The sequence below is a fragment of the Halolamina sp. C58 genome, from assembly GCF_051195095.1.
Lineage (GTDB): Archaea > Halobacteriota > Halobacteria > Halobacteriales > Haloferacaceae > Halolamina.
Map to the genome: position 1 here is coordinate 434,639 of NZ_JBNTJY010000002.1, position 54,372 is coordinate 489,010.

The following is a 54,372-nucleotide window of genomic DNA, read 5'->3' on the forward strand; positions in this document are numbered from 1 at the left end:
CGACGGCGATAGTGATGAGGACGAGTTCGAAGGGAGTAATTGCGGCCACTAGTTTCTCTACCGGAGTAGAACCTGCCAGACTATTTAACAGCTTCTTCCGACAGTATAGCCGGCTGGCAGCGCCGAACGAACACGCCGCCGGCGGGGCGGTGTAGCCGGGGAGAGGGATCGACCCCGGCTACACCAACAGCACCGCCAGCGCCGCCACCAGCACCCCGAGCACGAGCAGCAGGCTCCGGTCGATCCCGGCTTTCGTCTCCACGGACTCCCGACCCGCCACCCGGGCGATGGCGGCGTCGGGGTCTTTCGCCGCCCGGACCGACGCCTTCGCGAACGCGACCGCGGCGTCGTCGACGCGGGCGTACAGTTCGGTGACGCCCACCACGAGGTAGCGCGCGCCGTAGAACGTCGCGGGGTTGTAGAGCTTGTCCACGTCGGGCACCCGACCCAGCCCGGAGAGGGGCTTTTTCACGAGCGCGAAGCCCACGAGGCCGAGCACCGCGAGCGCGGCCCCCTCGATCAGGTGGGGGATCGTGTACGTGTGGTAGGCGTGGGCGACCACGTCGCCGTCGGTCACGTCGAACGGTAGCAGGCTGAACAGCGAGCCGTCGGAGAGCCCGAAGAACACACACAGCGCCGCGACGAGCACCATCGCGACCGCCTGCCCGCGGTTGGCGTCCTTCACGCTGCCGTCGTACTCGCCGTGGAAGAACGCGTAGTAGCCGAACTTGATGAACGACATGAACGTGCCGACGCCGCCGAGCAGGAGGAGGAGTTCGAGCGTGTAGAAGTCGCCGACGTGGATCGGCCCCTTCTCGAACGCGTAGTGGCTCGCCGAGATGACGATCCCCTTGCTCACGAACCCGTTGAAGCCGGGGAAGCCCGCGATCGACAGCGCGGCGACGGTGAACGCGCCGGCGGTGATCGGCATCTCGCGGGCGAGGCCGCCGAGCTTCTTCAGGCTCTCCTCGCCGGTGCGGTAGATCACCACGCCCGCGGTCATGAACAGCAGCCCCTTGTAGAGGATGTGGTTGAACACGTGGGCGAACGCGCCGGACTGAGCCAGTGCGCCGCCGATCCCGACGCCGGCGACCATGTAGCCGACCTGCGACTGGATGTGGTAGGAGAGCAGCCGGCGCATGTCGTTCTGGAACAGCGCCATCGTCGCGCCGAAGACCGCCATGATCCCACCCATGTACGCGACCGCGACGTTGCCGTCCTGCGGGAACACGCGGTACATGCCGTAGACGCCGGTCTTCGTCGTGTACACGCAGAGGAACACGCTGGCCGCGACGTGCGGGCGCGGGTACGTGTCGGGCAGCCACGCGTGCAGGCCGACGAAGCCGACGTTGACGCCGACACCTAGCGCCGCGAGGACGGGGGCGACGGGGCCCGCGAGGCCCGCCGTCTCGGGCCCGCCGGGCACGCTCGCGAACAGGAACGTGCCCGTCTCGGCGAAGTGCCAGATCACCGCGCCGAGGAACAGCGTGCCGCCGACGCCGTGGAGCAGCGCGTAGCGGAACCCCGCACGCACCGCTTTCCCGCCGTAGTGCCACACCAGCAGCGTGCTGGTGACGGCCATCAGCTCCCAGAAGAAGATCAGCGTGAGCCAGTCGCCGCCGAAGACGGCCCCCAGACTGCTCGCGACGTAGGAGAGCGCGAACGCGGTCTGGACGTTCTCGGCGTCGCTGTAGTAGGAGTACGCGACACCGACCGCGCCGATGAACGCGAAGATCAGCCCCATCAGCGTCGAGAACGGGTCGACGTTGAAGATCACCGTCTCGAAGCCGAACAGGTCGACGTTCCCGAAGTGGGCGCCCGAGTCGACCAGCCAGACGTACGGGACGACCGCACCCGTGAGCAGGCCCGCGACCGCGTGGCCGAGCCGCCGGCCGAGCAACGGCAGGAGCAGCGCAGCGACGAGCACCGGAACGAACGGCGGGACGAACGGCTCCATCAGACGTTCACCCCCGTGGTGGCCGCGACGATCAGCCTGACGATCCGGAGGAACACCGCCGTGTCGGGGACGACCCCGAGCACGATCGAGCCCGTCGCGGCGAACAGGATCGGGCCGAGCATGAACCACGTCGACTCGCCGCCGAACCAGCCGCGGGACTCCCACTCGCTGGGAGGTCCGTGGCCGTGGTCACCCTCGTGGTCGTCGGCGAACCCGTGTTCGTCGTGTTCACCGTCGGCGGCATCGGCGCCGTCGGTGTGTTCCTCGTCGGTCTGCCCGTCCTCGGCGTGGCCGCCGTCGGTCGCGAGCTCGTCCTCGGCGAATCGACCGCCGAGGACGTGTTCGAGCAGCGGTTTGTCGTCACTCTCGCCCTTCGACTCGAAGAAGGCGGCGTAGACGACCGGCCAGAAGTACGCGATGTTGAGGATGCCCGAGACCAGCAGCGCGGCGGTGAACACGAGCTGGCCGCCGGAGACGGTGCCGATCAGCAGGAAGTACTTGCTCACGAAGCCGGCGAGCAGCGGGATGCCCGCCATCCCGAGCGACGCGATCCCGAAGGCGGCCATCGTGAGCGGCATCCGCTCGCCGATCCCCGCCATGTCGCTGATGTCGTCGGTGTGGGTCTCGACGTGGATCGCGCCCGCACAGAAGAACAGGGTGAGCTTCATGAACGCGTGGGCGGGGATGTGCAGCAGCCCGCCGGCGAGCGCGTACGCCGAGGCGCGGCCGGGCGCGAGCACGGCGCCGACCGCCAGCCCGAGCACGATGTAGGAGAGCTGGCTCACCGTCGAGAACGCCAGCCGGCGCTTGAGGTTGTCCTGCCGGAGCGCGATCACGCTCGCGACGGTGAGCGTGAACGCCGCGACCGCGGCCAGCGGGATCCCCATCCCGAGGTCCGCGACCGTCTCGGGGCCGAACACTTCGAGAATCACGCGAGCGATCCCGAACACGCCGGACTTCACGACCGCCACCGCGTGGAGCAGGCCGGAGACGGGCGTCGGCGCGACCATCGCGTCGGGCAGCCAGGAGTGCAGCGGCATCAGCGCCGCCTTCACGCCGAAGCCGAGGATCAGCAGGCCGAACGCCGCGCGGGCGAGCGTCGGATCGCTGCCCGCGAGCGCCTCGATCCCGCCCGGCGCGAACGCGGTCGTCCCGGCGAGCAGGTAGACCAGCACCGAGCCAGCGAGCACCGCGACGCCGCCGCCGAACGTGTAGGTGAGGTACTTCCGGCCGGCCGCGCGGGCCTCGTCGGTCTCGTCGTGGCTGACGAGGGGGTAGGTCGCGACCGTGAGCAGTTCGTAGAACACGAACAGCACGAGCAGGTTCGACGCGAACGCGACGCCGATCGCGGCGGCGACGCTGCCCGCGAAGGCCGCGAAGTAGCGCGTCTGGTCGTGTTCGTCCAGTCCGCGCATGTAGCCGATACTGTAGAAGCTGGTGACCAGCCAGAGCAGGCTCGCGAGCAGGCCGAACAGCACGCCCAGCGCGTCGGCCTGCACCGCGAACTCGACGCCGGGGACGAGCGTGCCGACGGTGCTGACGTACGTGTCGCCGGCGAGTACGCCCGGCACCATGCTGGCGACGATCCCGAGCGCCGACAGCGCCGCGAGCAACGTCCACGTCTCCCGGACGTTCTGCCGCCCCCCCGAGGCGAGGATGGGGACGATGGCGACTGCCGGCACGAGCACCGCTGCGAGGGGTCTGAGTGAAGCTATCTCGGTCATGAGAGGAGTGCCTGAACCGTCGGTTCGAGGAGCTGTCCGTACTCGAATGCGAGCATCCCGAGGCCGATCGCGGCCAGCGCCGCGACGACGACGGTGGCGGTCATGCCGATCGAGGGGCGCGACAGGTCGGCGCCGTCGGGGGCCGAGGAGCGTGGCTCCTCGCTGTCACGGAAGAACATCCGTTCGAGGATGCGCGCGAAGTACGCCAGCGTCAGCAGCGTGCTCGCGAGGATCACGACCGCGAGCGGCCACGCCGACGCCTCGACGGCGCCCAGCGCGACGTACCACTTGCCGACGAAGCCGACCGCCGGCGGGACGCCGACCATCCCCAGCGCGAGCACGCCGAACGCGCCCGCGCCGAGCGGGAGCCGCTGGATCAGCCCCGAGTACTCGTCGACCGTCCGGGCGCCCGTTGCGGTCGCGATCACGCCGGCGGTCAGGAACAGGCCGCCCTTCATGATCGCGTGGCCCACGAGGTGGATCGTCGCGCCGATCAGCGCCGTCTCGTTCGCGACGGCGACGGCCCCGACCACGAGCCCGAACTGCGACATCGAGGAGTACGCGAGCATCCGCTTGATGTCGGTCTGGGACACCGCGAGCACGCTCCCGACGACGATGCTGACCATCGCGGCGGCGACCAGCAGCGAGCGGGCCGCGGGGTTGGCCTGCAGGAACTCGACGGTGAACACCGTGTAGACGATCCGGATCAGCGCGTAGGCGGCGACCGTCGAGACGAGCGCCGAGATCAGCGCGCTCACCGAGTCCGGCGAGCCGGCGTAGGCGTCGGGCTGCCACGCGTGCAGCGGGAACACCGCGACCTTGACGAACAGGCCGACGACAAGCAGCCCGAACGCCGCCTGCACCAGCGTCGCGTCGTAGCCGACCGCCGCGAGCTGCTGAGAGAGGTCGGCCATGTTGAGCGTCCCCGTCGCGATGAACGCGTAGCCGATCCCGAGCAGGAACAGGCTCGCGCCGATCGTGCCCACGATGAGGTACTTCAGCGCGGCGCGGGCCGAGCGCCCGCCCTCGCCGCTGGCGACCAGCGCGTACGCCGCCAGCCCCGTGATCTCGAGGAACACGTACATGTTGAACACGTCGCCGGTGATGCTCATCCCGGTCAGCCCGGCGACGAGCAGGAGGTAGACGGCGTAGAACGCGTTGCTCCGCGGGCCGGCCCGGCGGGCGTACGCGAGCACGCCGAAGGAGACCACCGCGACCAGCAGCGCCATCGTCGCCGAGAGGCCGTCGATGTACAGCTCGATGCCGAACGGCGCCTCGAAGCCGCCGACGACGTAGCTGACCGTCGAGTCGAACGCCCGCGAGGCGAGCACGGCCGCGCCGACGACCTGCACCGCCGTCGTCACCAGCGCGACCGGCCAGCCGGACTCCGACCGGAACAGGCCGGCGAGGAACGCGAGCACCGACCCCAGCAGCGGGAGCGCCACCAGCAGCGCGGGGAGATCACTCATCGAGGCTCACCTCCCGGATCTCGCTCTCCCGGAGCGAGCCGTACTCGTCGTAGATGCGGACGATCAGCCCCAGCGCCACCGCCGTGAGGCTGACCCCAACGACGATGGCGGTCAGGATCAGCACGTGCGGGAGCGGGCTGACGTACGGCGCCGCCGCCGACAGCAGCGGCGGGCTCGCCCCCGTGACGAACGCCGACGCGACGAAGAACAGGAAGATCCCCGTCTGGAACACGTTCATGCCGATCACCTTCTTGACGAGGTTGTCGCTGCCGATCAGCACGTACGTACCGATACCCATCAGCACGAACGCGGCGAGGAAGTACCCCCGCGTCGCGAGCAGGTCGATCACGCCGACTCACCCCCGTCGAACCCCGCCGCGATGGCGAAGAACAGGCCGGTGACGATGCCGGCGACGATCACGCCGATCCCGAGCTCGACGAACTCGATCCCGTACTTCGTCGCGTGGGGGATCCCGAGGTCGTGGTACACCGAGTACTCGAGGAACCCGGCGCCGAGCAGCACGCTCCCGATCCCGGTGAACAGGAACGCGAGTATGCCCACGCCGATCAGCGCGACCGGGAGCCGGCTCCCGATCCACTCCCGGGTGGCCTCGATCCCGAACGCGATCCCGAGCATCAGGACGACGGTGCCGACGATGACGCCGCCTTGGAAGCCGCCGCCGGAGGAGTCGGCGCCGTGGAACATCACGAACAGCCCGAACGTGAACACGAACGGCATCACGACGCGGACGGTGGCCATGATGATCGGGCTGCCGACGTACGGGCCGCCCCGGTCGGTCGGCGCCTCGGTGTCGGGCGTGCCGGGTTCTTGCTGCCCCATCAGCCGAACACCCCCCTGTCGAGCACCACGAGCAGTCCGACGCCCGCGGAGTACACCACCGCGGCCTCGCCCATCGTGTCGAAGCCACGGTACGCCGCGAGCACGGCCGTCACGGCGTTTTTCACCTCGGTCTCCTCGTACGCGTTGTCGAGGTAGTACTCGGTCACGTCGTCGTCGGACACTGCCGAGTTCGCGTCGCCCACCGCGGGCAGGGCGAACAGCGTCGTCGACAGCACCAACACGAGCGCGGCCGCCACGCCGGCGGCCCGGAGGTCGAGCCGTTCGAACGTCCGCTCCGTGTCGGGGTGTTCCGTCTTCACGATCGTGAGCAGGAACAGGACGGTCATCACGCCGGCACCGACCGCGGCCTCCGTCAGCCCCACGTCGGGGGCACGGAGGAACACCCAGACGATCGCGATGCCGAGGCTGTACGCGCCGAAGGCGACGACCGAACTCAGGACGCTGCGCAGCGCCGCCGTCGCGACCGCGGCGCCGACGACCAGCGCGAGCAGGGCGATCTCGAACGGCGTCATGGTTCGTCCTCCTCACCCGTCCAGGGTTCGATTCCGAGTTCGTTCGCCGCCCGGGTGATGGCGTGGGCCGCAGTGGGGTTCGTGATGAACATAAAGAGCAGCAGCAGGACGACTTTCAGCGTGTCGAAGCCGATCCCGTAGGTGACCGCGACCGCGCCCAGCGAGAGCACGGCGCCGAGGGTCTCGCTCTTGGAGGTGCTGTGAGCCCGCGCGTACACGTCGGGCAGCCGCAGCAGCCCGACGGCGGCGACGATCGCGAAGAACGCGCCGCCGATCACGAGCACCAGCACGGCGATCTCGCGGGGCGTCATAGCACACCCCCGCGCTCGACCTGGAACTTCGAGATGGCGATGCTGAGCAGGAAGTTCAGCAGGGCGTACACGAGCGCGATGTCGAGCGCCCCGGGCTCGCCGATGGCGGCGGCGATCAGCGCGATCACGATCACGACGTTCGAGCCGATGAAGTTGATCGCGATCACGCGGTCGGGCATCGTCGGCCCGGCGATCGCGCGGTAGATCCCCACCAGCGAGACGAGGACGAACACCGTCGCCGCCCCCAGCAGGACCTGCTCGATCATTCGTTCTCCTCCTGCTGTCGGCGCTCGAACGGGCTCGGAATCCGGGCGGCCGCGCGGCCGTAGAACACGAACCGGACCGCCCGTTCGAGCGTCCCCGCGAACAGTGCTTCGCGCGCGCTCCCCGTCAGCGTGTGGATGACCATGTGCTGGCGCTCGACGTCGACGGTCAGCGTGCCGGGCGTGAGCGTGATGCTGTTGGCGAGCGTCGTCACCGGCAGCGCCGACCAGACAGCGGCGTCGAACTCCACCAGCTCGGGGTCGATCGGCAGGTCGGGGTGGAGCACGATGTACGCGATCTCGAAGTTCGCTTTCACGATCTCCCAGAGCAGGAACGGGACGTACAGCGCGAACCGCGCCAGCCGGCCGACGGTCTGACTCGGGTCGATCGGCGAGGTGAGCGAGACGCGCCACAGCGCGACGGCGACGATCCCCGCGCTGATGGCGCCGGTTGCGAGCTCGAAGGGCGCCACCGAGCCCGCGAGCAGGAGGTAGAACGCGAACGACGCCGCGAACAGCGCGAAGAACTGCGTGAGCGTCCCCCGGCGGACCAGCGGCTGGGAGGGGGTCTCGACGTTCCGGGGCGCCTCCTCGACTGCGAGGCCGGCCTGCCGGACCTCCGCCTCCAGCGAGGGGAGCAGCGGCGTCGAGCCGATCGGGTCGTACCGCGGGTCGAACACCGCCAGCCCGAGGTCGTGCTCGTTGGCGTAGCGCACGAGCACGTCGGCGTAGTCGTTGGGGGTCGAGAGGTACTCGTGGGTGGCCACGAGCGCCGTCTCGATCGTCACGTCCGCCCCCTCGGCGTCCTCCTCGGCCCACGACGCCACGCGGTCGAGCAGCGTCCGGGCGGTGTCGATCCGCGGCGACCCCGAGCGGAACGTGATCTTCTCCGGGAGCGGGTAGACGAAGTGGATCGCCGGCGGCGACCCCGCCTCGTCGGCGCGGGCGAGCGCTTCCTCGACGGCGTAGGCGACCGTGTTCCGGAGGCTCGCCGACTCGTCGACCGGGACGAGCAACCGTGACTCGGTCACGGCGACCACCCCACGGACGGACGGCCTGCCGGACGAACTGGATCGAGTGGCATCAGTAGTCGCCCGGGGGTTCGACCACGCGCTTTATAGACGTTCTCACTCCGGTCCTGGACGCCGGTGGCTGGTTGACGGATCGACGATCCGCGGCCCGCTTATCGTCGACCCGTGACCCAGCATGGCCGACAGTACCGATCCGTCGACAGAGCCGGGACGGGCGGCCGCGTAATTGCGATGGGTTACGCTCCCGAGGAATACCCGGGAGGGTAACTGCCAGCGATTACTCCGGGAAGCGAACGTTTTTGCCCCCACCGTCGTTATGCCGGGTACGATGCAACGACGGAAGTTCCTACAGGGAGTCGGCCTCGCGGCGATCGCGAGCACCGCCGGCTGCACACAGCTGACCGGATCGGGCTCGGAGGGCGGCGCCGGCGTCACCGGCGAGACGCTGACGCTGACGACGACGACGAGCACGTACGACACGGGGCTGCTCGACGCGATCCACCCCGAGTTCGAGGAGATGTACGGCGTCACCGTCGACGCCGTCGCACAGGGGACCGGTGCGGCGCTGGAGACTGCCCGCAACGGCGACTCGGACATCGTGATGGTCCACGCGCGGGGGCTCGAAGACGAGTTCATGCGCAACGGCTACGGGATCAACCGCCGGGACCTGATGTTCAACGACTTCGTGATCGTCGGGCCGGAGAGCGACCCCGCCGGGATCGAGGGGATGGACTCCGCGACCGAGGCGCTCGCCACCATCGCCGAGGAGCAGGCGACGTTCGTCTCCCGCGGTGACAACTCCGGCACCCACACGAAGGAACTCAATCTGTGGGAGGCCGCGGGTGTCGAACCCGGCGGCGACTGGTACCAGGAGATCGGCGCCGGGATGGGCGAGGCGCTCAACAACGCGAACCAGCAGGGCGCCTACACGCTCTCGGACCGCGGCACGTTCATCTCCCAGCGCTCGGAGATCGACCTCACGATCCTCGTTCAGGGGCCGATCGAGGGCGGGCCGGAGAGCCTCTCGAACCCCTACGGGGTCATGGCGGTCAACCCCGCGGTCCACGAGAACGCCAACTACGACCTCGCGATGGCGTACATCGGCTGGATCACCAGTCCGGCCGCCCAGGACGCCATCTCGAACTACACGATGAACGGGGAGCAGCTGTTCTTCCCCCGCGCGCTGTCGGAGGATCCCGACTTCCAGCAGTACGTTCCGGAAGGTTGGAGTAGCAACTCTTCGAGCCAGTAGCCGTGCCGCTCGATCCGGTCGCGCTGCTCCCGCTGTTTATCGAATCCCCGTTTCAACAGGGGTACGTCCGGAGCATCATCTACGTCTCGCTGTACGTGAGCTGTACCGCGGTCGCCCTGAGCACGCTGGTCAGCATCCCCGTGGCGCTGGTGATGGGCTTTACCGACTTCCCGGGCAAGCAGTTCGTGAAGTCGATCATCAACACCGGGATGGGCTTTCCCAGCGTCGTGGTCGGACTGGTCGTGCTGTTCACCGTCTCCAATCAGGGGCCGCTCGGGCCGCTTGACCTGATCTTCACGAAGGAGGCGATGATCATGTCCCAGTTCGTGCTCGCGACGCCGCCGATCACCGCGATCAGCCTCGCGGCGTTGACCGGCGTCGACGACAACGTTCGGGACGCCGCCCGCGCGCTCGGTGGGACCCGCCTCGACACCGCGCTCGTGGTGATCAAGGAGGCCCGCTACGGGATCGCGACCGCGGTGCTCGCGGGGTTCGGCCGCGCGATCAGCGAGGTGGGGTCGGTGCTCATCGTCGGCGGGAACATCACCAGCGCCGACGGCATCTCCCAGACGCGGACGCTGACGACCGCGATCCAACTGGAGGCCCGACAGGGGCAGTACGACACCGCACTCGTGCTCGGCGCGGTGCTGGTGACGCTGGTGTTGCTCGTCAACGGGATCGTGGTCCGGCTCGGCGACACGGAGGCGGTGAACCGATGATCCGGCTCGACGACGTCTCCCACAGCTACGGCGAAGAGCAGGTCGTCGGCGACGTGGCGCTGGAAGTCGAGCCGGGCGACGTGACCGCCGTCATCGGCCCCTCCGGCGTCGGGAAGACCACGCTGCTGCGAATTCTCGCGCTGTTTCTCGAACCCGTCGACGGGCGGGTCGAGTTCGACGGCGAGGCGGTGTGGGCGGTCGACGAGGAACAGCGGCTAGCGCTCCGGCGGCGTGTCGGGATGGTGTTCCAAGAGGCCAGCCTGTTCGACGCGACCGTCGCCCGGAACGTCGAGTACGGGCTGCGGGTCCGGCAGAGTTGGGACGAACGCGTCCGCCAGCAGTTCCGGTCACTCGTCGGCGCCACCGAGCCGCCCGAGCCCGTCGAGGACGCCCTCGAGATCGTCGGGCTGCGCGAGAAGCTCGACCAGAAGGCGGACTCGCTCTCGGGGGGCGAGGCCCAGCGAGTCTCGTTCGCGCGGGCGCTCGCGTACGAGCCGGACTACCTCCTGCTCGACGAGCCGACCTCCGACCTCGACCCCCGGAACACCGGGCTGATCGAGGACGCGATCGGCGAGGCCCGCGACCGCGGGATCGGCGTCGTGATCGCGACCCACGACATGCATCAAGCCGAGCGGGTCGCCGACCGCGTCGGCGTGTTACTGGGCGACGGGTTCACCGAGATCGGCCCAGCGGAGACCATCTTCGAGAACCCCAGCGACGAGCGCACCCGGAAGTTCATCTCCGGCGAACTGGTGTACTGAACGGCGAACGGGACCCTGCCACGCGGGAGGCGGTGCCCCGCCGCCGCGGGCGCCCGTACGCGCGGTGACGCCCGCTTCCCGACACGCTTAACCACGAACCTGAAGAACTTCCCAGTAATGAGTCAGGCGCTCGCGGACCGGGAGCTCGCGGCCGTCATCGGGCTGGAGGTCCACGTCCAACTGGAGACCGACACCAAGATCTTCTGTAACTGCTCGACCGACGCCGCCGACGACGAGGAGCCCAACAGCCGCACCTGCCCCGTCTGTCTGGGGCTGCCGGGCGCGCTGCCCGTGCTCAACGAGGCCGCGGTCGAGTCGGCGGTCAAGATCGGGAAGGCGCTCGACGCCGACATCCCCGCGGAGACGACGTTCCACCGGAAGAACTACTTCTACCCCGACCTCCCGAAGGGGTTCCAGCTCACACAGTACGACGCGCCGATCTGTGCCGACGGCGAGCTGGAGGTCAGCGTCGAGGGCGAGCGCCGGGCGATCAGCGTCCGCCGCGCCCACCTCGAAGAGGACCCCGGCAGCATCCAGCACGAGGGCGGCAACATCGACACCGCCGACTACACGCTCGTCAACTACAACCGCGCGGGCACGCCGTTGATGGAGATCGTCACGCGGCCGGACTTCCGCTCCCCCGCCGAGACCCGGGCGTTCCTCGCGAAGCTGGAGGAGGTACTCGAGTACCTGGGCGTGTTCGACGCCAACCGCGACGGGAGCCTGCGCGTCGACGCCAACATCTCGCTGGTCCCGGCCGACGCGATCGACGAGGAGAACGAAATCGGCGAGGACGCCCTCGGCAACGCCAACCGGACCGAGGTCAAGAACATCTCCAGCCACAAGGGCGCCGAGCAGGCGCTGGCCTACGAGATCACCCGGCAGAAGAACGCGGTCAAGCGCGGCCGCGAGGTCGAGCAGGAGACCCGCCACTGGGACGAGAGCCGCGGGGTCACCGTCTCGATGCGCTCGAAGGAAGAGGAGAAGGACTACCGCTACTTCCGCGAGGCCGACCTTCCCCCCCTCCAAGTGTCGGACTGGAAGGAGCGCATCCCGATCCCCGAACTGCCGGACGACCGCCGCGAGCGCTTCCGCGAGGAGTACGGGCTGAGCGAGGAGGCCGCCTCGAAGCTCACCTCCCGGAAATCCGTCGCCGACCTGTACGAACAGCTCGCCGAGGAGTTCGAGCCCGACCTCGCGGCGACGTGGGTCGCGGACAACCTCCTCGGGGAGCTGAACTACCGCGACATGGAGATCGCCGACATCACGGGCCGCCTCGACGAGATCGAGCACGTGATCCGCCTCGTGGCGGAGGACGAACTCACCGCGAAGAACGCCGAGGAGGTCGTCCTGCGACGAATGCTCGACGAGGGCGAGCACCCCGACGAGATCATCGAGGCCGAGGACCTCGGGAAGGCCAGCGGCGGCGAGGTCGAGCAGGCGGTCGACGAAGCGATCGAGGAGAACCCCGGCGCCGTCGACGACTACGAGTCCGGCGACGAGGGCGCGCTGAACTTCCTCGTCGGGCAGGTGATGGGGAAGACCGGCGGCTCCGCCGACCCCGGGCAGGTGAATCAGCTGCTGCGGGAGCGCCTCGAGTAGCTCAGTCCCGGAGCAGCAGCCACCCGCCCGCGACGACGGCGACCGCCTCGAAGAAGCGTTCCACGCCCGGCTGTGCCGGGTACGGTCTCGACTGCGCTCGTTCGTACACGACGTAGTAATCACCGTCGACCAGCAGTACCTCGTCGGCGTCCGCGATCGGTTCGTCGGTCCGGATCGACCCCTGCCGGACCGCCCGCTTGGCGGTCTCGGAGACGTGCTCCTCCTCGCGTGCCACGTCCTCGAGCGCCGTCAGCGGGTCGACGCGCTTGACGCCGAGTTTCACCGTCGTCCCGACGGACTCGTTGGCGTCGACGAACGTCGTCGAGCGGCGGTAGATCTCGTCGCCGAGCATCACGTACTCGTCGCTGCCCGTCAGGGCGAGCTGCTCGCCGGCCGCCGGCCCCGAGACGCCGACGATGTTGGGGTTCACGCCGGTGACGTTGCCGTCGAGCGCGCCGCCGTCGTAGAAACACCGCCGCGGGAAGTCGAACGAGCGGTGGAAGCAGTCGATCCCCTCGACGCCGTCGAGGTAGCTCCCTTCGGCGTTCTCGACGGCCAGCTTTCCGTCCTGCGTGGAGAGCGTCGCGACCTGGTACTGGTACGTCGGACCGGTCACGGAGAGCGGCGGTGCCCAGATCGGCACCGCGATCAGGAGCAGCGCGAGCAGCACCGTGAGTTCGCGTCGCGTTGGAGGGCGCATGCGGGGGCGGTCGTGACGGAGCGGGGAAAAGTGCCACGACGACCCTCGCACTCAGTCCTCGCCGGCTCCTCGTGCCGGCGAGCCCGTCAGTCCTCTCCGGCTCCTCGTGCCGGCGAGCCGCTGTCCTCGCCCGCGACCGCCTCGGCGTCGCTCGGCTCGCCCACGTCGATCTCCGGCCCCGTGTCGACGACGCCCTCCTGCCAGCGCCCGAGATTGAACCACGCGGCGCCGACGACGAACGTGACGACGCCCGAGAACGCCATCGCCCACCAGAGCCCGGCGGCGTCCCACGCGAGGTAGTACGCCAGCAGCCACGCGACCGGGATGCGGAACGCCCAGCGCGAGGCCAGCGAGAGCGCCATCGCCTGCGTGGTCTGCCCGGCGCCGCGGAACCCCCCCTGGATCACCATCAGCCCGCCCATGAACGCCCAGAACGGCGCGATGATCCGCAGGAGTTCGACGCCGGCGTCGATCACGGCCTGCTCGTCGACGAACAGGTCGATCGCGGTCGCGGGGTAAGCGAACGCCAGCGCGCCCGCCGCGAACAGGAACACCATCGTCGCCGCGGTCGCCTTCCACGTCACCTCCTCGGCGCGCTCGGGCGTGTCGGCGCCGAGGTTCTGCCCGACGCCCGTCGCGGTGGCCTGCCCGACCGCGCCGGAGACGGTCCACGAGACCGACATCAGCCGGATGCCGATCCCGTAGGCGGCGGTCGCGATGGGGCCGAACCGCGCGACCAGCGCGGCGAAAAAGACCGCCGCGAACGAGCGTGCGAGCCCGTCGCCGGTGCCGGGCGCGCCGATACGGACCAGATCCGTCAGCACCTCGCGGTCCGGTTTCAGGTCCGGAATCCTGAGCCGGACGCCCCAGCCGCCGTGGAGCAGGACCGCGAGCCCGACCACCGCGGCGAGCACGCGGGAGAGCAGCGTCGCGATCCCCGCACCGCGGACGCCCATCGCGGGGAAGGAGATCGTGCCGACGATCGGCGCGCCCTCGACGAGCGTCCAGCCGAGGATCAGGAACGGGTCGAGGATCACGTTCACGCCCGCCGAGAGCACGACCAGCCACATCGCGGTCCGCACGTCGCCCGCGGCGCGCAGCACCGCACGGAACGCGAAGAAGAGGAACGTGAACGGGATCGCCGCGAGGATGGGTTCGAGGTACGCGAGCGAGTAGTCGAACACCTGCCCCTGCGCGCCGATCAGGCTCACGAGCGGATAGCGGATCGTGAAGCCGATCGCCGCGAGCGCGAGGCCGACGGCGACAGTCAGCAGCACGGTCTGCCCGACCGCGTGGTCGGCCTTGCGCTGCTCGCCGGCGCCGACGTACTGCGACACGAGCGCGACGGCGGCGGCGGTGATCCCCATCGCAACCGAGACGAACATCCACGAGGTGGGGAACATCAGCGACACCGCCGCCACGGCCTCGGCGTTGACGCGCCCGACCCAGAACATGTCCGCGAGGTTGTAGGCGGTCTGGACGAGGTTGCCCAGCACGAGCGGCCACGCCAGCGCGAACAGTTTGGGCGTGATCGCGCCGGTGGTCATGTCGACGCGGGCGTCGTCGCTCACGGGGATGCGGTGGGGACCGGGGGGCGATAAATCCCGCCGTTGCGGCCGAACTGGTGGGGTTCTCTCGTTCCGAGATGGATGTGCGGTGGCGCGAAGCGGTCGCGCCTCCGTGCGCGAGCCGAGCGCGAGGTCCTCGCGAGTGAAACGAGCGAGGGCACGAGGGAGCTTTGCTCCCTCGGAGGACGAACGAGCGAACGGAGTGAGCGAGTGAGTCGGCTGGGGAGGAAGCGAGGCGGGAAAAACTCGCCGCAGGCGAGGTAAACCGCCTCGATAGCGAGCGGCGAACGAAGTGAGCCGTGAGCAGTGTGGGCTGTGCGGTTGGGTGGGACTGAAAGGGGCTGCCCGCTCGGCGAAGCACGGCGACGCAAGCACCGTGGTTCGAGAGACGCCTTTGGCGTCTCTCGTCATCACGAGAGAGCTTCGCTCTCTCGAACGACAGCGAAGCGAGGAGCGCAGCGAGCCGCGCGAGCCGAGCGGGCAGGGGCTTTCACGGTGTTGCTGATCCAGAACGATCAGTCCCCGATACCGAACCACCGAGGAATAGCCAAAAATCCGCCCACAGAGACACAGGTCAGGTTACAGAATTGCGGCACACACAGCCCCCGCCCGAACCCCTTTCCCGGACCCCACACCACACGTCCCCATGACCTACTCCATCACCCGCTACCTCGGCATCGACAGCACCGACACCCCGACCTTCACCGCCGACGACACGCTCGCCTACCTCGCCGACACCACCGGCACGCCGCAGGTCTACCGCCTCGACGAACCCGACAGCTACCCCGAGCGCCTGACCGCTCACGACGAGCGCGTCTCGTTCGTCGACGCCTCGCCCACTCGCGCGGAGCTCATGTTCGGCATGGACGAAGGGAGCAACGAGCGCGACCAGCTCTACCGCTACGACCTCGACACGGGCGAGGAGCACCAACTCACGAACGACCCCGAGGCCAAACACCTCTGGGGCGGCTGGGGGCCGGAGGGCGACCGGTTCGCGTTCGCCGCGAACCGCCGGCAGGGCGACACGTTCGACGTGTACGTCCAGCGCCGCGACGCGGGATCGGCCAACCTCGTCTGGGAGGGGCCGGGCGGGTTCGTCGGGGTCGCGGCGTGGCACCCCGACGGCGACGCGCTCGTCCTCCAAGAATCGAACTCCAGCGCGGATCAGGTGCTCTACTGGCTCGATATCGAGGGCGGCGACGCCGAGCGCCTGACCGACGCCACCGAGGAGGCGCGCTACCACCACGTCGCGTTCGGCCCCGACGGCGACCTGTACACGATTACCGACTACGGCGCGGAAACGGCGTACGTCGGCCGGATCGATCCCGAGGAGCGCGGCGATCTGGGCGTCGATAGCGTCGAAACGGTCGAGCCGGGCCACGAGGAGTGGAACGTCGACAGCCTCCAGATCGACGCCGAGAGCGGTCGCGTGGCGTACACGCTCAACGTCGACGGCTACTCGGAGACGTATCTCGGCGCGCTCGCCGCGGACGGGAGCGAGATCGTCGACACCACCCAACCGGACCTCCCCGAGGGCGTCGTCGCCGGCGTGGAACTCGGCCCCGACGGCCAGCGCGCGGCGATCGAGTTCAGCGCCGACGACCACCCGCACTCGGTGTACGTGGCTGACGGTGGCTCGGGAGAGACGGAGCGCTGGACCACACCCGGCACGCTCGGGATTCCCGAAGAGCGATTCCTGCGCTCGGAGACGATCCGCTACGAGACGTTCGACGGCCGGGAGATTCCCGCGTACTGGACGCTCCCCGAGGGCGTCGAGGAAGACGGCAGCGACGGACAGGTCCCGGTGATGGTCGACATCCACGGCGGTCCGGAGCACCAGCGCCGACCGTGGTTCTACCCGACCAAGCAGTACTTCCTGAATCAGGGGTACGCCGTACTCGAACCGAACGTCCGGGGCTCGTCGGGCTACGGGAAGGCGTACACCCACCTCGACGATCAGGAGAAGCGCCTCGACTCGGTGCAGGACATCGAGTACGCGGTGAACTGGCTCGAACGCCAGCCCGCGGCGGACACCGACCGCCTGATCGCGTACGGGCGCTCCTACGGGGGGTTCATGGTGCTCTCGGCGATCACGCAGTACCCCGATCTCTGGGCCGCCGCGGTCGACTTCGTCGGTATCGCGGACTTCGAGACGTTCCTCGAAAATACGGGCGAGTGGCGTCGCGACCACCGCGCGGCGGAGTACGGGAGTCTGGACGATCCGGAACTGTTGGAGCGCATCTCGCCGATCCACGACGTGGACGAGATCCAGTGTCCGCTGTTCATCCAGCACGGCGCGAACGACCCGCGCGTGCCCGTGAGCGAGGCCGAACAGATCGCCGAAGCTGTGGAGGCGCGAGGGATCCCGGTGGAGACGTGCATCTTCGAGGACGAAGGCCATCACACGACGGATCGAGAGAACCTGATCGAGGAGTTCGAGCGGATCTCGGCGTTCTTGGCGGAGCACGTCTGAGAAGTCGGAGAGCGTGTCAGCAGATCTTCGGCGGAGGTTTTCGGGCGGAGTCTACTCTGGATCGACCGCACCGCGACCGCGAACGGCGACAGCGACTCGATCGTTGGCCACTTGCGACCGCACCGCCCCGCACAGCCCACACGCCTCCCCAACCGACTCACTCGGCCTTCGGCCTCGTTCGTCCCTCGCGCTCGGTCGGCGCACGGAGGCGCCGACGCTTCGCGCCACCGCACAGCCCCAGCAGGAAACGGATATCTCGATACGCCGTGTCTATCTACCACCCGGCGTCGATATCCTCTTTCAACGCATCCAGAATCTGCTCGGTCCCGTGGTCGATCACCTCGGCGACCGCCTCCGGATCCGCGTTCGTCGGGTCGCCCAGCCCGCCCAGTTCGGTCACACGGTCGAAGTAGCCGTAGCTGGCAGTTTCGGGCATCTCTTTCGCGTGCTGGGGCTGTTTCTTCCCCTCCTTCACCAGATCCGGGCGGTAGTGCTCGATCACGCTGGTCTCGTGGTCGCCGGCGTGGCCCCAGCCCTCGCCGAACACCTCCTGCAGACGCTCGCGGGCGAAATCCGTCCAGTGGACGAAGTGGGTCGCGAGGTCGTACTCCCGGACGAGGCGGTCGGCGGCGTTCGACAGCGGCTCGCGGTTGCCGCCGTGGCAGTTCACGATCACGAACCGCTCGACGCCGTGGCGGGCGAGGCTGGCGCCGATCTCGACGATCGCGTCCTCGTAGGTCAGCGGATCGAGCGTGATCGTTCCGGGGAAGTTCATGTGGTGCTCGCTCATCCCGTACGGCATCGTCGGGAGGCGGACGAACCGCAGGTCGTGCTCCTCGGCGGCGTCGACCAGTTCCTCGGTCAGATGTTCGGCGCGGAGCGTGTCCACCGAGACGGGCAGGTGGACGGAGTGCTGTTCGACGCTCCCCGTGCCGAGGAGTGCGGCGTCGGCTTCGGCGAAGGCGTCCTCGGCGTCCTCCCACGTCATCGTCGTCAGGTCGTCGTCGGTCTCGGGCATACGCGGCCCTGCGGCGGGGCGGGGCAAAGAGCTACGGGAACACGACCCGCCCGCACCTTCTTCGGGCCGGGCGCCCGAGCGCCGGTATGTCCATCGACGCCGACACCGAGCGCGAGATCGCCCGGCTCTGCCGCCGGGCCGTCCGCGAGGAGAACCTCCCCGGGCTGAGCGTCGCCGTCACCGACGCCGACGACACCGTGTTCGCCGAGGGGTTCGGCTCCCGCGACCTCGCGGGGAACCGTCCCGCCACCCCGGAGACGCTGTACGGGATCGCCTCCTGCACCAAGTCGTTCGCCGGCGTCGCGATCCTGCAGTTGGTCGAGAGCGGGATCTGTGAGCTCGACGACCCCGTCTCCGCGTACACCCCCGTCGAGTTCGCGGAGCCGGAGCCGACGCTGCACCACCTGCTGACCCACTCCTCCGGCCTCCCCTCGCTGGGCGTGAGCGAGACGCTGCTCGCCCGGCGGCTGCGGCTGCCGGACCCGAACGTGCCGCTGGGCGACATCGAGGACTTCTACGCCCACGTCGACGCCGCCGGCGCCGAGCGCACCGACCCGCCGGGCGAGCGCTTCGCGTACTGCAACACGGGCTACGCGCTGCTGGGCGAGACCGTCGAGTCGCTGACGGGCAGGCCGTTCGAGGAGTACGTGACCGAGCACGTGTTCGAGCCGCTGGGGATGGAACGCTCGACGTTCGACGACCACGAGTTCTCGATGGCCGACGACCACATGACCCAGTACCGCCAGACCGACGAGGGGCTGATGGCGTCGTCGCTGCCCACACGCGACATCGGCGCCGCGACGGGCGGCATCCTCACCTCGGTGGCGGAGATGGCCCGCTACCTCCGGCTCCACCTGAACGGCGGGGCGGCCGCGGGCGAGCGCCTGCTCGACGCGGAGACGCTCGCGCGGGCCCACGCCGGCCACGTCGACGTGCCCGGGCGCTCCCCGGGGCGGGACGGCCCCGACCGAAGCTACGGCTACGGCTGGTTCCGCGACGAGGGGTTCCTCGGCGATCGGACGCTGCTGGGCCACTCGGGGTCGATCACCGTCTCCTCGGCGTATCAGGGCTTTCTCCCCGACGAGGGGATCGGTGTCGCGCTGGCCGCGAACACCTCGCCCGCGTTCCCGCTGGGCGTCGTCGGCGAGGGCGTGCTCGCGACGGTGCTGGGTGAGGATCCGGGAGAGTCGGTTCCGTTCTTCCGCCTGCGCCGGCGCCATCGCCGACTCACCGGGGAGTACAGCGCCTACGAGGGCGTGATGCGCGCGACCGTCGAACGCGACGGGGCGACGCTCCGGGTGAGCTTCGACCACCCGCTGAAGGACGGCGAGACCGTGCTGTTCCCTGCCGAGCCGGACGAGGAGGAAGGGCGGAACGCCGACGCGGTGTACCAGTACGAGACGGTCGACTCGGCCGGTCGCCGCGAGCCGGTGGAGTTCCGGATCGAGGACGGCGAGGCGTCGCTGCTGATCGACCGCTGGCGGCTGCGGGAGGCGTAATCAACTGACCGGGGGGAGGAGGCTCCGGCGGAACAACAGCACCGAGAGGTTGTTGAGGAGGACGAGAACACCGACAGCCGTCAGGAGGACGAGGTAGGCACGTCCCGCCCGGAGCATGACGGCGCCGAAGCGCTCCGATCGGCGGGAGAGCGTCTCGTAGGCGGCGAACCCCGCGACCGCCGTAACCCCGACAGCGAGGTGGACGCCGACGAGCACCGCCGGCGGGCGGCCGAGCAGCCACGTCATCCAGGGGTTCGACTCCGCCGCCGGACCGACGACCGCCGCACAGAGCAGCGTCGTGAACAGGTCCACCGGGAGCAGCAGGAACAGCGCCGCCGCCACCCACTGCCAGTAGGAATCCCGGCCGACCGGGTCGGGGCGGTCCATACAGCGGGGTTCGGGGGCCGGCGGCAAATCCCCTCCGCTCGTGGCGCCACCGTAGTTGTATATCTCGCTATACAGTTTATGAATTGGAGAGCCGGGCGGAGCCACGCCTAAGTGGTACGTCGCCGAACGGCCGACGATGCAGCGATCGGTGTTCCCCGACGACGACGGGCTCCGAGAACTCCTCGCGTCGGCGGCGGGGCTCGCGGTGTTGCTCTGGCTGACCGACTTCGCGCTGGAGGCTGCGGTGCCGCTGATCGCGCTGTTCGGGACGGTCGCCCTCCACGATCGGCTCGACGCCCGGTACGATCTACCGGCGGGGACGAAGTGGATCGCCTACGGTGCCAGCGTCGTCGTGGTCGGGAGCTACTTCGCAGTCCGCGGCGCGGCCGTAGCGGGCGTCGCGCTCGCGGGCGGCGGGGCGTGGTTCGTTCTCGACGGGACGGCGACGGTGCGGGAGGGAGCCGGCCGCGAGCCCCACGAGTACGCTGCCGGGCTCGACGACGCCGGCAGGGGCGAGGCGATGCTCCGGATACAGGTGCTGGGCTCGGTCCACGAGGAGCTACGGGCGAGTGACGAACCGCGAACCCCCGACGAAGTCGCCGACGCGCTCGGCCTCGCCGAAGAGCGGGCAGGCTCGGCACTGAACTACCTCGAGACGCGTGGGCGGGTCGAGCGCGTCGACGGCGACCGCTATCGGGCGATAGAACCCCGTTGGGGGACGCTCCAGCCCGTCGCGTCGGTCGCGCGGTGGCTCCCCCGACGGCTGCTGCGGCCGTTCCGGCTACTCCTCGGCTGACTCCACGATCACGTCCCCGACCATCCCCATCCCCTCGTGGGGTTCACAGACGTAGTGGTACTCGCCGGGCACCTCGAACGTGAACTCGTAGACGTGGCCGGTGTTGTGGATATCCGGCTCGCCCCCCCAGTCGGCGTCGGCGGGCTGGTCCCGGACGACGACGTTGTGGTTGACCGATCGCCAGCGCCAGCGGACGCGGGTGCCGGCCTCGATCCGGAGCGGTTCGTCCGTGCCCGGCGTGAAGACGGTCTGTCCGTCTGGACCGACCTCGACGACCGGGCCGTCGAAGCTGCTGGTCTCGGTCGCGTCGTCGCCGCCCGAACAGCCGGCGAGGAGGGTCGCGGACGCGATCGCTGCGGTGCCACGGCGGAGGAACGCACGGCGGGAGTCTCGCATACGCGAGCGTGAGCGCGCGCGAGGAACATGTCTTCCGATCCCGGAGCGCGAAACGTTTAGGCCCGGGAGCGGTCTACAGGCCGGTAGCGAATGGAACTCATCGTCACCGAGAAGGACAACGCGGCCCGTCGCATCGCGGAGATCCTCAGCGACGGCACCGCCGACGCCGAGCGGGTCAACGGCGTCAACGTCTACGGCTGGGGAGGCACGCGGGTGATCGGCCTCTCGGGCCACGTCGTCGGCGTCGACTTCCCGCCGGAGTACGACGACTGGCGGGACGTCGAGCCCCACGAACTCATCGAGGCGCCGATCGACACCGAACCCACCCAGGAGGCGATCGTCGCCGCGCTCCGGCGGCTCTCCCGCGACGCCGACCGCGTGATCATCGCGACCGACTACGACCGCGAGGGCGAGCTCATCGGGAAGGAAGCGTTCGACATCGTGCGCGACGTGGACGAGTCGGTCCCCATCGAGCGCGCGCGGTTCTCCTCCATCACCGAGAACGAGGTACAGGAGGCGTTCGCGAACACGGGCGAACTCGACTTCGACCTCGCGGCGGCGGGTGAGGCCCGCCAGACCGTGGATCTGGTGTGGGGTGCCGCGCTCACGCGGTTCCTCTCGCTGTCTGCGGGGCAGCTTGGGGAGGACTTCATCTCCGTCGGTCGCGTGCAGGGGCCGACGCTGAAGCTGCTGGTCGACCGCGAGCGCGAGATCCAAGCGTTCGACCCCGACGACTACTGGGAGCTCTTCGCTGACCTGACGAAGGACGGTGGGTCGGGCTTCGAGGCGCAGTACTTCTACCTCGACGACGAGGGGAACGAGGCCCGGCGCATCTGGGACGAGGCCGCCGCCGAGACCGCCCACGAGGCGCTCGCGTCGGCCTCGGCGGCCGCCGTCGAGGAGGTGAACCGCCGGACGCGGACCGACGAGCCGCCGGCGCCGTTCAACACCACGCAGTTCATCCGCGCCGCGGGGTCGCTCGGCTACTCGGCCCAGCGCGCGATGAGCATCGCCGAGGATCTCTACACCGCCGGCTACATCACCTACCCGCGGACCGACAACACCGTCTACCCGGACGATCTCGACCCCGAGGAGCTGCTGGCGGCGTTCTCGGAGACGTTCTTCGGCGAGAGCGTCGAAGAGCTGCTGGCGCAGGAGGAGATCTCGCCCACCGAGGGCGACGAGGAGACGACCGACCACCCGCCGATCCACCCGACCGGCGAGATGCCGACGGATCTGGACGACGACGAGTGGGAGGTGTACGAACTGGTCGTGCGGCGGTTCTTCGCGACCTGTGCGCCCGCGGCGACGTGGGAGCACCTACGCGTCGTCGCGGGCGTGGCGGGCGAGGTGTCGCTGCCCGCCGGCGGCGAGCACGGCCTCTCGCTGAAGGCCAACGGGAAGCGCCTGCTTGAGGAGGGGTACCACTCGGTGTACCCGTACTCCTCGGCCGACGAGACCGTGGTGCCGGACGTGGAGCGCGGCGAGGAGCTGGCGGTCAGCGACGTGCGCCTCGACGCGAAGGAGACCCAGCCGCCGCGGCGCTACGGCCAGTCGCGGCTGATCGAGACGATGGAGGATCTCGGGATCGGCACGAAGTCGACCCGGCACAACACCATCGAGAAGCTGTACGACCGCAACTACGTCGAGGGCGACCCGCCCCGGCCCACGCAGTTGGCCCACGCGGTCGTCGAGGCGGCGGAGGAGTACGCCGACCACATCGTCAGCGAGGAGATGACCGCGCAGTTGGAGGCGGACATGCGCGCCATCGCCGCCGGCGAGAAGGGGTTCGACGAGGTGACCGAGGAGTCCCGCGAGATGCTCGACGCGGTGTTCGACGAGCTCCAGGAGTCCCGCGAGGAGGTCGGCGACCACCTGCGGAAGTCGATGAAGGCCGACAAGATCCTCGGCCCCTGTCCGGAGTGCGGCGCGGACCTGCTGGTCCGGAAGTCCCGCTACGGCAGCTACTTCGTCGGCTGTGACGGCTACCCCGACTGCGAGTACACGCTCCCGCTCCCCTCGACGGGCAAGCCGCTGATCCTCGACGAGGAGTGCGAGGAGCACGGCCTGAACCGCGTGAAGATGCTCGCCGGGCGGAAGACGTTCGTCCACGGCTGCCCGCTCTGCAAGGCCGAGGAGGCGGATGCGGAGGCGGACCGCATCATCGGCGCCTGTCCGGACTGTGGCGACGAGGAGGGCGGCGAACTGGCGATCAAGCAACTCCGTTCGGGCTCGCGGCTCGTCGGCTGTACGCGCTACCCGGACTGTGACTACTCGCTGCCGCTGCCCCGCCGTGGCGAGATCGAGGTGACGGAGGAGACCTGCGAGGAGCACCACCTCCCGCACCTCGTGGTCCACGGCGACGACGACGAGCCGTGGGAGCTGGGCTGCCCGATCTGTAACTACCGGGAGTTCCAGGCCCGCGAGGCGAACTCCGAACTGGAGACCGTCGAGGGGATCGGCGAGAAGACCGCCGAGAAGCTCGAAGCCGCGGGTGTCGAGGACGTGGAAGGGCTGAAGGAGGCCGATCCTGACGACTTGGCGGAGAGCGTCGAGGGGGTTAGTGCGGGCTCGGTGCGGGACTGGCAGGCGAAAGCCGACTGAGAAGCCGAACTGCGGTTACTTTTCGTAGTCGTCGGTCGTCGACGCCGAACTCGCGCCGGCCTGTGCCGCGAAGGAGGCGAGTCGGTCGTCCTCGGCGATCGCCCAGTACCGCCCGCGATGGCGGACCAGCCCGCGGTCCTCCAGCCGCGAGAGCACGGCGCCGACGCTCCCGCGCTTGATGTCGGTGGCCTCGTGGATCTCGGTCTGGGTGAACGCTTGGTCGTCGTTTCGCGCGAGAAACTGGAGGACGCGGTAGGGCTGGGTTCCCTCCTGCAGGTCGAGAACGTCGTCGGGTTCGTCGTCGAAGCGGTCGATGCTGATGGGCATGTGCAATAGTTCGTAATACTTCGTAATAAGCCTATGGCCCCACCTATTACTCGTCGGGTGGCTCGCTCCGCTCGCCACCGCTCCTCGCAAAAGCGGGACGAAAAAGTGCGCTCGCTTCGCTCGCGCTACTGAACGCCTTCAGCTATCAGCTCGTCGGTGCGCTGGATCTTCGCGTCCAGTTCGTCGGCGCGCTCCTTCGTCTCGCGGTACTGTGCCAGCCCGTCGGCCACGTCGTCGACGCGCGGGAGGGTGAGCGCGCGCAGGCGTGCAGTTCAGAGCACTTCCTCCAACACTCGCGTCAGCCGCTCTTCTACTTCGGACGCCTGCAGAATCCGGATCGACTCCTGTTCGTCCAGATCCGCCGTTTCCTCACCTTCGAGATCCTGAATCACGAGTACGCCGTTCCAGCCCGAGCCGAACGGCTGGTCGTCGTCGAACACCAGATCTCGATCCTGCCGCAGGAACGCGAGGTACTCCAGCGTCTCCTTGATTCCCGACCGGACAGTGTCGTAGTTGGTCGAGTTCTTCACCTCGGTCACGAGGTACTCGCGGCGGTCGTCATCACGAATCTCCAGTACGATCACGTCCGGCCGACCAGTCGACTGCCGGAGTTCTCGGTCCTCGAAGTACGCCTCCGCCACGGACTGGGCCTCGCGCTGAACGAGCCCTGCCCGAGAGAGTTCCTCGCGCTCGCGTTCGAACTCCTCGGGGACGAACGAGAGCCCACGATCACGCGCGGAGCTATCGTGGTAGAGCAGTAGCTCCCGGCTCTCGTGTTCCAACCGCGCGACCTCCTGCGAGCCGGACTCGATCGTTCGGATCGTAAAGGCCGACTCGTCCAACGACTCGACGGCCGAGACGTATCGGAACAGCACGTACAGTTCCAGCAGCGTCTCCTCGTCGTCCGGCGTGATGGTCGTCTCCCGAAGTAGTTCGGCGACGGCGTCCTCCTCAGCCGCGAGGCTTTCGCGGTACTGTCGAAGCAATCGGGCTGATTCCCGGTAGAGATCGCTCCGGGCACTCTCGGCACGCTGGAGCATTCGGTCGGTCGGCTCGTACTCGGTGGGATCGCGAATTCGGGAGACGTGGACGTTCCGCTCGAACACGTTCCGCAGCACGTCGACGAGGTCGAGGCTCTCCCGCCAGCGATCGGTCACCCAGTCGTACTCGCGGTCGAACAGGTGAGCACAATCTTCGAGGGTCTCGTAGATCAGCGCGAGCAGTCGCTTCAGGACGACGTTCTCGTCGGTGTCGTAGTCCTCGGCACGGTTCTCACAGATGAACAGCGATCGGTCCTTTGGGTTTCGCGAGTAGCGCTCCCGGACGGTGCGGTTCCAGTCGACCCGGCCGTCGACCTGTCCCCGAGACGTGTTGGAGACGCTCTCGGTTTCGGTGCGAATACTCCGGAGCCGACGCGGGAGCCGTTCGACGAAATCGACGACGGCGGGACGGAGCACGAAGTGAAGGCGAACCAGACTCTCGTAGTCGTCGAAGCGCGTATCGAGCGCGTCGGGGCGGAGTTCCTCGACGACCTGCTGCTCGGGGAAGGAGCCGTGCATCACGTACGCGAGCACGTCCTGCGAGAGCCCCTCAATCAGATCGTCGCGCCTCATCGGCCGTCGGCGAGCCTGACCTGCAGGATGTCCCTCGCGAGTGCGACGAGCCGGTCCCCGTCGAGACAGTCAAGGTCGGCGAGTTCCGAGACGATCGCTTCCCGCCTCGCGACGCCCTCCAACTGCGGAAAGACGTAGTCCGCGACGGCGCGCGTAAGCGCCGCCTCCCGCGGGAGTCCCGAGTTGGTGACGTGGGAGAGCATGTCCTTGACGATAGCTGGCCCCAGTTTCCGTTCCTCGATGGTGGTGTTCGCGATCCGCCACACTTCGCCGACATCGGACAGCAGATCCTCGTCGGCGTCAATACCCCAGACAGACGCGTACTCGGCAACAAGTGCTCCCGGATCGTCCTCCGGAATCTCGGGTGCGTCGACGTGAATAAACGCGAACCGACGCATGAACGCGTAGGACATCTCGTAGAGGGCAGTCTTGTCGTAGCTGTTCATCGTCGCGAACAGCCGCCACGACTCAGGCATCACGTACTCGTGGGGGTCGAGTTCCCCGTCGAACTCGTCGCCCGGGAGAATCTCGATCTCCTCGCCGTCGCGAGTGAACGGGAGTTGGACCCCCTGCCCCGAGAGCAGCGTGAACAGTTGCCCGAACGACTTGTCGATATCGGCGCGGTTGATCTCGTCGATCACCAGCGGCTCGTTTCGCTGAACGCCGTCGCGCTTGAACCGTCTGAGCACCTGCCCGGCCACGAACGAGAGGTCGCCGTCGCCGCCCTCCTCGGGCATGTAGCCGCCCACGGTCTCGAACGTCGACCAGTCCGCGGTTGCGGTCGTCATCTGGTGCCCGGAGTACACGTCGTCGTGAGCGCCGGCGAGGTGTCGGGAGACGCGGCGAGCGATCTCGGTCTTCCCAGTTCCCGGCGGGCCAGTGAACACGATATGCTTGCCGGCGTTGAGCGCCGCGTTCACCTGGTCGACGATCTCGGCCGCCTGCTCGTCCGGGTAGTGCAGGTCGTCCAGCGTCGATTCCGGTACGTCGATGGTGGGGCTCGCCCGTACGTCGATGTCGGGTGTGTCGTCGCTGTCACTGCTCGATCCGTAGACGAACTCCTCGACCGAACCCCAACGGCCGCGGATACCGCCGATTCCCATCGCGTTGAGCGGACTGAACCCCATCGTGTGATCGATTTCGTAGCCGGCCAAGTCGTGGATCTCCGCCGACGCGACGCCCAGTTCGACTGGCTCCTTCAGATAGAGAATACAGACCCACGGGCTCCCGTCCTCGTGGTTCGACCATATTTCCCGGCCGAGTTCCTCGTTCCGTTCGGTGTCGAGTACCTCGGCAGCGTACTCGTACTCGCCGTCACGGTAGAAAATGAGGAAATCACCCGACTCGACCTTCCGCCACGAGCCTTCGACAGATTCCTTCGTCCCCCACAGCCGAACGGTACCGCTCAGTTCACGTTCTGTCGGCGCGTCGATGTCGTCGGCGTCGATGCCCGCGAGCACGGTTCGGTCGAAGTTCGCTCGTGCCTCGTCGCTACCGAACGGTGCTCGGTATATCTCCGGCCCGTCGTAACCCATTACCCACGCCTCTCGCTGGAGGACACAAAAACCCACACCCTGTTTTCACCCCGAAACTCAGGTAGGAAGGCGGGAGGAGGACCCACGATCGATGCAGATGGTGAAACACGACTCGGCGACGTGTGCTGCCTGTGGCGGAGCGCTGTGGTTCGGAACGAAATCAGAGGGAAACGGCTGGAAGGTCTACTACGAGTGTGACGACTGCGGCTTCGAGCGGCGGGCAGGGCGGGTGACTGTGGACGAAGTCGAGAGTCGGGACGAGGTGAGGAACCGAGCGGAGGCGATGGGCGAGCAGTTCTGATCACGCTCCGCGATTCTTCCCGCAGCCCGAACCACGGTCCGCGCCCTTTTTAGCCGGGGACCGAACATCGGACTCTATGACCGGCCCGTGGGCAGAGTGGGACCACGTCCTGAAGGTGGACCCCGACAAGGAACTGGTGGCAGGCGAGACGTTCGACGACGTCGCCGCGACGGGCACCGACGCGCTCGAGATCGGCGGGACGATGGACATGACGAGCGAGAAGATGCAGCGGGTCGTCGACGCCTGCGCGGCCCACGACGTGCCGATCTATCAGGAACCCTCCAACCCCGGCGTCGTGATCGAGCACGACGCGCTCGACGGCTACCTCGTCCCCACCGTCCTGAACGCGGGCGACCCGTTCTGGATCACCGGCGCGCACAAGGAGTGGGCCCGGATCGACGACGACCTCGACTGGGCGAACACCCACACCGAGGCGTACGTCGTGCTCAACCCCGACGCCTCCGTCGCCGAGTACACCGACGCCGACTGCGACCTGACCGCCGAAGACGTGGCGGCGTACGCGGGCGTGGCCGAGCGCATGTTCGGGCAGGAGATCGTCTATCTCGAGTACTCCGGCACGTACGGCGATCCCGAGACGGTCGCCGCCGCGGCCGACGAGCTCGACGACGCGACGCTGTTCTACGGCGGCGGGATCCACGACTACGAGAGCGCCCGCGAGATGGGCGAGCACGCCGACACGGTCGTCGTCGGCGACCTGCTTCACGACGAGGGCGTCGACGCGGTGGCCGAGACTGTCGACGGCGCGAAGGAGACCTGATCGGTCCAGTCCTGCACCGAGAGCCGGTAGCGCTCGTCGTCGAACGCGACGTACAGCTCCTCCGGGTACGGCGCCGGGAGCGTGGACGCGCCCGCCAGCCGATCGCGCAGTGCCGCCAGCGCGTCCGACTGCGGCTTGCACTCGTCGTGGATGTCGTCGCCGCGTGCGTCCCGAAGGATCTCCAACTGCGCCTCGGGCACGTCGCGCAGATCGACGAGGTACTCCTCGGCGAGATGTGATCGGAACGCCGTCTCGTCCGCGGCGACGCGCTCGGCCGTGACCTCGTACGTCTTCCGGAGCATCGTCCGGGTCCGCTCGCCCGGGACCTCGACCCGGACCGCTCGGTTCTCCCACTCGACCCACGTCGTGTTCCCGATCAGCACGGAGCCGTCGCCGCCGTCAGGGTACGGCACCGAGTGGTTCAGGACGGTGAACTTCTTGACGGGGAGCCCCGCCTTCGGCCGGTCCGGAACGGCCATCAGGAACGCCTGGCGGTCGTTCGCGGGCAACTCCTCGAACGGGACGAGCTCGGCGTCGGTGGGGGTGTGCCCCGAGCGCCACTTCGCGGAGAGTTCGAACCCCGGGATATCGGTGGTGTCGACCTGCGCCGCCCGTGCTCGGTAGAACGCGCCGTCGTGGCGGACGAGCGTCGGCTCACGGAACGGCGCCACCCCGTAGGTGGCCAGCCGAGCGCCGTCGTTCTCGACGGCGGCCGCGGCGGCGTCCTGTTGGCGCTCGACCAGCCAGCCGTCGAGCTCGGCGATCGGATCGAACTGCTGAGCGTCGACGGTGACGCCCGAATCACACGTTCTGCCGGCGAACCCGAGGCAGCCGCCGGTCAGGGCGGCGGCCGCGATCGAGAGTGCGCCGCGTCGATGGAGGGACACGGTGGGAGGGGACGCGCCGCCGACATACGTTTTTCGTCGGCGCGGGCACGGACGCTGGGGGCGGCTGCGCCCCGGAAACGCGGTGTTTAAAGACGCCCCGAGCGAACGCTCGCCCATGCAGGACCGAACCTACGCGGCGGACGTGGACGCCGGCGAGTCGGCCACCGTGGCCGGCTGGGTCCACGAGATCCGCGACCTCGGCGGCATCGCCTTCCTCATCCTCCGGGACAAGAGCGGTAAGCTCCAGATCAAACTCGAAAAGGACGAGATGGACGACGAGCTGGTCGAGACCGGCCTCGACGTCCACCGCGAGTCCGTGCTGAAAGTCGCCGGCGACGTGAAGGAGGAGCCCCGCGCGCCGACCGGCTTCGAGCTCGTGCCCGAGTCGATCGACGTGATCGCCGAGGCCGACCCCGAGCTCCCGCTCGACCCCTCCGGCAAGGTCGACGCCGAGCTCCCGACTCGACTCGACAACCGCACGCTCGACCTCCGGAAGCCGGAGGTCAAGGCGATCTTCGAGATCCGCGCGGAGGTCATGCGCGCCGCCCGCGAGACGTTCCGCGACCTGAACGCGACCGAGATCAACACGCCGAAGATCGTCGCCACCGGCACCGAGGGCGGTACGGAGCTGTTCCCGATCACCTACTTCGGCGAGGAGGCCTTTATGAACCAGAGCCCGCAGCTGTTCAAGCAGCTGATGGCCGGCTCCGGCCTCGAAACGGTGTTCGAGATCGGCCCGATCTTCCGCGCCGAGGAGCACAACACGCCGCGACACCTGAACGAGGCGACCTCGATCGACTTCGAGTCCGCCTTCGCCGACCACCACGAGGCGATGGACGCCGCCGAGGAGATCGTCGTCTCCGTCTACGAGGCCGTCGCGGAGAACTGCGAGGCGCAGCTCGACCTGCTCGGCTACGAGGAGTTCGACGTGCCGGAGGGCGACTTCCCGCGCCTGAGCTACGAGGAGGCGATCGAGCGCATCAACGCCACCGGCGAGCTCGACGAACAGCTCGTGTTCGGCGACGACCTCTCGACGGAGGCCGAACGCGCGCTCGGCGAGGACGTGGGGACGTTCTACTTCATCACTGGCTGGCCCAGCGAGATCAAGCCGTTCTACATCAAGGATCAGGACGACGACGACTCGCTCTCGACGGGGTTCGACATGATGCACCCCCGGATGGAGCTCGTCTCCGGCGGCCAGCGTGAGCACCGCTACGAGAAGCTGGTCGAAGGGTTCGAACAGCAGGGGCTCGACCCCGAGCAGTTCGAGTACTACACGAAGATGTTCAAGTACGGCATGCCGCCCCACGCCGGCTGGGGGATGGGCGGCGAGCGCCTCGTGATGACGATGCTCGGGCTGGAGAACATCCGCGAGGCCGTCCTCTTCCCGCGGGATCGCCAGCGTCTGAGCCCGTAGGGCGAGGGAGCAACTGTCGAGCGGGAGCCAGCGAGGCGAACGCAGTGAGTCCCGCGCGTTCCCGCGAGATCGCCAACGTCTGAGGCCCGACGGGACTGTTCTTTTTCCGCAGATGTGAGAGAGTCGGGAGCAGAAACACAACCGGGGAGTCCGTCGCCGGGAGAGTTAGATAAGTCGAAAAAGGATTATGTTCGATTGCCGATTTGTCGGGGTATGGACGGAGGCTCCGACCGGAACTGGTGGCGGCGGGAGTACTTGGCTGCGACTGCCCTGACGGGCATCAGCGGGCTCGCCGGCTGCAGTGGGGTGGACGACACCGGCGACGGAACGGGCACCGCTGACACGGACGGGACTGCCGGAGACGACCCATCGCCCTCCGAAACGACGGACGAACAGCAGCCCCCTAGCGGTCCGGGACAGTTCGATCAGCAGCGATACGCTCGACATCGGGACCGAGCTGACGCTGACCGCGACCGTCGAAAACGCCGGCGACGAGTCGGGGGTGTTCGACGTCGAGCTCGGCATCGTCGATCAGCGCGAGGCGATTACCGTCGAGCTCGATTCGGGCGAGCGAACGGAGGTCTCGGCGTCCGCGGCGCCGATGACGGTCGGGGAAGGCGACGTGTCACTGAACGGCGAGCAGCTCGGAACCGTCGACGTCGTCCCCGTCGCGTCGGAGGAGGACCGAACTGTCGGCGCGCACTACTTCTCGTGGTACGGGAGACACCCACATACGTGGCAGGGCGGCGAGTGGAGTCTCGAGTCCCCGTACACGCCGACGCTGGGGAACTACGACGCGAGAGACGACGCGGTTATCGAACAACACATCGACTGGTGTCACTACGCGGGTGTCCAGTGGCTCAACGCCGTCTGGACCGGGCCCGACAGTCCGATCGACAAGAACCTCAAGAACCACGTCCTCTCGCACCCCCGAGCGAACGAGCTCGAGTGGTCGATTTTCTACGACACGCTCATCATCAACAGTGCCCACGGCGGTTCGTCCGTCGACCTGAGCAAGGAGGGGGCCGCGAACAGGCTGAAGAACCACATCGCGTACTTGGCGGAGGAGTACTTCGAACGGGAGTACTACAAAACGATCGACGGCCGGCCGGTACTCACTACGTGGCTCGCGAGCGCGTACACGGGTGATCCCGCCTCGGTGTTCGCCGAGGCGTTCGAGGAGGCGGGTGTCGACCCGTACTTCGTCGTGGGGATCGGCGGGCAGCCGATCGACGCCGTCGAACTTACGGAGATCGCGGACGCGGTGACCGTGTACAACCCCTACACCCCGCGGGAGGACATCGAGGAGGTGTTCCTCGACCAGATGGAGTCGACGTACCGGTCGTGGTATCTCGCGTCGGAGCTGACCGGCCACGACGTGATCCCGTCGGTGATCCCCGGGTTCAACGACTCGGCGATAACGCACGTCGAGCGCGACAACCCCGTCCTCGAACTCTCGAGGGACCGATACGCGAACGCGTGTGAGGTGGGCCACCAGTACGCCGATGGGCCGGTGCTCGTCACGGCGTTCAACGAGTGGTACGAGAGCACGTTCATCGAGCCGAGCGAGGAGTTCGGGACGTCGTTCCTCGAGATCACGGCGGACACGCTCGCGGTCGAGGGGTGGGAGTCTCCCATCTCCGAGGGAGTGATGGTTACCCTCTCGTTCGAGGAGGTCGTGCCGGCGAACGAGATCCCTCCCAAGACGAACGACGATCGCGAGATGACGCTCCGGCTGTACGAACTCAGTATCTTCGACGACGGTGAGAAACTCCGGGAGGTTGACGTCGGTGGGGCCGAGGAGGGTGTCGACTTCGTGCGAGGTTACTTCGGTCCCGAAACGGAGTCGGACGGAGAGACCGCACGGTGGCTCGGTAATCGACCGACCTCGACGCTGTTCTTCGAGGGGGTTAGCGATATCGACCGGATCGAGGTGACCGGGTGGGCCGCAACGGAGATGGACGTCAGCGTCACGGTCGGCGACGAGTCACTGGGGACGACCCAAGTCACGAGGCAGCACGAGACGTACACGGTCGACTGATCGCGGTCGTCGGTAGGGCGCACGAAGACAAAGAGATCGCTCCGGCGGTTAGCGACCCATTTCGCGCCGAACTACTCCGTGTCCGCGGCGTCCACGTCCGTCTCGCCGATCTCCTCGTCGACATCGCCGGCGTCGTCGCCGTAGTACTCCTCGGTCACCGTCACTCGGGCGCGCTTGATCCGGGTAGTGTCGACCTCCTCGACGCGGATGCGGATGCCGTCGTACTCGATCGTCTCGCCCTCCTCGACCAGCCGGCCGGCGCGGTTGAAGATGAAGCCGGCGAGCGTCTCGAACTCCTCGCCCTCCGGGAGATCGAGCTCGAGTTCCTCGTTCACCTCGTCGATGTTGACCTCGCCGCGGATCAGCGCGGTGTCGTCGTCGAGGAACTCGATCGCCTCCTCCTCGTCGCCCTCGAGGATGTCGCCGACGATCTCCTCGACCATGTCCTCCATCGTGAGCAGCCCCTCGGTGGTGCCGAACTCGTCGATCACGATCACCATCCGGAGGCGGTTGTCCTGCATCTCCTCCAGCAGCTCGTCGACGTTCTTCGACTCGGGGACGTGTAACGTCGGCTGGACGAGATCCTCCAGCACCGGCTCGCCCTCGCCGTAGTGGGCCGCCCGCACCAGATCGCGGATGTTCACGACGCCGATGATGTTGTCGAGGTTCCCCTCGTAGACGGGGACGCGCTCGTGGTCGGACTGGATGCACTCCTCGATCGCCTCCTCGACGGTCGCGTCTTTCGGCACCGCGGTCATGTCCAGCCGCGGGGTCATCACCTCCTTGGCGATCGTCTGATTGAACCGGAAGATGCGCTGGAGCATCTCGCGCTCCTCCTCGTCGATGACGCCCTCGCGCTCCCCGGTCTGGATCATGTTCTGGATCTCGTCGCGGGTGACGTAGGAGTCCTCGATCGCCGAGCCGCCGCCGGTGACGCGGTTGATCACCTGCGTGAGGTAGTCGAAGACGACGATCAGCGGGAGCAGCATGCGCTCGGCCCACTTCAGCGGCCGAGCGATACGCAGCGACCACGACTCGGTGTTCTCGACGGCGTAGGACTTCGGCGCGCTCTCGCCGAACAGCAGCACGACCGTCGTGATCCCGAACGTCGCCGCCAGCACGGCCTGCCCCTCCGAGAGGTAGAAGCCGAACAGCCACGTCGCGATCGAGGACATCGCGACGTTGGCGATGTTGTTGCCGACGAGGATCGTCACCAGCAGCCGGTGGGGGTCCGAGAGGAGGTCCTGCACCATGTTCGCGCCCGGAACGCCCTCCTCGACGAGCGAGTCGACGCGGTGGCTCTCCAGCCCGAACATCGCGATCTCCGAGGAGGAGAAGAAGGCGGAGAACCCGATGAGGACGACGAGCATCGCTACGCCGAAGACCGTCTTGGCCTCCTGTCCGAACGCCGGTAGCTGCAGAACGCCCCTGCTAAGGGCGAGGGTGACCGTGGGAAGCAAGCCCATTTCCCGTCGTGATTACCGGGCATCCGGATTAAGCGTTCCCCTCCCGGTCGAGAGCCGCCGGTTCTCGCCGGCGCCGGCCCGTGCCGTCGCCGACGACTTTAGGCGCTGGGCGTCCGTATCGGGGACCATGACCGAGGATCCACCGATCACGCTCTACCGGCTCCAGGCCTGCCCGTTCTGCGAGCGGGTCGTCCGGAAGCTCGACGAGTACGGCCTCGACTACCAGTCGCGGTTCGTCGAGCCGATGCACTCCGACCGGGACGTGGTCAAGCGCATCAGCGGCAAGCGCTCGGTGCCCGCCATCGTCGACGAGAACACCGGGCTCACCATGTCCGAGTCGGGCAACATCGTCGAGTACCTCGAGAAGACCTACGGGGGTGAGGCCTGATGGCGATGGGTCTCGACTTCGACGTCGTCGACCTGCCCGACACCGACCACCCCGAGGCCGGCGACGAGGCGCCCGACTTCACCCGCCCGCTGGTGAACGAGGAGTTCTGGGAGGACCGCTCGCTGTCCTCGCTGGTCGAGGACGGCCCCGTGCTGCTGGTCGCCCACCCCATGGACGGCGCGTTCCCGGCCACGTACGTCTGGAACGAGATCGACGACCGCGAGTGGGCCGACGAGGTGGACGTGGTCGGCCTCTCGATCTCCTCGCCGTACGAGCACAAGGCGCTACTCGCCGAGCGCGGCGACGACGCGCGGTTGTTCTCCGACCCCGACGCCGGCGTCGCCGAGACGTACGGCATCGAGCACGACCTCGACGGGATGGCCGGGATCACCGAGCACCGCCCCGCCGTGTTCCTGATCGACGACGACCGAACGATCGAGTACGCGTGGGTCGCCGAGACGTGGCCGGACTTCCCCGACTACGACGAAGTCGAGGCGGCGATCGAGTCGCTGTAGGCGGTATCGCTCGCTTTTTTCCCGCCGACGCCCCAGCGGGGGTATGCGCGACGACCTCGTTCAGGCCACCAGCATGCTCGCGATGGGCGAGCTGGCGGTCTACCCGACCGACACCGTCTACGGGCTGGGCGCCGACGCGATCGCCGCCGACGCCGTCGAGCGCGTGTACGACCTCAAGGGCCGCTCCCGGGAGGACCCGCTCTCGATGGCGGTGCCCGACGTGGACGAAGCGCTCGAACACGTCACCGTGACCGAGCGCGAGGAGTCGTTCATGCGCGAGTTCCTCCCCGGCCCCGTCACGGTCGTACTCGAACGGCAGGGGCACGTGCCGGACGCGCTGACCGCCGGCCGTGACCGCGTCGGGATTCGCATCCCGGACCACGAGCTCGCGCTCGAACTGCTCGACGAGTTCGCACCGATCACCGCGACCAGCGCGAACCGCAGCGGCGAGGCGAACGCGACCCACCCGGACGAGCTCGACGGCGCGATCCGCGAGGGCGTCGGCGCCGTCGTCGACGGCGGCGAGCTCCCCGGCGGCGAGAGCACGGTCGTCGATCCCGGGAACGACGAGATCCACCGCCGCGGTCGGGGGGCCGACGAAGTCGAGCAGTGGCTGGCCGAGCACTGAACGGCCCGACACTCAGAGCCCCAGCAGCGAGCGGAGCGACCGACTCTTCACCCCGCACGTCTCGCGGTACTCGCACGACTCGCATTTCGCGTCGTCGTCGAGCCGGGGCGGCGGCCCGTCGAGTGTCTCCACCGTCCGGAGCAGCTCCCGGTAGCGCGCCTTCTTCCGGGTGGTGAGCCGGACCCGCCGAACTACACCCGCGGCGGGGTACTCCACGAGTGCGCGCGGAACCGCGCGTTCGCGCTCCCACGAGAGCGCCTTCGCGAGCGCGACCGCGCGGACCGACTGTGGCTCCCAGACGCCCGCGGGCGGCGGGACGCCGCCGGAGACGAGGACGGGCGTCGGCGGCGTAGGGTCGTCGCTGTCGCCCCCGGCGAGCAGTTTGTGGGCGACGCCGCGACAGTCCTTCCCGGTCAGGAGCACGTCGCGCGCTGCCGGATCGACGAGGCGATCCCAGAACGGTTCGGCGGCCAGCGCGTCGAGGTTCTCGCGGTACTGCTCGGGCGCGACAGTCAGCGGGAGGTCGGCGAGGGTCGCGTCGCTCGCCGTCCGGAGTTCGGGGTAGCGGAAGGCGAGTTCGTGGCGGCGTTCGACATCGGGCGGGGGGCCGCGGTCGTCGGACTGGCGAGCGTAGTAGAGTTGGCGCGGGCAGTACGCGGCGCGGCCGAGGTCGCTGGCGGCGACGAGGGACACGGGAACGGTGGTCCCGTCATCCCACTTGAAAAGCGGGCTACAGCTGGGTGTTCGTCTCGATGTCCTCGGCGGCCTCCTCCAGCCCCGACTCCCGGGCGTCGGCGGCGTGGCTGTCCCGGAGATCCGCGTCGGTCAGCAGTTCGGCGAACTCGTCGACGAAGCGGCCGTTCGCGCGGGTCGAGCGCCGGTCGGCCGCGATCACCTGCGAGTAGTGTTCGACCGTCTCGCGGTCCGCGTCCAATCGCTCGACGCGCTCGTCGAGGGGAACGTCCTCGACGAGCAGCTCCCGGAGCTCGTCCATCGGGAGGGGGGCCTCGCGGTCGCTTTCGCGGACGAGATGGAGGTCCATCCGCGCACGGAACACCGTCGGCTCGTCCGTCCCCAGCGCCTCGGCGATCTCGCTGTCGCCCTCGTCGGCGAAAAAGCGGGTCACGACCCGGACGAGCGCGTCGTCGTCGAGCCCGGACTCGAACGCGTACCGGTCGCGCATCCGTCCGACCAGCTCCCGGATCCGCGCCTCGGCGTCCTCGGCGGAGACCGTGTCGGCGAGGTCGCCCCGGTCCTCCGCCTGATCCTCGGTCACCTCCTCGGCGCCCGTGGTCTCGACGAACAGATCCCGGAGCTCCTCGGTTTGTTCGTCCATAGAGGTGAACGGACGTGCTACGGGCGAATAAGGGTTGGGTAGCGCCGGAGGAGCGCCGTCGTAAACCGTAGCGTTAAGGTAGATTTACGAGAACCGTCGAGCGTGTCAACAGCAACCGACTCAGTCGACCTCGTCGGCGACGACGTCGTCGTCAACCTCGTCCGCGCCGCGCTGCTGGCGGCGCTGATGGGCGCGTTCGCGTTCGTCTCGTTCCCGAACCCACTCAGTCCGGCCGTCCCGGTCACCGCGCAGGTGCTGGGCGTGTTCCTCGCGGGCATCTACCTCGGCCCCGCGTGGGGCGGGTTCGCGATGGCGCTGTACCTGCTGGCCGGCGTGCTGGGCGCGCCCGTCTTCTCGGGCGCCAGCGCCGGGCTGGGAGAGATATTCGGGCCGACCGGCGGCTACCTGCTCTCCTACCCGTTCGCGGCCGCGCTGATCGGCGCGATCGTCCACGGCACCGACGGACTCGTCGATCCCGAGACGGTCTCGCTGCCGCGGCTGGTGGCCGCGATGGGGGTCGGCGTGCTCGTCATCTACGGGTTCGGCATCCCCGTCTACTGGTACTACCTCGACACGAGCTTCGTCGCCGCCGTCTTCGCCGCGGGCGTCGCGTTCGTCCCCGCCGAACTGGTGAAGATGGCCGCCGCGGTCGGGATCGTTCGCTCCGACGAGGTACAGGCCACCTGACGTGCTCGAACTCGACGAACTGGTCCACGAGTACGACGACGCTCGCGCTGTCGACGGCGTCTCGCTGTCGATCCCCGACGGTGAGTTCCTCGTGCTCTGCGGGGCGAACGGCTCCGGGAAGTCGACGCTCGTCCGGCACCTGAACGGGCTGCTCGAACCGGACGCCGGCAGCGTGCTCGTGAACGGGACGCCGGCGACCGAAGCCCCGGTCGCCGCCCGAACGGCCGTGGGGATGGCGTTTCAGGAGCCCCGCGACCAGTTCGTCGCGGCAACCGTCGGCGGCGACGTGCGGTTCGGCCCGGAGAACCTCGGCCTCGACCACGAGGAGATCAACCGCCGGGCCGAAGAAGCGCTCGCCGCGGTCGGGCTCGACGGGCGCGGGACCGACCGCATCGAGACGCTCTCGGGCGGCGAGCGCGAGCGCCTCGCGGTCGCGGGCGCGCTCGCGATGGAGCCGGACCACCTCGTGCTCGACGAGCCGTTCACGGGGCTCGATGCGCCCGCACGCGACCGCCTGCTCGGCCACCTGCGCGAGCTCCACGCCGACGGCACCGGGCTGATCGTCGTCACCCACGACCTGCGGGACCTGCTCGGCGACGCCGAGCGCGTGGTCTGTCTCGCCGACGGGCGGGTCGTCGTCGACGCGCCCCCCGACGCGGCGGTCGCCGAACTGCCCGAATACGGCGTTCGCGTCCCCGAAACCGAGGCACCGGCCGACTGATGCTCCGCTACGAGCCCGGCGACTCGCTCGCCCACCGACTCGATCCGCGGACGAAGCTGGCAGTCCAGCTCGCGTTCGCCGCCGCCGCGTTCGCGCACACCGACCCGCGGGGGCTGGCAGTGCTGACCGTCGTGACCGGCGTGGCGCTCGCGAGCGCGCGGCTCTCGCCGATTTCGGTGCTGTGGGGCTACCGGTTCCTCCTCCCGCTGCTGGCGGCCGCGGTGCTGTTCGAACTGGTGACGCTCGGCCCGCCGTGGGTCGAGCCGGCGGCGGCGGTGGATCCGCTGCTCGCGAGCTACCGGACGCTGCTGATCGTCGCCGTCGCGGCTGGCTACGTCCGGACGACTGCGGCCCGGGAGTCCCGCGCCGCGGTGCAGTGGGCGATCCCCGGGAAGCCGGGGCGGCTGCTGGGCGCGGGTGTCGGGCTCGTCTTCCGGTTCCTGCCGCTGCTGCGCCGGGACGTGGCCGCGATTCAGGACGCCGAACGGGCGCGGCTGGGCGACGAGCGGCCGACCCGCGAGCGGCTGCAGACCGTCGGCGCGGCCGGGCTGAACCGGGCGTTCGCGCGGGCTGACCGGCTGGCGGCGGCGCTCTCGGCGCGGTGTTTCTCGTGGAACGCGACGCTGCCCCGGCTCCGGTTCGGGCGCGTCGACGTGCCGGCGCTGGTGCTGGCGGCGGCGCTGGTGGCGTACGTGTTCGGGTGAGTCGGCGATCGCGGCCGCTCGCAGTCGGCACCATTTAGGTGACGGCAGCGCAGGATACTGGGTATGCTTGCACAGACGCGCGAGACGTTCTGGACGATTTCGCCGACGGGGAAGGCGGCGTTTTACTTCCTCGCGGCGGCGGCGATCCTCGTGTTCGCCGTCGGCGTCTACGAGCGGTTCCGGCGCTACGCGCGGGCGAAGGAGGACCCGTTCCCGCGACTCGACGACCTGCCCGGCCGCGTCGTCGACGCCGCCGGCACCGTGCTCTCGAACCGCAATCAGTTCGACCGGGACATCTACGCCGGCGCGATGCACGCGTTCATCCTCTGGGGGTTCCTGACGCTGCTGATCGGGACGACCATCCTCGGCTTCGACATCGACGTGTACCGCGTCGTCACCGGGAGTTCGTTCTTCAAGGGCGACTTCTACCTCGCGTACTCGCTGGTGATGGACGCGATGGGGCTGCTGTTCGTCGTCGGCGTCGGGATGGCGATCTACAAGCGCTACGCGCGGCGTGACGGCCGCCTCTGGGGGAAGCACACGAGTCTGGAGGACGACGCGTTCGTCTGGACGCTGTTCGCGCTGGGCGCCGGCGGCTACCTGCTCGAAGGGCTGCGCATCCGCGCGACGGGCTTTCCCGACTTCGAGACGGTGAGCTTCGTCGGCTACTTCGTCGCGATGGTGATCGAAGCCGTGGGCATCGACGCCGGCGGCGCCGAGGCGCTGTACTGGTGGGGCTGGTGGTCCCACTCGCTGATCGCCTTTGGCTTCATCGCGTTCGTCCCCTACGCGAAGCCGTTCCACATGATCTCGAGCTTCGCGAACGTGGTCGTCAGCGACGACAAAGCAGGTGCGCGACTGCCCTCGGTCCCCGCGGACCTCGACGCCGACACCGGCGCCGAGTCCATCGACTCCTTCACCTGGAGCGAGACGCTCGATCAGGACGCCTGCACGAAGTGTGGGCGCTGTTCGTCGGTCTGTCCGGCGAACGCCTCCGGGCGCAATTTGGACCCGCGTGACGTGATCCTCGACCTGAAGAGCTACCGCGAGGAGGTCGACGCCGGCGGCGAAGAGGTCGACATCGTCGCCGACGGCGGGGAGAGCGTCATCGACGCGAGCACGATGGAGTCCTGCCTCTCCTGTATGGCGTGTATGGACGCCTGCCCGGTCGATATCGAGCACCTCACCAGCTTCACGAAGATGAACCGCCAGCTCGTCGACACGGGGCAGGTCAACAGCGAACTGCAGGACGTGTTCCAGGACGTGATGCAGAAGGGCAACACGTTCGGCGACCCGAACCGGACGCGCGGCGACTGGGCCGACGAACTGGAGTTCGACGTGACCGACGCCCGCGAGGAGGAGGTCGACTACCTCTGGTACGTCGGCGACTACCCGAGCTTCGACGACCGGAACAAGAAGGTCGCCCGCGCGCTGGCCCGGGTGTTCGAGGCCGCCGACGTGAGCTACGGCATCCTGTTCGACGACGAGAAGTACGACGGCAACGACATCCGCCGGACCGGCGAGGAGTTCCTCTACATGGAGCTTGCGGGCCACCACGTCGAGACGTTCGACGAGGTGGAGTTCGACCACATCGTCTGCACGGACCCTCACTCGTTCAACACGATCAAAAACGAGTACCCGGAACTCGACTTCGCGGAGTTCGCGGACGACCCCGTGATGCCGTTCGACTACGACGAGGAGTGGAACGCCGACGGCGAGATCGGCGTGTTCCACTGGACGCAGGTCGTCTCGGATCTGGTCGACGCCGGCCGCCTCGACCTCTCGGGCGCGGATCTCGACTACACTGTCACCTACCACGACCCCTGTCACCTCGGGCGGTACAACGGCGAGTACGAGGCACCCCGACAGCTCATCGAGGCGACGGGCTGTGAGCTCCACGAGATGCCCCGCAGTCGCGACGACTCGTTCTGCTGTGGCGGCGGCGGCGGCGGCCTCTGGATGGAGTTCGACGACGAACCCAAACCCAGCGAGGAGCGCCTGCGCGAGGGGATCGAAGACACCGACGCCGGGAGCGAGATCGAGAAGTTCGTCGTCGCCTGCCCGATGTGTACGACGATGTTCGAGGACGGCCGCAAGACCGGCGGGTTCGAGGACGACCTCGAGATCGTCGACGTGGCCGAACTGCTCGAAGAGGCGCTCGACTCGCAGGGTGCGCTGGCGTCGGTCGGCGCCGACGACGGGACGACCGCGGCGAGCGCGGACTGATGGCGTACACGCCGCCCGAGACCGTCTTCGGCGTCGACTTCAGCGGCGCGACCGACGCCGGCACGAAGATCTGGATCGCCGAGATCGACGCGAGCGGCGAGCCCGAACTGATCGACTGCGCGCCCGCGACCGAGCGGTTCGGCGTCGACGCCGACCGCGCGGACGCCCACCGCGCGCTGACCCACCACCTCGCCGGCCTCGACGGCGACACCGCCGCGGCGCTGGACTTCCCGTTCGCGCTGCCGGCGTCGGTCGTCGACGCCGGGAGCTGGACGGCGTTCGTCCGAACGTTCCCGAGCCTGTTCGCGAGCCCCGCCGACCTCCAGCGCCGGTGTCAGTCCCGCGCGGAACTGGCCGACGGCGACCGCGTCCAGCACGTTCGGGCGACCGAGGAGTCGGTGGGGGCGCTGTCGCCGTACAACCGCCGCCTCCGGAGTCAGACGTTCTACGGGATCCGGGACGTGCTCCGGCCGCTGGTGCTCGCCGACACGGTGCGTGCGGTGCCGATGCAGGATCTCGACGCGGAGAGACCGACGCTGCTGGAGACCTACCCCGCGGCGGCGCTGGACAGCCTCGACGGGGAGACACACCGCGCCGGCTACAAGGAGGCCAGCGACGAGGGGCGCGAGCGCCGGGAAGCGAACCTCGACGCGTTGGCCGCCGAGAGCGAGGTGACCGTCGCGGCGGGCGTGCGGCAGCGCCTGCTCGACGACGACGGCGGCGACGGGCTCGACGCCGCGCTCGCGGCGTTTGCGGGCTGGCGCAACACCGTCGATCCGACGAACCTCGCGGTCGAGGACGGGGAGTACGGTGTCGAGGGCTACATCTACGTCTGAGACGCCCACGCCCCGCACCACACGCGTTTTACCCCTCCACCGTCAAGCCGAGGTATGACCGACCCCGGTTCGCTCTCCGTCACCATCGTCGACGGCTACGTCGACGAGCCGGCCCACTTCGGGGTGCCGCCGTACATCTCCACCTACCCCCGGTTCACCGCCGGCGCGCTCGTCGACGCGGGCGTCCCCCGCGAGCAGATCACCTACCACACGATCGACGAGCTCCGCGAGGACCGGATGAAGTGGGGCGACGTGTCGACCGCCGACCTGTTCGTCTACGTCGGCGGGATGACCGTCCCCGGCAAGTACGTCGGCGGCACCCCCGCCGAGCCCGACGAGGTGAAGGAGTTGGCGTGGACCGCGAAGGGGACCACGCTGCTCGGCGGCCCCGTCCGCTTCGGCGTCGGCGAGGAGAACGCCGGCGCACAGGAGATGGAGCGCAAGGACCTCGACTACGAGTTCGTCGCGAAAGGCGACATCGAGGCCGCGGCGTACGATCTCGTCGACTCGGGGCTGGAGGGGTTCAACGACCGGATGCGCGATAACGAGGAACTCGACCGCTGGGCCGCCAAGGGCGCGTTCGTCGTCGAGCAGCACCCCAACCACCCCGAGTACCTGATCGCGGAGATGGAGACCTCGCGGGGCTGTGCGTACCGCTGCTCGTTCTGTACGGAACCGCTGTACGGCAACCCCGCGTTCCGGACGCCCGCGTCGGTCGTCGACGAGGTGGACCGCCTCTCGGACCACGGCGTCGAGCACTTCCGGCTCGGCCGGCAGGCGGACATCCTCGCGTTCGGCGGCGACGGGGAGGCCCCCAATCCGGACGCGATCCGCGAGCTCTACGGCGGGATCCGCGAGGTGGCGCCGGACCTCCAGACGCTCCACCTCGACAACATGAACCCCGTGACGATCACGGAGTACCCCGAGGCGTCGCGGGAGGCCATCGAGATCATCGCCGAGCACAACACACCGGGCGACACGGCCGCGTTCGGCCTCGAGAGCGCGGATCCCGTCGTGCAGGAGCAGAACAACCTCCTCGTCACCGCGGAGGAGTGTCTGGAGGCCGTTCGCGTGGTGAACGAGGCCGGCGGCTGGCGCCCCGAGGAGAACCGCCTGCCGAAGCTGCTGCCGGGGATCAACCTCGTCCACGGGCTGGCGGGCGAGCGCCCGGAGACGTACGACCACAATCGTCGGTTCCTGCGGCAGGTGTACGACGAGGGGCTGATGCTCCGCCGGATCAACATCCGGCAGGTGATGGCGTTCTCCGGCACGGAGATGAGCGACACCGGGGCGGACATCGCGAAGGAGCACAAAGAGCAGTTCCAGGAGTACAAACGCGAGGTGCGCGAGCAGGTGGACAACCCGATGCTCCAGCGCGTCGTCCCGCCGGGGACGGTGCTACCGAACGTGTACCTGGAGTACCACGAGGACGGCACGACGTTCGGTCGCCAACTCGGGACGTACCCGCTGCTCGTGGGGATTCCGGGCGAGCGCGAACTCGACCGCGCGATCGACGTGGCGATCGTCGACCACGGGTATCGGTCGGTGACTGGCGTGCCGTACCCGCTGGACGTGAACGCGGCGTCGATGGACGAACTCGCCGCGATTCCGGGCGTGAACGACAGCCGCGCCGGGGACATCGTCGTCTCGCGGCCGTACGACTCGGTGGCGGAGGTCGACGCGGTCGCGGACGTGGACCTCTCGCCGTTCGCGACCGTGGGTGACGTGGATATCGACGTGACGCGGACGCCGGATCTGGGTGGCGAGGCGGACTGAGGTTTCGGAGTCGTTGGAGAGGTCTCAGTCACCGAGGATAGAGGTAGTCGTAACGGTAGCTCGGCCGGCAATGGCTTGAACGGCGACCGCAACAGCGACTCGATCGTCGGCCACTTGCGACCGCACCGCTCCGCACAGGCCTCACACCTCCCCAGCCGATTCGCTCGTTCGCTCCGCTCACTCGCTCATCCCTCGCGCTCGGCTCGCGCACGGAGGCGCGACCGCTTCGCGCCGACCACGACTGCGGTGCGGTCGCGGTGGACGCCTCGCGATCGGCGATCGCCGCCGATCGCGGGGGGAGGGGTGGGGACTCGGTGCTGCGCCGAGCCTTGTGCTCGGCGCACTGCGGTCGCAAGTGGTCCGGCTTCGAGCTGCTGTCGCGGGTGCGGTCCCAGTTGCCAACGAACGAGATGCTGTCGCGGATTCTTCCAGAAAGAGAGATACCGCACCACCAACCCCGCCGAACATTTACTCCCGCCCGCGAAACCTCACCCATGCACGTCGAACGCGTCAGCGTCCCCGTCGAGACCCGCGCACCCACGGGCGCGACCAACGCCTACGTCGTCGGCGACTCGCCCGCCCTCCTCGTCGACCCCGCCGGCCGAACCGAGGAGCTCGACGCACTCGTCACCGAACACGAGGTCGGCACGATCGCCGTCACCCACACCCACCCGGACCACGTCGGCGCCGTCGCCGACTACGCCGCCGAGACCGGCGCGGAGGTACTCGCACGCCGCCCCGAGCGCTTCCGGGAAACGACCGGCGTCGACCCGGACCGCAAAATCGCGGAGGGCTCGGCGATCCGGACCGGCGCCGGGTCGGTAAAAGTCCTCGACACGCCGGGCCACGCCGTCGACCACGTCGCGTTCGACCTCGGCGACGGGACCGTCGTGTCGGGCGACCTCGCGGTGGCGGAGGGCAGCGTCGTCGTCGGCGCGCCGGAGGGGGACCTGCGGGCGTACCTCACCGCGCTCCGCCGACTGCGGGCACGCGATCCCGACCGACTGCTGCCGGGGCACGGCCCCGTGATCGACGACGATCCCACGCCCAGAGCGAGCCTCGAACGGCTGATCCGGCACCGACTCGACCGCGAAGCGTCCGTGTTGGCGGCGGTCCGGGACGGCGCGACCGACCTCGATTCGGTCGTCGACGCCGCCTACGAGAAAGAGCTCTCGGGCGTCCGCGATCTCGCGCGGGCGACCGTGCAGGCCCACGTCGAGAAACTGGCCGTGGAGGGACGGGTGACGTGGCGCCCCGAGACGGGACGGGTCGCGCCCGCGTGACCACGCCCGCGGCGACGGCGTTTTCCCGCCCGCCCGCCGAGAGCCACCGTGTCCCTGACCGACGAGCTCGACCGTGCCCGCGGGCTCGACGTGAGCGAACTCGCCGACGCCATCGAGTCGATCGGCTTCGAGTGCACGCGCTGTGGCGCCTGCTGCACCCGAGAGGAGACGCCCGAGGGCGACACCGAACCGCACACCGCGACGGTGTTCCCCGACGAGATCCGGACGCTGCAGGAGTCGGGGGACGGGGATCGCGAGTGGCGCGACGTGGCCCGGCCGATGCCGTACGGGCTCTCGGGGGGCGACGACGGCCCCGAGGGCGAGACGTTCGAGTGGGCGCTCGGGACCGACGCCTGCGGCGACTGCGTCTTCTACGAGGAGGAGGACGGCCTCGGCGCGTGCACGGTCCACCCCGACCGGCCGCTGATCTGTGAGACCTACCCCTTCAGCGTCGCGCTCGACGGTACCGCCGAGCCGGCCGGCGACCCCGTCGACTCGGAGGGGATCGTCCGCGCCCACGAGTGCGAGGGGCTGGGCCGGGATATCTCCCGCGAGGAGGCCGAAGCGCTGGCCGAGTCGCTGAAGGAGCGCGCGATCCGGGAGTTGGAGGAGGCCATCTCCCTCCGGGAGCACTACGAGCCGGTCGCGACCGACGAGGGGGAGGTCGTCGTCCACGACTCCGAGGGCGCGAAGCGCCCGGACGGCGTGCCGATCGAGCGGACCGAGTGATGGGGCGTCGAGGGGGACCGTGAGAGCGGTACACATATTACGCAGGGGGGACTGGTCGTAGCCGAGTCTCAGCTATGGAAATCTCCGACGAACTCCTCTGTCTGTTCAGTGCGACGGTGCGCGAGGAAGGCGAACGGTACGTCGTCGAAGTGCCCAAACGCGAGATCGAGCGCGGCTCGCTCTCGGCCGGTGACACCTACCGTGTCGCCCTGATCGACGGCGAAGCCAGCGCGAGCGACGGCGGGACGACCACCACCTCGACGGACACGGCGACCGGCGAGGGCGAACCGCAGCCGCCAGTCGAGAAAGGCGAGGTGCGCTACGTCGAGGTCGAGGACATCGGCAAACAGGGCGACGGGATCGCCCGCGTCGAGCGGGGCTACGTGATCATCGTCCCCGGCGCCGACGTGGGCGAGCGGGTGAAGATCGAGGTGACGGAAGTGAAGTCGAACTTCGCGGTCGGCGAGATAATCGAAGAGTAGCTACACCTGGGCGTTCCACCAGGTGACCGAACAGAGCTTCTCGCCCAGCGACGAGCTTCCGATCGCGGTGTCGAGCTTGCGGAACTGCCCCGCCATCGCGTCGGGGATCTTCCGGTAGAAGCCGTACGGCAGCACGAAGTCGTGTTCGGCGTCGGCGAGTTCGAGCCCCGCGGAGTCGAGCAGATCGTGGACCTCGTCGCGGCCGTAGAGATGCGAGCCCATCGGGAGCAGTCGGTTGTACAGCACCCGGGTGCTGAAGTCGTTGAACGTGTCGAAGAACACCTGTTCCTTCGAGACGCGGGCCATCTCCGCCATGAACTTCCGGGGGGTGGGCGCGAGGTGGAAGAAACGCATCGCGACCACCGCGTCGAAGTGGTCGTCGGGGAACGGGAGCCGCGCGGCGTCGCCGCGCATGAACTCCACGCGGTCGTCAACGCCGGCCTGTCGGGCCTTCTCCCGACCCTGGGCCAGCATCGCGTCCGAGATGTCCAGCCCGACGATGTCCGCGCCGCGTTCGGCCAGCATCACCGTAAAGCGGCCGGTGCCGCAGGCGATCTCGAGCACGTCCCGGTCCTTGACGGGGCCGACCGCGTCGAGCACCGCCTGCTTCTCCCGGCGGTCGATCAGGCGGCCGCCGCGGGAGAACCGCTTTGCGTCGTACTCCTCGGCGACGTCGTCGGCCTGGTACCACTCCTTTCCCTTCACGCTATCGGGAGTCACGTGCCGAACACTAAAACCGTACTGCTTGGCGGACCGCGAGCGGGGGCGACGGTCGGCCGATCACGGGACGCGCTGGCGGCGGCGATAGACGTAGGCCGCCAACAGCGGGGTCGAGAGCAGGCTCAGCGGGAGCAGCTGCGTCGCGGCGAGGTGGACGATCCCGAGCGCGCCGACCGCGTACCGGTTCGGCGACCACGATCCCCGCTCGGCGAGCGCGCGGGCGTCCATGAACGCCGCGACGGCGACGACGAGCGCGAAGAGGATCGCGAGCCACGAGCCGGCGACGGTCAGCAGGAACGCGCCGATCCCGGCCAGCGCGTCCGCGTCGGAGAACGATCCCGACGACGTGAGGGCGATGAACCCCCACATCCCGCCGGCGGCGACGAGGGAGAGCAACGGGGGAAGCGGGAAGAGGTAGACGCCGTACCGCCAGTCCGTGTCGGAGGGCTCGGACATGTGCCCGGGAACGACCCGTCACACGAACAACGTTTCGGTGTGGCGAGAACGACCGAGAGCTCGACCCCGGCTACTCGTGGCGCTCCCGGCCGTCGAGGAACTCGTTCACGAGCGTGGGCAGGAGGACGCCGACGCCGAGGATCAGCCCGGCTGACTGCCACTGTTGCAGCGTCGTGAACGTGTTCGCGACGTACAGCGACACGATCGCGAGGGCGATGCAGGCGGCGATGACCGTGTTCTCGCGGGAGACCATGCCCGAGGGATCACGCGGCGAGCGCAAAGAACCTCCGGGCTACCCGGAGGTCATGATCCGCTCGGTCGGGATCTTGATCAGCACGCGCGGCCCGGACTCCTCGCCGTGGTGTGGGTACTCCTCCACGTCGAAGTAGCGTTGGGCGAGCTTGTCGATATGCTCCTTCGCCCCCTCCTCGGTGAGTTCGGCCTCGCCTTGGACCGAGACGTAGCGGTACGGGTCCTCGGGGTCACAGACCGAGACCCCGACCTTGGGGTTGTGCCGGACGTTCTTCTCCTTCCGCCGGCCGCGGGCGGTGTTGACCAGCACGTACTCTCGGTCCTCGTGGTCGACCCAGACGGGCGTCACGTGGGGGAACCCGTCGGGGCCGACCGTGGAGATGTGGGCGAACGACTCGGCCTCGAAGATGTCGACGTGGGAGTCAGGAATCACGTTCCGGCGATGGCGCGGGGCCGACGTAAGCGTTCGCCCGTCCTCGGCCGGGCACGTTTTTAAGGCTCGGCCGGGTGAGGGTGGAGCATGGAACTCTCGGTCGTGGTCCCGACGCTCAACGGTCGGGACCGGCTCGCAGCCAGCCTCGATTCGCTGGCCGCGCGTGCACCCGACGCGGAGGTGGTCGTCGTCAACGGCCCCTCCGCCGACGGCACCACCGGGATGGTGCGCGAACGCGACGACGTGGAAGTGCTCGTCGAGGTGGCCGATCGCTGTATCAACGTCGCCCGCAACGCGGGCATCGCCGCCGCCAGCGGCGACGCGATCGCGCTGCTGGGGTTCGACCTGCGGGTCGCGGAAGGGTGGATCGACGCGATCCGGGACGGGCTCGCGGCCGCCAGCGTCGTCACCGGGCCGGTCGATCGCGGCGACGACCCCCCCGACGCCCCCGAGCGCCGGACGATCGCCGGCCGGGACGTGACGTACTTCGACGGCGACAACGTCGCGTTCCGCGCCTCGACGCTGCGGGAGACGCTCGACGGGTTCGACGAGTACCTCCGGACCGGCGGCGCGCGCGACGCCGCCCACCGCCTCGCCGGCTCGGGGTACGAGGTGGCGTGGCGCGACGGGATGGCCGCGACGGGGAACGACGACGACGCCGGCGACGGGCCGGGGCCACACGGCCCGGACGAGGGCGACCGGAACTGGAAGTACCGGTCGCTCAGCTACCGGCTGACGAAGAACTACGGGCCGCGGCCGACCGTCGCGCGGCGGACGCTCGCACACGCCGGCAGCGACGCCGCCGCGGCCGCACGAGCCGTGCTCGGGGGCGAGGGGAGCCCCTCCTCGTGGTTCGGGAGCGGCCGGGACGTGCTCACGGGGATCGCCCGCGGGAGCGCCGACGGACTGGTCGCTCGGGCTCGGGATCGGAGCGACAGACGGAACCCCCACGGGCTCTCCGTCGAACGGGAGCGGGCGGTCGCGACGTACGATCGGCGGGGGTGAGAGGCGGCGACCATCAGCCGCCGATGTCGGTGAGAGGCGGCGACGGACAGCCGCCGATGTCGGTGAGAGGCGGCGACCGGCAGCCGCCGAAATCGGGAGTCAGAGATCCGGCAACAGCCCCGGCACGACCCGTGCAGGGTTCTTGGTGAACGCGCGGCGCATCGCGTCCTCGGACACGTCCAGCGTCAGGACGCTCATGACGCCGACGTTCGGGTGGACCGAGGGCGCGCCGCTGCCGAACAGGATCCGGTCGGGGTGTTCGAGCAGCCCCCGCTCGAGGATGTCGCGGTCGGGAACGTACGCGGTGTCGAGGTAGAGCTCGTCGTACGTCTCGAGCAGATCCAGCGCCGACTGCATCAGTTCCTCGTCCAGCGGGTAGCCGCCGAAGGAGGTGAGCACGACGGGGAAGCCGCGGCCGAGCAGCGTGTCGGCGACGGCGCGGGGCGGGCAGTCCGCGCCCGCGTGGACGAGCACCGGATCGCCGACGGCGGCGAGCTCGTCGACGACTCCCTCGGTGGGGAGGCCGTCGTGGGCGGGGTCGAGCGTGAACCCGTGGTAGCGGTCGTCGTAGGCGTACTGCTCCACGTCGCCGGCGGTGGTGTGGTGGGACTTCGGCCGCACGACGGGGTTGACCAGCGGGCCGACCACGCGGTGGACACACCGGGGGCCGCCGAGGCGGGCGAACGCGAGCAGCGGGCGATCGACGCTCAGCCGCGCGACCGCGTTGTTCGCCCGGAGGTACCCCTCGCCGCTGGGCGTGCGGCCGGGGGAGGCCGCCGCGCGCTCGACGCCGGCCTGGTGCATCTCCCGCTCCAGCCGCTCGGGGGACACCTGCCGGCCGCGGACCGCGACGGCCTCCTCGTCCGGGTCGAGTCGGGTGTGCACGTCGGCGACCCGGAAGCCGTGTTCCAACTCCAGCATCCGTTTGCCTGTTCCCTCGGTGACGCAAAAAGGGATGGGTCGGGCCGTGGCGGCCGGGGGGATGGCTCGTTCGGGGTTCTGAACCCTTAACTGCCGGCCGTCCGACGTACGGACCGATGAGCGACCTCCCCGAGGACTTCGACTGCACGATCACCGACTGGGAGTACATCTACGGGCTCTGCCGCGACGTGGCCGAGGAAGTACGCGACGACGAGTTCGAGCCGGACGTCGTCGTCGCGCTGGCCCGCGGGGGCTGGTTCGCAGGGCGGTGTCTCTGTGACTTCCTCGGACTGGACGACCTCGCGAGCCTGAAGATGGAACACTACGTCGGGACCGCGGAGAAATCCGACAGCGCGGAGGTCCGCTACCCGATGCCGGAGGGCAGCGTCGAGGGGAAGGACGTGCTGATCATCGACGACATCGCCGACACCGGCGGCTCGATCAAGCGCGCCGACGAGTACGTCCGCGACCGGAACCCCGGAACCGTCCGGACCGCGACGCTCCAGCTGCTGGGCACCTCGGAGTTCGAGCCCGACTACGTCGGCGAGTACCTCTCGGAGTGGACGTGGATGGTGTACCCGTGGAACTTCATCGAGGACATGGTCGACCTGATCTCCGGCGCGATGGCCCAGGAGGACGGCGCCGAGGCGTTCGACGAGGAGGAGATCCGCGGGCTGCTCGCCGACCACCACGGGATCGACCGCATCGAGATGGAGATCGCCCAGCCCGACCGGCTGGAGGAGGTGCTGGCAGAGATGGTCCACCGCGGCTACCTCGAACGCGAGGGCGACGCGTGGCGGCTGGTCTCCGAGGACGGCGCGGCCTAAGCCGGCTCAGATCGCGCTGACGCCGAAGAACAGCCCGAACAGGACGATCCCCGCGGCGGCGAGCGCGAGGGGTACCCGAGCGCCGATCGCCCGCCCGGTTCGTGCCGTCGCCGCCCGCCGAGCACGGGCGGGCGCGAGCACGCCGGCTGCGAGCAGGCTACAGCCCGCGAGCACCGCCAGCGGCGCCTGTACGACCCCCGCCGCGACGTGGACGATCCCGACCCCCAGGACGAACAGCGCGACGCCGACCGCGCCGACCCCCGCGACGTACTCGCCGATCCGGACAGTCGTCGTGACCATGCCCCTGCGTTTCTGTGGGGAGGATGTTAACAGTTTCCAGCGGGGGAAAGCGTCTTTCTATCCGGCGGCCCATCAGTACGTATGAGCAGGCTCCGCTTCGCACTTTTGAACGCCGCCCACGAGGGCGAGAACACCCGGCGGAACTTCCGGCGGGAGCTCCCCGCCGACCTCGCGGAGTTCGACGTGACCGAGGGGCAGCTCCCCGCGGATCACGCGTTCGACGGCGTCGTCGTCACGGGCTCCAGATCGTCGGTGTACTGGGACGAGGCGTGGATCCCGCCGCTGATCGACTGGGTGGCCGAGGCCCACGAACGGGGCGTGCCGATCCTCGGCGTCTGTTACGGCCACCAGGTGCTCGCGGAGGCGCTGGACGGCCGCGTCGCCGGGATGGACGACTTCGAGATCGGCTACAACGAGATCGAGCGCCGGCCCGAGGCCGCCGACGACGAGCTGCTCGGGGAGCTCGGCGACTCGTTCACGGCGTTCACCACCCACGGCGACGCCGTCGTCGACCTGCCGGCGGCGGCCGAACTGCTCGCGGAGAACGAGTACGGCGTCCACGCGTTCCGCGCGGGCCACGCGTGGGGCGTGCAGTTCCACCCCGAGTACGACGCCGCGACCGCCCGCGAGGTGACCGAGGGGAAGCGCGACCAGATCGGCGACGAGCGCGTCGACGCGGTGCTCGAGGAGATCACGCCCGCGAACTACGAGGCGGCCTGCGAGGCGAAGCGGCTGTTCGAGAACTTCGCCCGCTACGCCGAACAGGTCGCGAACGAGGGCGTCAGCGCGGAAGCCGACGCGTAGCTCCCGGAACCGCGGATAGCGAACCGCTTTTGCCGACGCCCGCCCGACCTCGACCATGCTCGACTACGTCGGACTGGAGGGCGACCTCGACGAGGAGGAGCGGCTGATCCGGGACACCGCGCGCCGCTTCGTCGAGGAGGAGGTCCGGGACGACATCGGCCAGCACTGGCTCGACGGCACGTTCCCGACGGAGCTGATCGAGGAGATGGGCGAACTCGGCTTCTACGCGCCCAACCTCGAGGGGTACGGCTCGCCCAACGTCTCCGAGACGGCGTACGGCCTGCTGATGCAGGAGCTGGAGGCGTGTGACTCCGGCCTGCGCTCGATGGCCTCCGTGCAGGGCGCGCTGGTGATGTACCCCATCCACGCGTTCGGCAGCGAGGCACAGAAGGAGCGCTGGCTGCCCGACCTCGGCGCCGGCGAGGCGGTCGGCTGCTTCGGTCTCACGGAGCCGGAACACGGCTCGAACCCCAGCGCGATGGAGACCCACGCGGTGAAAGACGGCGGCGAGTACGTCCTCAACGGCTCGAAGACGTGGATCACCAACTCCCCCATCGCCGACGTGGCGGTCGTCTGGGCGAAGGATCGCTCCGCCGACGGGAACCCCGTCCGTGGGTTCCTCGTCGAGACGGATCTGGACGGCGTGACCACCAACAAGATCGACGAGAAGCTGTCGCTGCGGGCGTCGATCACGGGGGAGATCAGCCTGCAGGACGTTCGCGTTCCCGAAGACGCCGTGCTGCCCGGCGTCGAGGGGATGAAGGGGCCGCTCTCCTGTCTGACGCAGGCCCGGTTCGGCATCGCGTGGGGCGCCGTCGGCGCCGCGCGGGACTGCTTCGAGACCGCGCGGCAGTACGCGACCGACCGCGAGCAGTTCGGCGGCCCCATCGGGCGGTTCCAGCTGCAGCAGGAGAAGCTCGCGGAGATGGCGACCCGGATCACGACCGCGCAGCTGTTGGCCTACCGTCTCGCCGAACTGAAAGAGCGCGGCGACCTGCGGCCCCAGCACGTCTCGATGGCCAAGCGCAACAACGTCCGGATGGCCCGCGAGCAGGCGCCGATCGCCCGGGAGATGCTGGGCGGTAACGGGATCACGGCCGACCACTCGCCGATGCGCCACATGGCGAACATGGAGACGGTGTACACGTACGAGGGCACCCACGACATCCACACGCTGATCCTCGGCGAGGATCTGACGGGGATTCCGGCCTTCGAGTAGTCGTTTCGAGTCACTGCCGGGATCACCGTCAGCGACGGGGATCCCGGCTTTCGAGTAAACGCAGCCGGTGTGCGTTCCGAGCGCTACACGTACGCGACGAGGCGGTCGGAACACTCGTCGGTGAACGACGGTGTGAGGCGGGCGACGGCCCGATCGACGTTGGTCGCCGAAAGCGAGACGGCGGCCCACGGGGAGACGAACGACGGCCGGGAGAGTTCGCCGCGCTCGAACGACCCCTCGATCGGGAGGCTCTCGTCGTACTCCTTGGTGGAGATCCCGAGCGCGATGTACTGCTCGCCCGCGAAGGGGTGGTCGTCGTCACTGAGAATCAGATACGGTCGCCGGGGCGTCTGCCCGAACGGGTCGGTCGCGACGACGACGGTCCCGCGAGGATGCGTCACTGCTCGTCCCCGCCGGCGCCGTCGATATCGGGCAGATCGGCGTCCCAGTCGGGGTTCTCGTCGTAGTAGTCGCCCTCGAACTGCTCGGCGACGGCGGCGAGCCCGACGAGACTCGCCGTTCTCGCGTCGTACGCCTCGGGGTTGATCGCCCAGTACTCCCCTTTGTGTCGGACGAGACCCCGTTCGTGGAGCCGCGAGAGCGTCGTCCCGACGCTCCCGCGGGGGATCCCCAGTTCCGCGGTGAGTTCGCTCGGCCGGTACCCGGTCTCCGGGTTCGCCGCGAGGAACTCCAGGATTTCGCGGCCGTTGGTCCCTTCGTCGGGGAGATTCGTGGGGTAGTAGCTCTCGAAGTCGACGGGCATACGTAACCGTACGTAATCGAGTGTAATAGACGTTCCGCGGATCCGGAAGCTACTTGCGGTGGGTGGGCCACTCTCCAACCGTCTTCTCCCGGC

The 54,372-nt window shown here is 69.0% G+C and carries 58 protein-coding genes and 1 pseudogene (1 of these 59 running past the window's edge); 28 read left to right on the forward strand and 31 right to left on the reverse strand.

Going from position 1 to position 54,372, the window contains the following annotated elements; all coding sequences use genetic code 11:
* The 10 genes from ACQUSM_RS12810 to ACQUSM_RS12855 all read right to left on the reverse strand — a co-directional run.
* Window positions 1–49 carry the beginning of a glycosyltransferase gene (locus ACQUSM_RS12810; RefSeq protein WP_435119145.1) on the reverse strand. It extends 1,358 nt beyond the left edge of the window, so 49 of the gene's 1,407 nt are visible here — the first part of the coding sequence; the start codon lies at window positions 47–49; the stop codon falls past the left edge of the window.
* A gap of 129 nt (window positions 50–178) precedes the next feature.
* Complete coding sequence (locus tag ACQUSM_RS12815) at window positions 179–1,957, reverse strand: Na(+)/H(+) antiporter subunit D (RefSeq protein WP_435119147.1); 1,779 nt, start codon at window positions 1,955–1,957, stop codon at window positions 179–181.
* Complete coding sequence (locus tag ACQUSM_RS12820) at window positions 1,957–3,681, reverse strand: proton-conducting transporter transmembrane domain-containing protein (RefSeq protein WP_435119149.1); 1,725 nt, start codon at window positions 3,679–3,681, stop codon at window positions 1,957–1,959. Before ACQUSM_RS12820 ends, ACQUSM_RS12815 begins: the two co-directional genes overlap by 1 nt.
* The gene (locus ACQUSM_RS12825) at window positions 3,678–5,150 is read right to left on the reverse strand and encodes a monovalent cation/H+ antiporter subunit D family protein (protein ID WP_435119151.1); all 1,473 of its coding nucleotides are present in this window, start codon (window positions 5,148–5,150) and stop codon (window positions 3,678–3,680) included. The genes ACQUSM_RS12820 and ACQUSM_RS12825 overlap by 4 nt, the downstream gene beginning before the upstream one ends.
* The gene (locus ACQUSM_RS12830; protein ID WP_435119153.1) at window positions 5,143–5,499 is read right to left on the reverse strand and encodes a cation:proton antiporter subunit C; all 357 of its coding nucleotides are present in this window, start codon (window positions 5,497–5,499) and stop codon (window positions 5,143–5,145) included. Before ACQUSM_RS12830 ends, ACQUSM_RS12825 begins: the two co-directional genes overlap by 8 nt.
* A complete protein-coding gene (locus ACQUSM_RS12835) occupies window positions 5,496–5,990 on the reverse strand; it encodes an MnhB domain-containing protein (protein ID WP_435119155.1) in 495 nt (164 codons plus the stop codon). Before ACQUSM_RS12835 ends, ACQUSM_RS12830 begins: the two co-directional genes overlap by 4 nt.
* Window positions 5,990–6,523, reverse strand: a complete 534-nt coding sequence (locus tag ACQUSM_RS12840) for a DUF4040 domain-containing protein (RefSeq protein WP_435119156.1) — start codon at window positions 6,521–6,523, stop codon at window positions 5,990–5,992. The genes ACQUSM_RS12835 and ACQUSM_RS12840 overlap by 1 nt, the downstream gene beginning before the upstream one ends.
* Window positions 6,520–6,834: a monovalent cation/H(+) antiporter subunit G gene (gene mnhG, locus ACQUSM_RS12845; RefSeq protein WP_435119157.1), complete on the reverse strand. Its 315-nt coding sequence runs from the start codon at window positions 6,832–6,834 to the stop codon at window positions 6,520–6,522. The genes ACQUSM_RS12840 and mnhG overlap by 4 nt, the downstream gene beginning before the upstream one ends.
* Window positions 6,831–7,100, reverse strand: coding sequence for a monovalent cation/H+ antiporter complex subunit F (locus tag ACQUSM_RS12850; RefSeq protein ID WP_435119159.1), 270 nt, complete (start codon window positions 7,098–7,100; stop codon window positions 6,831–6,833). The genes mnhG and ACQUSM_RS12850 overlap by 4 nt, the downstream gene beginning before the upstream one ends.
* Window positions 7,097–8,128: a monovalent cation/H+ antiporter subunit E gene (locus ACQUSM_RS12855; RefSeq protein WP_435119160.1), complete on the reverse strand. Its 1,032-nt coding sequence runs from the start codon at window positions 8,126–8,128 to the stop codon at window positions 7,097–7,099. The genes ACQUSM_RS12850 and ACQUSM_RS12855 overlap by 4 nt, the downstream gene beginning before the upstream one ends.
* Window positions 8,129–8,444: 316 nt before the next feature.
* Between ACQUSM_RS12855 and ACQUSM_RS12860 the strand changes: the two genes are divergently transcribed.
* The 4 genes from ACQUSM_RS12860 (at window position 8,445) to gatB (ending at window position 12,462) form a co-directional block, all read left to right on the forward strand.
* Window positions 8,445–9,380: a substrate-binding domain-containing protein gene (locus ACQUSM_RS12860; RefSeq protein ID WP_435119162.1), complete on the forward strand. Its 936-nt coding sequence runs from the start codon at window positions 8,445–8,447 to the stop codon at window positions 9,378–9,380.
* A 2-nt stretch (window positions 9,381–9,382) separates the two neighbouring features.
* A complete protein-coding gene (locus ACQUSM_RS12865) occupies window positions 9,383–10,099 on the forward strand; it encodes an ABC transporter permease (RefSeq protein ID WP_435119164.1) in 717 nt (238 codons plus the stop codon).
* Window positions 10,096–10,860 carry an amino acid ABC transporter ATP-binding protein gene (locus ACQUSM_RS12870; RefSeq protein WP_435119166.1) on the forward strand — a complete coding sequence of 255 codons (765 nt, stop codon included), beginning with the start codon at window positions 10,096–10,098 and terminating at the stop codon, window positions 10,858–10,860. The genes ACQUSM_RS12865 and ACQUSM_RS12870 overlap by 4 nt, the downstream gene beginning before the upstream one ends.
* Before the next feature lie 117 nt (window positions 10,861–10,977).
* A complete protein-coding gene (gatB, locus tag ACQUSM_RS12875) occupies window positions 10,978–12,462 on the forward strand; it encodes an Asp-tRNA(Asn)/Glu-tRNA(Gln) amidotransferase subunit GatB (protein ID WP_435119167.1) in 1,485 nt (494 codons plus the stop codon).
* A 1-nt stretch (window position 12,463) separates the two neighbouring features.
* Here the strand turns inward: gatB and ACQUSM_RS12880 are convergent, their stop codons facing one another.
* Window positions 12,464–13,162, reverse strand: coding sequence for a hypothetical protein (locus ACQUSM_RS12880; RefSeq protein ID WP_435119169.1), 699 nt, complete (start codon window positions 13,160–13,162; stop codon window positions 12,464–12,466).
* A gap of 86 nt (window positions 13,163–13,248) precedes the next feature.
* Window positions 13,249–14,733, reverse strand: coding sequence for an MATE family efflux transporter (locus tag ACQUSM_RS12885; RefSeq protein WP_435119171.1), 1,485 nt, complete (start codon window positions 14,731–14,733; stop codon window positions 13,249–13,251).
* Between the two features lie 643 nt (window positions 14,734–15,376).
* Here ACQUSM_RS12885 and ACQUSM_RS12890 point away from each other — a divergent pair.
* On the forward strand, window positions 15,377–17,203 hold the full coding sequence (locus tag ACQUSM_RS12890; protein ID WP_435119173.1) for a S9 family peptidase: 1,827 nt from the start codon (window positions 15,377–15,379) through the stop codon (window positions 17,201–17,203).
* A 274-nt stretch (window positions 17,204–17,477) separates the two neighbouring features.
* Here ACQUSM_RS12890 and ACQUSM_RS12895 read toward each other — a convergent pair whose 3' ends face one another.
* Window positions 17,478–18,221 carry a creatininase family protein gene (locus tag ACQUSM_RS12895; protein ID WP_435119176.1) on the reverse strand — a complete coding sequence of 248 codons (744 nt, stop codon included), beginning with the start codon at window positions 18,219–18,221 and terminating at the stop codon, window positions 17,478–17,480.
* Window positions 18,222–18,307: 86 nt separating this feature from the next.
* On the opposite strand from ACQUSM_RS12895, the gene ACQUSM_RS12900 reads away from it, so the two are divergent.
* Window positions 18,308–19,720: a serine hydrolase gene (locus ACQUSM_RS12900; RefSeq protein WP_435119177.1), complete on the forward strand. Its 1,413-nt coding sequence runs from the start codon at window positions 18,308–18,310 to the stop codon at window positions 19,718–19,720.
* Here the strand turns inward: ACQUSM_RS12900 and ACQUSM_RS12905 are convergent, their stop codons facing one another.
* Window positions 19,721–20,107 (reverse strand): hypothetical protein, encoded by a 387-nt coding sequence (locus tag ACQUSM_RS12905; protein WP_435119179.1) that lies wholly within the window; start codon window positions 20,105–20,107, stop codon window positions 19,721–19,723.
* A 136-nt stretch (window positions 20,108–20,243) separates the two neighbouring features.
* Here ACQUSM_RS12905 and ACQUSM_RS12910 point away from each other — a divergent pair, with 136 nt between their 5' ends.
* On the forward strand, window positions 20,244–20,903 hold the full coding sequence (locus ACQUSM_RS12910) for a hypothetical protein (protein ID WP_435119181.1): 660 nt from the start codon (window positions 20,244–20,246) through the stop codon (window positions 20,901–20,903).
* On the opposite strand, the gene ACQUSM_RS12915 is transcribed toward ACQUSM_RS12910, so the two are convergent.
* Entirely contained in the window at window positions 20,889–21,299 is a 411-nt protein-coding gene (locus ACQUSM_RS12915) for a plastocyanin/azurin family copper-binding protein (RefSeq protein ID WP_435119183.1), read from the reverse strand. The genes ACQUSM_RS12910 and ACQUSM_RS12915 overlap by 15 nt on opposite strands.
* Before the next feature lie 90 nt (window positions 21,300–21,389).
* Between ACQUSM_RS12915 and ACQUSM_RS12920 the strand changes: the two genes are divergently transcribed.
* Complete coding sequence (locus ACQUSM_RS12920) at window positions 21,390–23,903, forward strand: DNA topoisomerase I (protein ID WP_435119185.1); 2,514 nt, start codon at window positions 21,390–21,392, stop codon at window positions 23,901–23,903.
* Between the two features lie 15 nt (window positions 23,904–23,918).
* On the opposite strand, the gene ACQUSM_RS12925 is transcribed toward ACQUSM_RS12920, so the two are convergent.
* The 4 genes and pseudogenes from ACQUSM_RS12925 to ACQUSM_RS12940 all read right to left on the reverse strand — a co-directional run bounded on the left by ACQUSM_RS12925 (window position 23,919) and on the right by ACQUSM_RS12940 (window position 27,378).
* A complete protein-coding gene (locus ACQUSM_RS12925) occupies window positions 23,919–24,230 on the reverse strand; it encodes a MarR family transcriptional regulator (protein ID WP_435119187.1) in 312 nt (103 codons plus the stop codon).
* A gap of 137 nt (window positions 24,231–24,367) precedes the next feature.
* A pseudogene (locus tag ACQUSM_RS12930) lies at window positions 24,368–24,496 on the reverse strand (restriction endonuclease); the annotation flags it as partial.
* Window positions 24,497–24,502: 6 nt separating this feature from the next.
* Entirely contained in the window at window positions 24,503–25,843 is a 1,341-nt protein-coding gene (locus ACQUSM_RS12935) for a hypothetical protein (protein WP_435119189.1), read from the reverse strand.
* On the reverse strand, window positions 25,840–27,378 hold the full coding sequence (locus tag ACQUSM_RS12940; RefSeq protein WP_435119191.1) for an AAA family ATPase: 1,539 nt from the start codon (window positions 27,376–27,378) through the stop codon (window positions 25,840–25,842). The genes ACQUSM_RS12935 and ACQUSM_RS12940 overlap by 4 nt, the downstream gene beginning before the upstream one ends.
* Window positions 27,379–27,469: 91 nt before the next feature.
* Here ACQUSM_RS12940 and ACQUSM_RS12945 point away from each other — a divergent pair, with 91 nt between their 5' ends.
* The gene (locus ACQUSM_RS12945; protein WP_435119193.1) at window positions 27,470–27,679 is read left to right on the forward strand and encodes a hypothetical protein; all 210 of its coding nucleotides are present in this window, start codon (window positions 27,470–27,472) and stop codon (window positions 27,677–27,679) included.
* 76 nt (window positions 27,680–27,755) lie between these two features.
* Window positions 27,756–28,457: a phosphoglycerol geranylgeranyltransferase gene (locus ACQUSM_RS12950; RefSeq protein WP_435119195.1), complete on the forward strand. Its 702-nt coding sequence runs from the start codon at window positions 27,756–27,758 to the stop codon at window positions 28,455–28,457.
* Here the strand turns inward: ACQUSM_RS12950 and ACQUSM_RS12955 are convergent.
* Window positions 28,400–29,344 carry a hypothetical protein gene (locus tag ACQUSM_RS12955; protein ID WP_435119197.1) on the reverse strand — a complete coding sequence of 315 codons (945 nt, stop codon included), beginning with the start codon at window positions 29,342–29,344 and terminating at the stop codon, window positions 28,400–28,402. The two genes, ACQUSM_RS12950 and ACQUSM_RS12955, sit on opposite strands and share 58 nt — an antisense overlap.
* Window positions 29,345–29,459: 115 nt before the next feature.
* Here ACQUSM_RS12955 and aspS point away from each other — a divergent pair, with 115 nt between their 5' ends.
* Window positions 29,460–30,761, forward strand: coding sequence for an aspartate--tRNA(Asn) ligase (gene aspS, locus ACQUSM_RS12960; protein WP_435119199.1), 1,302 nt, complete (start codon window positions 29,460–29,462; stop codon window positions 30,759–30,761).
* 301 nt (window positions 30,762–31,062) lie between these two features.
* Window positions 31,063–32,802, forward strand: a complete 1,740-nt coding sequence (locus ACQUSM_RS12965; RefSeq protein WP_435119200.1) for a glycoside hydrolase family 99-like domain-containing protein — start codon at window positions 31,063–31,065, stop codon at window positions 32,800–32,802.
* A gap of 71 nt (window positions 32,803–32,873) precedes the next feature.
* Here the strand turns inward: ACQUSM_RS12965 and ACQUSM_RS12970 are convergent, their stop codons facing one another.
* Complete coding sequence (locus tag ACQUSM_RS12970; protein ID WP_435119201.1) at window positions 32,874–34,268, reverse strand: hemolysin family protein; 1,395 nt, start codon at window positions 34,266–34,268, stop codon at window positions 32,874–32,876.
* A 127-nt stretch (window positions 34,269–34,395) separates the two neighbouring features.
* Here ACQUSM_RS12970 and ACQUSM_RS12975 point away from each other — a divergent pair, with 127 nt between their 5' ends.
* Genes ACQUSM_RS12975 through ACQUSM_RS12985 form a run of 3 tightly spaced genes read left to right on the forward strand, consistent with a single transcriptional unit; the run spans window position 34,396 to window position 35,799 of the window.
* Entirely contained in the window at window positions 34,396–34,656 is a 261-nt protein-coding gene (locus ACQUSM_RS12975; RefSeq protein ID WP_435119202.1) for a glutathione S-transferase N-terminal domain-containing protein, read from the forward strand.
* A gap of 5 nt (window positions 34,657–34,661) precedes the next feature.
* Window positions 34,662–35,171, forward strand: a complete 510-nt coding sequence (locus ACQUSM_RS12980) for a redoxin domain-containing protein (RefSeq protein WP_435119718.1) — start codon at window positions 34,662–34,664, stop codon at window positions 35,169–35,171.
* 43 nt (window positions 35,172–35,214) lie between these two features.
* Window positions 35,215–35,799, forward strand: coding sequence for an L-threonylcarbamoyladenylate synthase (locus ACQUSM_RS12985; protein WP_435119204.1), 585 nt, complete (start codon window positions 35,215–35,217; stop codon window positions 35,797–35,799).
* 12 nt (window positions 35,800–35,811) lie between these two features.
* On the opposite strand, the gene ACQUSM_RS12990 is transcribed toward ACQUSM_RS12985, so the two are convergent.
* Window positions 35,812–36,492: a CRISPR-associated protein Cas4 gene (locus ACQUSM_RS12990; RefSeq protein WP_435119206.1), complete on the reverse strand. Its 681-nt coding sequence runs from the start codon at window positions 36,490–36,492 to the stop codon at window positions 35,812–35,814.
* A gap of 37 nt (window positions 36,493–36,529) precedes the next feature.
* On the reverse strand, window positions 36,530–37,135 hold the full coding sequence (locus ACQUSM_RS12995; RefSeq protein WP_435119208.1) for a conditioned medium-induced protein 4: 606 nt from the start codon (window positions 37,133–37,135) through the stop codon (window positions 36,530–36,532).
* A gap of 102 nt (window positions 37,136–37,237) precedes the next feature.
* On the opposite strand from ACQUSM_RS12995, the gene ACQUSM_RS13000 reads away from it, so the two are divergent.
* The 9 genes from ACQUSM_RS13000 (at window position 37,238) to ACQUSM_RS13040 (ending at window position 46,579) form a co-directional block, all read left to right on the forward strand.
* Window positions 37,238–37,822, forward strand: coding sequence for a biotin transporter BioY (locus ACQUSM_RS13000; protein ID WP_435119210.1), 585 nt, complete (start codon window positions 37,238–37,240; stop codon window positions 37,820–37,822).
* A gap of 1 nt (window position 37,823) precedes the next feature.
* Complete coding sequence (locus tag ACQUSM_RS13005) at window positions 37,824–38,543, forward strand: energy-coupling factor ABC transporter ATP-binding protein (protein ID WP_435119212.1); 720 nt, start codon at window positions 37,824–37,826, stop codon at window positions 38,541–38,543.
* On the forward strand, window positions 38,543–39,247 hold the full coding sequence (locus tag ACQUSM_RS13010; protein WP_435119213.1) for an energy-coupling factor transporter transmembrane component T family protein: 705 nt from the start codon (window positions 38,543–38,545) through the stop codon (window positions 39,245–39,247). Before ACQUSM_RS13005 ends, ACQUSM_RS13010 begins: the two co-directional genes overlap by 1 nt.
* A gap of 63 nt (window positions 39,248–39,310) precedes the next feature.
* The gene (locus ACQUSM_RS13015; RefSeq protein ID WP_435119214.1) at window positions 39,311–41,473 is read left to right on the forward strand and encodes a (Fe-S)-binding protein; all 2,163 of its coding nucleotides are present in this window, start codon (window positions 39,311–39,313) and stop codon (window positions 41,471–41,473) included.
* On the forward strand, window positions 41,473–42,309 hold the full coding sequence (locus tag ACQUSM_RS13020; RefSeq protein ID WP_435119216.1) for a DUF429 domain-containing protein: 837 nt from the start codon (window positions 41,473–41,475) through the stop codon (window positions 42,307–42,309). Before ACQUSM_RS13015 ends, ACQUSM_RS13020 begins: the two co-directional genes overlap by 1 nt.
* Window positions 42,310–42,363: 54 nt before the next feature.
* Window positions 42,364–44,085 carry a radical SAM protein gene (locus ACQUSM_RS13025; RefSeq protein ID WP_435119218.1) on the forward strand — a complete coding sequence of 574 codons (1,722 nt, stop codon included), beginning with the start codon at window positions 42,364–42,366 and terminating at the stop codon, window positions 44,083–44,085.
* Window positions 44,086–44,579: 494 nt separating this feature from the next.
* Window positions 44,580–45,368: an MBL fold metallo-hydrolase gene (locus tag ACQUSM_RS13030; protein WP_435119220.1), complete on the forward strand. Its 789-nt coding sequence runs from the start codon at window positions 44,580–44,582 to the stop codon at window positions 45,366–45,368.
* 48 nt (window positions 45,369–45,416) lie between these two features.
* Window positions 45,417–46,097 (forward strand): YkgJ family cysteine cluster protein, encoded by a 681-nt coding sequence (locus tag ACQUSM_RS13035; protein ID WP_435119222.1) that lies wholly within the window; start codon window positions 45,417–45,419, stop codon window positions 46,095–46,097.
* A 74-nt stretch (window positions 46,098–46,171) separates the two neighbouring features.
* The gene (locus ACQUSM_RS13040; RefSeq protein ID WP_435119224.1) at window positions 46,172–46,579 is read left to right on the forward strand and encodes a TRAM domain-containing protein; all 408 of its coding nucleotides are present in this window, start codon (window positions 46,172–46,174) and stop codon (window positions 46,577–46,579) included.
* On the opposite strand, the gene ACQUSM_RS13045 is transcribed toward ACQUSM_RS13040, so the two are convergent.
* The 4 genes from ACQUSM_RS13045 to ACQUSM_RS13060 form a co-directional block, all read right to left on the reverse strand.
* A complete protein-coding gene (locus tag ACQUSM_RS13045; RefSeq protein ID WP_435119226.1) occupies window positions 46,580–47,284 on the reverse strand; it encodes a class I SAM-dependent methyltransferase in 705 nt (234 codons plus the stop codon).
* 75 nt (window positions 47,285–47,359) lie between these two features.
* Window positions 47,360–47,755 carry a hypothetical protein gene (locus ACQUSM_RS13050; protein WP_435119228.1) on the reverse strand — a complete coding sequence of 132 codons (396 nt, stop codon included), beginning with the start codon at window positions 47,753–47,755 and terminating at the stop codon, window positions 47,360–47,362.
* Window positions 47,756–47,825: 70 nt separating this feature from the next.
* A complete protein-coding gene (locus ACQUSM_RS13055; protein ID WP_435119230.1) occupies window positions 47,826–48,008 on the reverse strand; it encodes a hypothetical protein in 183 nt (60 codons plus the stop codon).
* Between the two features lie 39 nt (window positions 48,009–48,047).
* Complete coding sequence (locus ACQUSM_RS13060) at window positions 48,048–48,440, reverse strand: PPOX class F420-dependent oxidoreductase (protein WP_435119232.1); 393 nt, start codon at window positions 48,438–48,440, stop codon at window positions 48,048–48,050.
* A gap of 87 nt (window positions 48,441–48,527) precedes the next feature.
* Here ACQUSM_RS13060 and ACQUSM_RS13065 point away from each other — a divergent pair, with 87 nt between their 5' ends.
* Entirely contained in the window at window positions 48,528–49,445 is a 918-nt protein-coding gene (locus ACQUSM_RS13065) for a glycosyltransferase family 2 protein (protein ID WP_435119234.1), read from the forward strand.
* A 99-nt stretch (window positions 49,446–49,544) separates the two neighbouring features.
* Here the strand turns inward: ACQUSM_RS13065 and ACQUSM_RS13070 are convergent, their stop codons facing one another.
* Window positions 49,545–50,366 carry an amidohydrolase family protein gene (locus ACQUSM_RS13070; protein ID WP_435119236.1) on the reverse strand — a complete coding sequence of 274 codons (822 nt, stop codon included), beginning with the start codon at window positions 50,364–50,366 and terminating at the stop codon, window positions 49,545–49,547.
* Window positions 50,367–50,482: 116 nt separating this feature from the next.
* Here ACQUSM_RS13070 and ACQUSM_RS13075 point away from each other — a divergent pair, with 116 nt between their 5' ends.
* Window positions 50,483–51,193, forward strand: coding sequence for a phosphoribosyltransferase (locus ACQUSM_RS13075; protein ID WP_435119238.1), 711 nt, complete (start codon window positions 50,483–50,485; stop codon window positions 51,191–51,193).
* Window positions 51,194–51,199: 6 nt separating this feature from the next.
* Here the strand turns inward: ACQUSM_RS13075 and ACQUSM_RS13080 are convergent, their stop codons facing one another.
* The gene (locus ACQUSM_RS13080) at window positions 51,200–51,493 is read right to left on the reverse strand and encodes a hypothetical protein (RefSeq protein ID WP_435119240.1); all 294 of its coding nucleotides are present in this window, start codon (window positions 51,491–51,493) and stop codon (window positions 51,200–51,202) included.
* Between the two features lie 81 nt (window positions 51,494–51,574).
* On the opposite strand from ACQUSM_RS13080, the gene ACQUSM_RS13085 reads away from it, so the two are divergent.
* Together ACQUSM_RS13085 and ACQUSM_RS13090 are read left to right on the forward strand one after the other, a co-directional pair.
* Window positions 51,575–52,297 (forward strand): type 1 glutamine amidotransferase, encoded by a 723-nt coding sequence (locus ACQUSM_RS13085; protein ID WP_435119242.1) that lies wholly within the window; start codon window positions 51,575–51,577, stop codon window positions 52,295–52,297.
* 55 nt (window positions 52,298–52,352) lie between these two features.
* The gene (locus ACQUSM_RS13090; protein WP_435119244.1) at window positions 52,353–53,516 is read left to right on the forward strand and encodes an acyl-CoA dehydrogenase family protein; all 1,164 of its coding nucleotides are present in this window, start codon (window positions 52,353–52,355) and stop codon (window positions 53,514–53,516) included.
* A gap of 83 nt (window positions 53,517–53,599) precedes the next feature.
* Here ACQUSM_RS13090 and ACQUSM_RS13095 read toward each other — a convergent pair whose 3' ends face one another.
* Window positions 53,600–53,917, reverse strand: coding sequence for a hypothetical protein (locus ACQUSM_RS13095; protein WP_435119246.1), 318 nt, complete (start codon window positions 53,915–53,917; stop codon window positions 53,600–53,602).
* Window positions 53,914–54,279, reverse strand: a complete 366-nt coding sequence (locus ACQUSM_RS13100; protein ID WP_435119248.1) for a MarR family transcriptional regulator — start codon at window positions 54,277–54,279, stop codon at window positions 53,914–53,916. Before ACQUSM_RS13100 ends, ACQUSM_RS13095 begins: the two co-directional genes overlap by 4 nt.
* Window positions 54,280–54,372 lie beyond the last annotated feature (93 nt).

Excerpts from the sequence above, each read along its gene's own strand:
- ACQUSM_RS12915 (WP_435119183.1), bottom strand. The coding sequence starts at position 21,299 with ATGCGAGACTCCCGCCGTGCGTTCCTCCGCCGTGGCACCGCAGCGATC.
- ACQUSM_RS12995 (WP_435119208.1), bottom strand. The coding sequence starts at position 37,135 with ATGGACGAACAAACCGAGGAGCTCCGGGATCTGTTCGTCGAGACCACG.
- ACQUSM_RS12910 (WP_435119181.1), top strand. The coding sequence starts at position 20,244 with ATGCAGCGATCGGTGTTCCCCGACGACGACGGGCTCCGAGAACTCCTC.
- ACQUSM_RS12860 (WP_435119162.1), top strand. The coding sequence starts at position 8,445 with ATGCCGGGTACGATGCAACGACGGAAGTTCCTACAGGGAGTCGGCCTC.
- ACQUSM_RS12895 (WP_435119176.1), bottom strand. The coding sequence starts at position 18,221 with ATGCCCGAGACCGACGACGACCTGACGACGATGACGTGGGAGGACGCC.
- ACQUSM_RS12970 (WP_435119201.1), bottom strand. The coding sequence starts at position 34,268 with ATGGGCTTGCTTCCCACGGTCACCCTCGCCCTTAGCAGGGGCGTTCTG.
- ACQUSM_RS12835 (WP_435119155.1), bottom strand. The coding sequence starts at position 5,990 with ATGGGGCAGCAAGAACCCGGCACGCCCGACACCGAGGCGCCGACCGAC.
- ACQUSM_RS12935 (WP_435119189.1), bottom strand. The coding sequence starts at position 25,843 with ATGAGGCGCGACGATCTGATTGAGGGGCTCTCGCAGGACGTGCTCGCG.
- ACQUSM_RS13085 (WP_435119242.1), top strand. The coding sequence starts at position 51,575 with ATGAGCAGGCTCCGCTTCGCACTTTTGAACGCCGCCCACGAGGGCGAG.
- ACQUSM_RS13040 (WP_435119224.1), top strand. The coding sequence starts at position 46,172 with ATGGAAATCTCCGACGAACTCCTCTGTCTGTTCAGTGCGACGGTGCGC.
- ACQUSM_RS12950 (WP_435119195.1), top strand. The coding sequence starts at position 27,756 with ATGACCGGCCCGTGGGCAGAGTGGGACCACGTCCTGAAGGTGGACCCC.
- ACQUSM_RS12925 (WP_435119187.1), bottom strand. The coding sequence starts at position 24,230 with ATGCCCATCAGCATCGACCGCTTCGACGACGAACCCGACGACGTTCTC.
- ACQUSM_RS12820 (WP_435119149.1), bottom strand. The coding sequence starts at position 3,681 with ATGACCGAGATAGCTTCACTCAGACCCCTCGCAGCGGTGCTCGTGCCG.
- ACQUSM_RS12940 (WP_435119191.1), bottom strand. The coding sequence starts at position 27,378 with ATGGGTTACGACGGGCCGGAGATATACCGAGCACCGTTCGGTAGCGAC.
- ACQUSM_RS13020 (WP_435119216.1), top strand. The coding sequence starts at position 41,473 with ATGGCGTACACGCCGCCCGAGACCGTCTTCGGCGTCGACTTCAGCGGC.
- aspS (WP_435119199.1), top strand. The coding sequence starts at position 29,460 with ATGCAGGACCGAACCTACGCGGCGGACGTGGACGCCGGCGAGTCGGCC.
- ACQUSM_RS12850 (WP_435119159.1), bottom strand. The coding sequence starts at position 7,100 with ATGATCGAGCAGGTCCTGCTGGGGGCGGCGACGGTGTTCGTCCTCGTC.
- ACQUSM_RS13065 (WP_435119234.1), top strand. The coding sequence starts at position 48,528 with ATGGAACTCTCGGTCGTGGTCCCGACGCTCAACGGTCGGGACCGGCTC.
- ACQUSM_RS12870 (WP_435119166.1), top strand. The coding sequence starts at position 10,096 with ATGATCCGGCTCGACGACGTCTCCCACAGCTACGGCGAAGAGCAGGTC.
- ACQUSM_RS13070 (WP_435119236.1), bottom strand. The coding sequence starts at position 50,366 with ATGCTGGAGTTGGAACACGGCTTCCGGGTCGCCGACGTGCACACCCGA.
- ACQUSM_RS12980 (WP_435119718.1), top strand. The coding sequence starts at position 34,662 with ATGGGTCTCGACTTCGACGTCGTCGACCTGCCCGACACCGACCACCCC.
- ACQUSM_RS13055 (WP_435119230.1), bottom strand. The coding sequence starts at position 48,008 with ATGGTCTCCCGCGAGAACACGGTCATCGCCGCCTGCATCGCCCTCGCG.
- ACQUSM_RS12920 (WP_435119185.1), top strand. The coding sequence starts at position 21,390 with ATGGAACTCATCGTCACCGAGAAGGACAACGCGGCCCGTCGCATCGCG.
- mnhG (WP_435119157.1), bottom strand. The coding sequence starts at position 6,834 with ATGACGCCCCGCGAGATCGCCGTGCTGGTGCTCGTGATCGGCGGCGCG.
- ACQUSM_RS13100 (WP_435119248.1), bottom strand. The coding sequence starts at position 54,279 with ATGCCCGTCGACTTCGAGAGCTACTACCCCACGAATCTCCCCGACGAA.
- gatB (WP_435119167.1), top strand. The coding sequence starts at position 10,978 with ATGAGTCAGGCGCTCGCGGACCGGGAGCTCGCGGCCGTCATCGGGCTG.
- ACQUSM_RS13010 (WP_435119213.1), top strand. The coding sequence starts at position 38,543 with ATGCTCCGCTACGAGCCCGGCGACTCGCTCGCCCACCGACTCGATCCG.
- ACQUSM_RS12880 (WP_435119169.1), bottom strand. The coding sequence starts at position 13,162 with ATGCGCCCTCCAACGCGACGCGAACTCACGGTGCTGCTCGCGCTGCTC.
- ACQUSM_RS12900 (WP_435119177.1), top strand. The coding sequence starts at position 18,308 with ATGTCCATCGACGCCGACACCGAGCGCGAGATCGCCCGGCTCTGCCGC.
- ACQUSM_RS12840 (WP_435119156.1), bottom strand. The coding sequence starts at position 6,523 with ATGACGCCGTTCGAGATCGCCCTGCTCGCGCTGGTCGTCGGCGCCGCG.
- ACQUSM_RS12890 (WP_435119173.1), top strand. The coding sequence starts at position 15,377 with ATGACCTACTCCATCACCCGCTACCTCGGCATCGACAGCACCGACACC.
- ACQUSM_RS13050 (WP_435119228.1), bottom strand. The coding sequence starts at position 47,755 with ATGTCCGAGCCCTCCGACACGGACTGGCGGTACGGCGTCTACCTCTTC.
- ACQUSM_RS12945 (WP_435119193.1), top strand. The coding sequence starts at position 27,470 with ATGCAGATGGTGAAACACGACTCGGCGACGTGTGCTGCCTGTGGCGGA.
- ACQUSM_RS13025 (WP_435119218.1), top strand. The coding sequence starts at position 42,364 with ATGACCGACCCCGGTTCGCTCTCCGTCACCATCGTCGACGGCTACGTC.
- ACQUSM_RS13090 (WP_435119244.1), top strand. The coding sequence starts at position 52,353 with ATGCTCGACTACGTCGGACTGGAGGGCGACCTCGACGAGGAGGAGCGG.
- ACQUSM_RS12815 (WP_435119147.1), bottom strand. The coding sequence starts at position 1,957 with ATGGAGCCGTTCGTCCCGCCGTTCGTTCCGGTGCTCGTCGCTGCGCTG.
- ACQUSM_RS12825 (WP_435119151.1), bottom strand. The coding sequence starts at position 5,150 with ATGAGTGATCTCCCCGCGCTGCTGGTGGCGCTCCCGCTGCTGGGGTCG.
- ACQUSM_RS12975 (WP_435119202.1), top strand. The coding sequence starts at position 34,396 with ATGACCGAGGATCCACCGATCACGCTCTACCGGCTCCAGGCCTGCCCG.
- ACQUSM_RS12905 (WP_435119179.1), bottom strand. The coding sequence starts at position 20,107 with ATGGACCGCCCCGACCCGGTCGGCCGGGATTCCTACTGGCAGTGGGTG.
- ACQUSM_RS13015 (WP_435119214.1), top strand. The coding sequence starts at position 39,311 with ATGCTTGCACAGACGCGCGAGACGTTCTGGACGATTTCGCCGACGGGG.
- ACQUSM_RS13075 (WP_435119238.1), top strand. The coding sequence starts at position 50,483 with ATGAGCGACCTCCCCGAGGACTTCGACTGCACGATCACCGACTGGGAG.
- ACQUSM_RS13030 (WP_435119220.1), top strand. The coding sequence starts at position 44,580 with ATGCACGTCGAACGCGTCAGCGTCCCCGTCGAGACCCGCGCACCCACG.
- ACQUSM_RS13080 (WP_435119240.1), bottom strand. The coding sequence starts at position 51,493 with ATGGTCACGACGACTGTCCGGATCGGCGAGTACGTCGCGGGGGTCGGC.
- ACQUSM_RS12985 (WP_435119204.1), top strand. The coding sequence starts at position 35,215 with ATGCGCGACGACCTCGTTCAGGCCACCAGCATGCTCGCGATGGGCGAG.